The organism is Ureibacillus endophyticus, from assembly GCF_003628435.1.
In the GTDB taxonomy this organism is placed as follows: Bacteria; Bacillota; Bacilli; order Bacillales_A; family Planococcaceae; genus Ureibacillus; species Ureibacillus endophyticus.
Genome location: NZ_RBZN01000025.1, coordinates 1 through 48,318 on the forward strand (window position 1 = coordinate 1; position 48,318 = coordinate 48,318).

49 protein-coding genes are annotated in these 48,318 nt (G+C 35.9%); 15 read left to right on the top strand and 34 right to left on the bottom strand.

Annotated elements, in window-relative coordinates; all coding sequences use genetic code 11:
- Positions 1 to 85: 85 nt before the first annotated feature.
- The 3 genes from D8M03_RS10650 to D8M03_RS10660 all read right to left on the bottom strand — a co-directional run bounded on the left by D8M03_RS10650 (position 86) and on the right by D8M03_RS10660 (position 3,729).
- Positions 86 to 1,285, bottom strand: coding sequence for a sigma-54 interaction domain-containing protein (locus D8M03_RS10650; RefSeq protein ID WP_121214760.1), 1,200 nt, complete (start codon positions 1,283 to 1,285; stop codon positions 86 to 88).
- A 365-nt stretch (positions 1,286 to 1,650) separates the two neighbouring features.
- Complete coding sequence (locus tag D8M03_RS10655) at positions 1,651 to 2,472, bottom strand: hypothetical protein (RefSeq protein WP_121214761.1); 822 nt, start codon at positions 2,470 to 2,472, stop codon at positions 1,651 to 1,653.
- A 255-nt stretch (positions 2,473 to 2,727) separates the two neighbouring features.
- Complete coding sequence (locus D8M03_RS10660; protein ID WP_121214762.1) at positions 2,728 to 3,729, bottom strand: YdcF family protein; 1,002 nt, start codon at positions 3,727 to 3,729, stop codon at positions 2,728 to 2,730.
- A gap of 511 nt (positions 3,730 to 4,240) precedes the next feature.
- Between D8M03_RS10660 and D8M03_RS10665 the strand changes: the two genes are divergently transcribed.
- Complete coding sequence (locus D8M03_RS10665) at positions 4,241 to 5,083, top strand: DegV family protein (protein ID WP_211330905.1); 843 nt, start codon at positions 4,241 to 4,243, stop codon at positions 5,081 to 5,083.
- Between the two features lie 140 nt (positions 5,084 to 5,223).
- On the opposite strand, the gene D8M03_RS10670 is transcribed toward D8M03_RS10665, so the two are convergent.
- Positions 5,224 to 6,003, bottom strand: a complete 780-nt coding sequence (locus D8M03_RS10670) for an IclR family transcriptional regulator domain-containing protein (RefSeq protein WP_121214764.1) — start codon at positions 6,001 to 6,003, stop codon at positions 5,224 to 5,226.
- A gap of 187 nt (positions 6,004 to 6,190) precedes the next feature.
- Here D8M03_RS10670 and D8M03_RS10675 point away from each other — a divergent pair, with 187 nt between their 5' ends.
- The 3 genes from D8M03_RS10675 to D8M03_RS10685 are packed head-to-tail and all read left to right on the top strand — an operon-like array spanning position 6,191 to position 8,703.
- Positions 6,191 to 6,847 carry a CoA transferase subunit A gene (locus D8M03_RS10675; RefSeq protein WP_121214765.1) on the top strand — a complete coding sequence of 219 codons (657 nt, stop codon included), beginning with the start codon at positions 6,191 to 6,193 and terminating at the stop codon, positions 6,845 to 6,847.
- On the top strand, positions 6,848 to 7,504 hold the full coding sequence (locus D8M03_RS10680; RefSeq protein WP_121214766.1) for a 3-oxoacid CoA-transferase subunit B: 657 nt from the start codon (positions 6,848 to 6,850) through the stop codon (positions 7,502 to 7,504).
- 11 nt (positions 7,505 to 7,515) lie between these two features.
- Positions 7,516 to 8,703, top strand: coding sequence for a thiolase family protein (locus tag D8M03_RS10685; protein ID WP_121214767.1), 1,188 nt, complete (start codon positions 7,516 to 7,518; stop codon positions 8,701 to 8,703).
- Between the two features lie 373 nt (positions 8,704 to 9,076).
- Here the strand turns inward: D8M03_RS10685 and D8M03_RS10690 are convergent, their stop codons facing one another.
- The 4 genes from D8M03_RS10690 to D8M03_RS10705 all read right to left on the bottom strand — a co-directional run bounded on the left by D8M03_RS10690 (position 9,077) and on the right by D8M03_RS10705 (position 12,480).
- Positions 9,077 to 9,544, bottom strand: a complete 468-nt coding sequence (locus tag D8M03_RS10690; RefSeq protein WP_170148430.1) for a DUF4231 domain-containing protein — start codon at positions 9,542 to 9,544, stop codon at positions 9,077 to 9,079.
- Between the two features lie 180 nt (positions 9,545 to 9,724).
- The gene (locus tag D8M03_RS10695; RefSeq protein ID WP_121214769.1) at positions 9,725 to 10,132 is read right to left on the bottom strand and encodes a riboflavin kinase; all 408 of its coding nucleotides are present in this window, start codon (positions 10,130 to 10,132) and stop codon (positions 9,725 to 9,727) included.
- A 21-nt stretch (positions 10,133 to 10,153) separates the two neighbouring features.
- On the bottom strand, positions 10,154 to 10,654 hold the full coding sequence (locus D8M03_RS10700; RefSeq protein ID WP_121214770.1) for a flavin reductase family protein: 501 nt from the start codon (positions 10,652 to 10,654) through the stop codon (positions 10,154 to 10,156).
- A 350-nt stretch (positions 10,655 to 11,004) separates the two neighbouring features.
- Entirely contained in the window at positions 11,005 to 12,480 is a 1,476-nt protein-coding gene (locus D8M03_RS10705; RefSeq protein ID WP_121214771.1) for a DHA2 family efflux MFS transporter permease subunit, read from the bottom strand.
- Positions 12,481 to 12,645: 165 nt separating this feature from the next.
- On the opposite strand from D8M03_RS10705, the gene D8M03_RS10710 reads away from it, so the two are divergent.
- Positions 12,646 to 13,539 carry a TetR/AcrR family transcriptional regulator gene (locus D8M03_RS10710; RefSeq protein ID WP_121214772.1) on the top strand — a complete coding sequence of 298 codons (894 nt, stop codon included), beginning with the start codon at positions 12,646 to 12,648 and terminating at the stop codon, positions 13,537 to 13,539.
- A 78-nt stretch (positions 13,540 to 13,617) separates the two neighbouring features.
- Here D8M03_RS10710 and D8M03_RS17980 read toward each other — a convergent pair whose 3' ends face one another.
- The 3 genes from D8M03_RS17980 to D8M03_RS10725 all read right to left on the bottom strand — a co-directional run bounded on the left by D8M03_RS17980 (position 13,618) and on the right by D8M03_RS10725 (position 16,232).
- Positions 13,618 to 14,136 (bottom strand): acyltransferase, encoded by a 519-nt coding sequence (locus D8M03_RS17980; protein WP_121214773.1) that lies wholly within the window; start codon positions 14,134 to 14,136, stop codon positions 13,618 to 13,620.
- A 263-nt stretch (positions 14,137 to 14,399) separates the two neighbouring features.
- Positions 14,400 to 14,939, bottom strand: a complete 540-nt coding sequence (locus tag D8M03_RS10720; protein ID WP_121214774.1) for a DUF4865 family protein — start codon at positions 14,937 to 14,939, stop codon at positions 14,400 to 14,402.
- Positions 14,940 to 14,996: 57 nt separating this feature from the next.
- The gene (locus D8M03_RS10725; protein WP_121214775.1) at positions 14,997 to 16,232 is read right to left on the bottom strand and encodes an MDR family MFS transporter; all 1,236 of its coding nucleotides are present in this window, start codon (positions 16,230 to 16,232) and stop codon (positions 14,997 to 14,999) included.
- A gap of 242 nt (positions 16,233 to 16,474) precedes the next feature.
- On the opposite strand from D8M03_RS10725, the gene D8M03_RS10730 reads away from it, so the two are divergent.
- Complete coding sequence (locus tag D8M03_RS10730; protein WP_170148431.1) at positions 16,475 to 17,269, top strand: LysR family transcriptional regulator; 795 nt, start codon at positions 16,475 to 16,477, stop codon at positions 17,267 to 17,269.
- A gap of 258 nt (positions 17,270 to 17,527) precedes the next feature.
- Here D8M03_RS10730 and D8M03_RS10735 read toward each other — a convergent pair whose 3' ends face one another.
- The gene (locus tag D8M03_RS10735) at positions 17,528 to 17,740 is read right to left on the bottom strand and encodes a YdbC family protein (protein ID WP_121214777.1); all 213 of its coding nucleotides are present in this window, start codon (positions 17,738 to 17,740) and stop codon (positions 17,528 to 17,530) included.
- A 134-nt stretch (positions 17,741 to 17,874) separates the two neighbouring features.
- On the opposite strand from D8M03_RS10735, the gene D8M03_RS10740 reads away from it, so the two are divergent.
- On the top strand, positions 17,875 to 18,414 hold the full coding sequence (locus D8M03_RS10740; protein ID WP_121214778.1) for a GNAT family N-acetyltransferase: 540 nt from the start codon (positions 17,875 to 17,877) through the stop codon (positions 18,412 to 18,414).
- Between the two features lie 27 nt (positions 18,415 to 18,441).
- Here the strand turns inward: D8M03_RS10740 and D8M03_RS10745 are convergent, their stop codons facing one another.
- The 6 genes from D8M03_RS10745 to D8M03_RS10770 all read right to left on the bottom strand — a co-directional run bounded on the left by D8M03_RS10745 (position 18,442) and on the right by D8M03_RS10770 (position 26,405).
- Positions 18,442 to 20,007: a Na/Pi cotransporter family protein gene (locus D8M03_RS10745; RefSeq protein WP_121214779.1), complete on the bottom strand. Its 1,566-nt coding sequence runs from the start codon at positions 20,005 to 20,007 to the stop codon at positions 18,442 to 18,444.
- A gap of 159 nt (positions 20,008 to 20,166) precedes the next feature.
- Positions 20,167 to 20,403 carry a thymidylate synthase gene (locus D8M03_RS10750; protein ID WP_121214780.1) on the bottom strand — a complete coding sequence of 79 codons (237 nt, stop codon included), beginning with the start codon at positions 20,401 to 20,403 and terminating at the stop codon, positions 20,167 to 20,169.
- 15 nt (positions 20,404 to 20,418) lie between these two features.
- Entirely contained in the window at positions 20,419 to 20,943 is a 525-nt protein-coding gene (locus tag D8M03_RS10755) for a tubby C-terminal domain-like protein (RefSeq protein WP_121214781.1), read from the bottom strand.
- Positions 20,944 to 21,605: 662 nt separating this feature from the next.
- Complete coding sequence (locus D8M03_RS10760) at positions 21,606 to 22,154, bottom strand: DoxX family membrane protein (protein ID WP_121214782.1); 549 nt, start codon at positions 22,152 to 22,154, stop codon at positions 21,606 to 21,608.
- A gap of 191 nt (positions 22,155 to 22,345) precedes the next feature.
- Positions 22,346 to 23,704: an aspartate kinase gene (locus D8M03_RS10765; RefSeq protein ID WP_121214783.1), complete on the bottom strand. Its 1,359-nt coding sequence runs from the start codon at positions 23,702 to 23,704 to the stop codon at positions 22,346 to 22,348.
- Between the two features lie 634 nt (positions 23,705 to 24,338).
- Positions 24,339 to 26,405, bottom strand: a complete 2,067-nt coding sequence (locus tag D8M03_RS10770; RefSeq protein WP_121214784.1) for a DNA topoisomerase — start codon at positions 26,403 to 26,405, stop codon at positions 24,339 to 24,341.
- Positions 26,406 to 26,602: 197 nt separating this feature from the next.
- On the opposite strand from D8M03_RS10770, the gene D8M03_RS10775 reads away from it, so the two are divergent.
- Together D8M03_RS10775 and D8M03_RS10780 are read left to right on the top strand one after the other, a co-directional pair.
- A complete protein-coding gene (locus tag D8M03_RS10775; protein ID WP_121214785.1) occupies positions 26,603 to 27,004 on the top strand; it encodes a glucosamine 6-phosphate synthetase in 402 nt (133 codons plus the stop codon).
- Positions 27,005 to 27,121: 117 nt separating this feature from the next.
- Entirely contained in the window at positions 27,122 to 28,003 is an 882-nt protein-coding gene (locus D8M03_RS10780; RefSeq protein WP_121214786.1) for a DMT family transporter, read from the top strand.
- A gap of 25 nt (positions 28,004 to 28,028) precedes the next feature.
- On the opposite strand, the gene D8M03_RS10785 is transcribed toward D8M03_RS10780, so the two are convergent.
- From D8M03_RS10785 to D8M03_RS10805, 6 genes are all read right to left on the bottom strand, one after another.
- On the bottom strand, positions 28,029 to 28,439 hold the full coding sequence (locus D8M03_RS10785; RefSeq protein ID WP_147404818.1) for a hypothetical protein: 411 nt from the start codon (positions 28,437 to 28,439) through the stop codon (positions 28,029 to 28,031).
- A gap of 100 nt (positions 28,440 to 28,539) precedes the next feature.
- A complete protein-coding gene (locus D8M03_RS10790) occupies positions 28,540 to 29,673 on the bottom strand; it encodes a conserved virulence factor C family protein (RefSeq protein ID WP_121214788.1) in 1,134 nt (377 codons plus the stop codon).
- Between the two features lie 12 nt (positions 29,674 to 29,685).
- Positions 29,686 to 31,572, bottom strand: coding sequence for an ABC-F family ATP-binding cassette domain-containing protein (locus tag D8M03_RS10795; protein WP_121214789.1), 1,887 nt, complete (start codon positions 31,570 to 31,572; stop codon positions 29,686 to 29,688).
- 524 nt (positions 31,573 to 32,096) lie between these two features.
- Positions 32,097 to 32,237, bottom strand: coding sequence for a hypothetical protein (locus D8M03_RS17720; protein WP_170148432.1), 141 nt, complete (start codon positions 32,235 to 32,237; stop codon positions 32,097 to 32,099).
- A 38-nt stretch (positions 32,238 to 32,275) separates the two neighbouring features.
- Positions 32,276 to 32,914: a precorrin-2 dehydrogenase/sirohydrochlorin ferrochelatase family protein gene (locus tag D8M03_RS10800; RefSeq protein ID WP_121214790.1), complete on the bottom strand. Its 639-nt coding sequence runs from the start codon at positions 32,912 to 32,914 to the stop codon at positions 32,276 to 32,278.
- A gap of 178 nt (positions 32,915 to 33,092) precedes the next feature.
- Positions 33,093 to 33,713 carry an HD domain-containing protein gene (locus D8M03_RS10805; RefSeq protein ID WP_121214791.1) on the bottom strand — a complete coding sequence of 207 codons (621 nt, stop codon included), beginning with the start codon at positions 33,711 to 33,713 and terminating at the stop codon, positions 33,093 to 33,095.
- 118 nt (positions 33,714 to 33,831) lie between these two features.
- Between D8M03_RS10805 and D8M03_RS10810 the strand changes: the two genes are divergently transcribed.
- Positions 33,832 to 34,275 carry a DoxX family protein gene (locus tag D8M03_RS10810; RefSeq protein ID WP_245987547.1) on the top strand — a complete coding sequence of 148 codons (444 nt, stop codon included), beginning with the start codon at positions 33,832 to 33,834 and terminating at the stop codon, positions 34,273 to 34,275.
- Positions 34,276 to 34,379: 104 nt separating this feature from the next.
- On the opposite strand, the gene rbsB is transcribed toward D8M03_RS10810, so the two are convergent.
- From rbsB to D8M03_RS10850, 8 genes are all read right to left on the bottom strand, one after another.
- Positions 34,380 to 35,294: a ribose ABC transporter substrate-binding protein RbsB gene (gene rbsB / locus D8M03_RS10815; protein ID WP_121214792.1), complete on the bottom strand. Its 915-nt coding sequence runs from the start codon at positions 35,292 to 35,294 to the stop codon at positions 34,380 to 34,382.
- A gap of 11 nt (positions 35,295 to 35,305) precedes the next feature.
- Positions 35,306 to 36,244 carry a ribose ABC transporter permease gene (gene rbsC, locus D8M03_RS10820; RefSeq protein ID WP_121214793.1) on the bottom strand — a complete coding sequence of 313 codons (939 nt, stop codon included), beginning with the start codon at positions 36,242 to 36,244 and terminating at the stop codon, positions 35,306 to 35,308.
- Between the two features lies 1 nt (position 36,245).
- Positions 36,246 to 37,727: a sugar ABC transporter ATP-binding protein gene (locus D8M03_RS10825; RefSeq protein WP_121214794.1), complete on the bottom strand. Its 1,482-nt coding sequence runs from the start codon at positions 37,725 to 37,727 to the stop codon at positions 36,246 to 36,248.
- Between the two features lie 26 nt (positions 37,728 to 37,753).
- Complete coding sequence (rbsD, locus tag D8M03_RS10830; RefSeq protein ID WP_121214795.1) at positions 37,754 to 38,143, bottom strand: D-ribose pyranase; 390 nt, start codon at positions 38,141 to 38,143, stop codon at positions 37,754 to 37,756.
- Positions 38,140 to 39,018: a ribokinase gene (gene rbsK / locus D8M03_RS10835; RefSeq protein ID WP_121214796.1), complete on the bottom strand. Its 879-nt coding sequence runs from the start codon at positions 39,016 to 39,018 to the stop codon at positions 38,140 to 38,142. Before rbsK ends, rbsD begins: the two co-directional genes overlap by 4 nt.
- The gene (locus D8M03_RS10840; protein ID WP_121214797.1) at positions 39,015 to 40,001 is read right to left on the bottom strand and encodes a LacI family DNA-binding transcriptional regulator; all 987 of its coding nucleotides are present in this window, start codon (positions 39,999 to 40,001) and stop codon (positions 39,015 to 39,017) included. The genes rbsK and D8M03_RS10840 overlap by 4 nt, the downstream gene beginning before the upstream one ends.
- Before the next feature lie 333 nt (positions 40,002 to 40,334).
- Positions 40,335 to 41,042: a gamma-glutamyl-gamma-aminobutyrate hydrolase family protein gene (locus D8M03_RS10845; RefSeq protein WP_121214798.1), complete on the bottom strand. Its 708-nt coding sequence runs from the start codon at positions 41,040 to 41,042 to the stop codon at positions 40,335 to 40,337.
- Positions 41,043 to 41,153: 111 nt separating this feature from the next.
- Positions 41,154 to 42,827, bottom strand: coding sequence for a formate--tetrahydrofolate ligase (locus D8M03_RS10850; RefSeq protein WP_121214799.1), 1,674 nt, complete (start codon positions 42,825 to 42,827; stop codon positions 41,154 to 41,156).
- Positions 42,828 to 43,014: 187 nt separating this feature from the next.
- On the opposite strand from D8M03_RS10850, the gene D8M03_RS10855 reads away from it, so the two are divergent.
- Complete coding sequence (locus D8M03_RS10855) at positions 43,015 to 43,215, top strand: cold-shock protein (RefSeq protein ID WP_121214800.1); 201 nt, start codon at positions 43,015 to 43,017, stop codon at positions 43,213 to 43,215.
- 117 nt (positions 43,216 to 43,332) lie between these two features.
- Here D8M03_RS10855 and D8M03_RS10860 read toward each other — a convergent pair whose 3' ends face one another.
- Positions 43,333 to 44,508: a PstS family phosphate ABC transporter substrate-binding protein gene (locus tag D8M03_RS10860; RefSeq protein WP_121214801.1), complete on the bottom strand. Its 1,176-nt coding sequence runs from the start codon at positions 44,506 to 44,508 to the stop codon at positions 43,333 to 43,335.
- A 117-nt stretch (positions 44,509 to 44,625) separates the two neighbouring features.
- On the opposite strand from D8M03_RS10860, the gene D8M03_RS10865 reads away from it, so the two are divergent.
- Entirely contained in the window at positions 44,626 to 45,306 is a 681-nt protein-coding gene (locus D8M03_RS10865) for a phosphoribosylaminoimidazolesuccinocarboxamide synthase (RefSeq protein WP_121214802.1), read from the top strand.
- A gap of 366 nt (positions 45,307 to 45,672) precedes the next feature.
- Here D8M03_RS10865 and D8M03_RS10870 read toward each other — a convergent pair whose 3' ends face one another.
- Complete coding sequence (locus tag D8M03_RS10870) at positions 45,673 to 46,530, bottom strand: malate synthase (protein ID WP_121214803.1); 858 nt, start codon at positions 46,528 to 46,530, stop codon at positions 45,673 to 45,675.
- Positions 46,531 to 47,049: 519 nt separating this feature from the next.
- On the opposite strand from D8M03_RS10870, the gene D8M03_RS10875 reads away from it, so the two are divergent.
- From D8M03_RS10875 to D8M03_RS18040, 3 genes are all read left to right on the top strand, one after another.
- Complete coding sequence (locus D8M03_RS10875) at positions 47,050 to 47,391, top strand: PadR family transcriptional regulator (RefSeq protein WP_121214804.1); 342 nt, start codon at positions 47,050 to 47,052, stop codon at positions 47,389 to 47,391.
- Positions 47,375 to 48,043: a DUF1129 family protein gene (locus D8M03_RS10880; RefSeq protein WP_121214805.1), complete on the top strand. Its 669-nt coding sequence runs from the start codon at positions 47,375 to 47,377 to the stop codon at positions 48,041 to 48,043. Before D8M03_RS10875 ends, D8M03_RS10880 begins: the two co-directional genes overlap by 17 nt.
- 129 nt (positions 48,044 to 48,172) lie before the next feature.
- On the top strand, positions 48,173 to 48,318 hold a 146-nt coding region (locus D8M03_RS18040; protein WP_342768807.1), incomplete at its 3' end, for an HTH domain-containing protein.

Here is a 48,318-nt window from a genome sequence, read left to right on the forward strand (position 1 = left end):
GAGTAGAAGTTGTTCATATGGATGGAGAAAGTTATCGGATGAAAAATCGTCAACAGCTTTTCGAGGCGGAAATGTAAAAGGCATCTTAGCGTAAAGTGTAAAAAACTACTTGACGGTTACATCTTTCAATTACATTAGAAAGTTCTCTAATATTGCCCGGCCAATTATACTTGTAAAGTTTCTCAAGTGTTTCAGTATCCAGATTAATATTTTTACTATACTTACTATTAAATTGCTCTAAATAATACGAAATTAAAAAAGGGATATCCTCTCTGCGTTTTCGTAATGGTGGAATAACGATAGGTACTACATTCAATCTATAAAACAAATCTTCTCTAAAATCACCTTGTTTAACCATCATTTCTAAATCTCTATTAGTCGCTGCAATAATTCGAACATCAATTTGTTTTTCTTTTAATCCCCCTACTCTCGTAACTGTTTGATCTTGAATTACTCTTAATAGTTTAACTTGAAGATTTTTTGGAAGCTCTCCTATTTCATCTAAAAAAATAGTGCCTTTATCAGCGAACTCAAAGTATCCTGCCTTCCCATCTTTATTTGCTCCTGTAAATGCACCCTTTTCATAACCAAAAAGTTCTGATTCTAGTAACTCTGGGGGTATGGCACCACAATTAATTTTAACAAACGAACCTTTATCACTACGTAAGCTTTCTTCATGAATGATGTTGGCGATGCGGTCTTTGCCAACTCCAGATTCACCCAATAATAAAACTGTACTATCTACATTGGCTATCTGATAGACAGTCTCCAATATTTGGTTCATTTCTTTACTATGACTAATAAAATTTTTTGTATTTTGTTTCTTCAATTCAAGCAATTCTACATAATATTTTGAAGCAAGCACTTGTGATTCTTGATACTTTTCTCGCAAGGAATTTAATTCACTAATATCCCTTGAGTTAATGTATATTCTAGATAATTCACCGTTTTCGTCATAAACAGGTACACCAGTACTTAAAATCTGCTTACCCTTGTAAGTAGTATAAATAACAGTTTCCATTTTTCCAGATTCTAATACCTTTGATGTAGCAGTTGTTTGTTTCTCCATATCAGCAATTGGATACCCAATCACTTCCTCCAATTTATCATCAAATAATCTCTCAAATGCAGGATTTGCAAATAATACTTTTCCACTTCCATCTGTAACAATCATTACGTCAAATGAATTTTCAAACAGCCCTTTGTAAACTTTATTTAATTCTTCTAATTCAATTATTCTATCAGTCAGCCGCTTAAGCTCGTCCTCTAGTATATTTTGAACCATTCTTACAAACACCCCCTATACACATGATAATATAATTTCATTTTTCTGAAAATTTATTTTATTTAAAATCACATCATTAACTTTTTTTGAATTTAATGCTTAAAAACTATTATTCCGTTAAGATCTTAAAAAGTCCTTTATTAATAATCAGAGAATAAAATAAAAATCTAACCATATATGGAAGTAAATGATGATCAGATAGTTGTAGAAATATTAATAGCTGATACAAAGACCCTACCTATTCAAACAAAGGTATTTCAATAAAGATATAACAGGAAAACAAAAAAAGAGTAATACAGATTACCTGTTTACTCTTTTATCCGCAGAATTATTTTTGATGATTACTCCAAAAAGTTTTTTATCCTTTATATACCACTATCCTTTAAAAAACGGCTACTATCTATTTTCCATGCATCTGCTGGGGAAAAACGGAATAAATAAATATCCCCTTTAAAATAATTTTTCTCTGAATTACTTATCCATTCGATTTCAACTGGTATTTGCAGACTTAATTTATTTACTACGTCTTCAACAGGCAATGTAGAAATACGTTTCAATTTTATATTTTCTATCGATTCAATATGGTTTTTCCAGTCAATTTGCTGAAGGGACATCGTTGAGATAATTCGGGGATCCTGTTGCTTAATTCCCGTTACATATGCATTAATTAATTCAAATGGGTCTGCGCTTGTAACATACTCTTCAAGTTTGCCTGCTGCTTTAAAAATCATTAGGTTATGTGATAAATCCATAGAATTTGTTCTATGGGTCATACTTCCATAAAAATGAATGCAAAAATGACCAGGAAAATCATTATCTAATGCACCGGCACCATGCGGCATCCCATGCATTGAAGCTGCAATCCATTGATTGTGATGCATGATAAAAATAGCTCTTCTTTTCCAGCTCCATTTATCGCCATAAATCTCTTTCATAATTTTTGTATCTTTCGATGTCATGGGTTGAACGTCCGCATGGCGATTTCCTGCACGTCGCTGCACTTGGAACATTTTCCCTGTTTCCATATCCATAATTGTAAACTTGCTGTACTTCGGCAAAATCTTATCTACTTCTTCCCAATGGAGCATTTGAATTGGAACGCCCAAACTTTCATCCTTTGCTAAAACATTGGAACAGTTAATGAACAAGGTAATCATTAAAAGAATGGCTGTTATAACAAATCGCATTTATCCCACCAATTTCATTATTTTTTTAAAAGCTTTAGCATATAGAAAGTGTTCCTAAAAAGTTTGGATATATTCATCACTCGTAATGATTGATTAAATCATATTTTTACCTCGAGCCTTTTTGCATAGCTTATTAAAAATGTTCGCAAGTGGAGCAGATAAATAATGGAATTTAAAAAAAATAGAATTTCTAATAAAAACGACAAACGCTGTAAATTCAACGTTTGTCGTTTTCTTTTTCGTAAAATATTACATTTACATCCCTCGAAATACTAAAATTGAAAAAATAGTAAACAATATAATAAGGGCTATATGACGCCATTTAAACATTTCGAGTAATCCAATAAACTCCCGTGTAAATGCGTTTGGCACATAGTAAAAGGCAGTTTTTGAGCCGACACCATTTGCTCTTAATTTCGCTCGTTTTGCATAATAACTAGCTCGTAAAATATGATAGTTATTCGACACAAAAATACCCCGTGCCTTCGCGCCAAACCGTTCTAAAATGATTTTTCTAGAAAATAGCATATTCTCAAATGTTGTTGTCGATTGATCTTCCATGACTACCGCTTGATCAGGAATTTCAGGGTAATGCTCATGAATATAACACTTCATCGCATAGCTTTCCGCTACTTTCTCGTCACTACCTTGGCCACCAGATGTGATTATTAATGGTTGTCCCTTATATTTTTTATATTGCTGAACGCCCTTTTCAATTCGACTTGCAAGGAGTGGTGGTACTTGGTCACCAATTAAGCCAGAACCCAGAATAATAATGTATTCCGGTTTATAAAAAATAGGTCGCCAATTATACAGTACTAAGTAAATGGCCGTGGCCGAATACATCGTTGTAAAATAAACAAATAAACCAAACACATAAAAAAATCCGGCTTCACTATACTTATTACCGTTATTCGGATGCATCGAGTAAATATAGTAGACAAGCACAATATTCACTGCAACACCAATCAAACCAATAAATAAATTTGACTTTTTGCGACCTTCCTTTTCCAGTAACACTTTACTATTGAAATAGGTTAAAACAGACATCGTCGCCATTACTAGCGGTATGAAGGCAAAAACAAACACATAACCCGTAATGTTGACAACTTGCTCGCTAAAATCTTGATTAAAGAATATTTTTTCCGTGTAATAAAGCAATTCTACTAACAAAATAATTGCTAAAAAATAGATATTATTATACCAACGTGGTTCAATGATAAAGAGCGCAATAACGATGAAGATTAAAAATATCACACAAGGTCCTCCGATTTCACTTCACTTTAATCCATTATTATACAATGCCTATTCCCGCTACACTATCAATTTATACAAAAAATTCAATTATTGACCCAGATTACTTCGCCTAAAACTGTGACTGCAAGGAGTTGTCTGAAAAGTCATTTTGAGACAACTCCTTTGCGACGAGGATGGTGACAACCACCGCAGGAACATTTTTACTGTGACGAGGATGGTGACAACCACCGCAGGAACAATAATTCATAAGAGATATTTATCAAGAAAGAAAAGAGGTGTCCAAAAAATTATTACTTTTTGGACACCTCCATCCATTGAGAAAGCTAATTCGTATCGCAATTGCTAATGATACGAATTTTTTAATAAAAGATGTTCCCACCTTGGCAACTGAGCTATCGCTTTACCTATTTATTATCCTCTGTCCTTGTTTCTTTTTTACTTCTACTGTTAGAATTATGGTGTAGATGTTATTTTAGTAAAATTGTAATGTGAAACAAAAGGTGGCAATATGATGATTAAAATTACAGCGGATAGTACATGTGACTTAAGCAAAGAAATAATTGAACAATTTCAAATTTCTTTAGCTCCATTACACGTGCTAATAGACGATCAAGATTATTTAGATGGTGTGGCAATTCAACCAAAGGATATTTTTGAATTTGTTGGGAATCAGGGGAAAACTTGTTCAACAGCAGCGATTAATGTATTTGAGTACGAGCAATTTTTTAAACCCTTTGCTGAAAAATATGAGGCAGTCATACATATTAACTTAAGCCAACATTTGTCTTCTTGCTATCAAAATGCAAAGTTGGCAGCTCAAAGTTTCAAAAACGTTTATGTGATTGATTCATTAAACCTTTCAACGGGAAGTGGTCACTTAGTCTACGAGGCGGCCATGCTTGCTCAGCAAGGTCTAACGGCTCGCGAAATTATCGCAGAAATTGAACGAATAAAGAGTAATGTTCGGGCATCATTTGTTATTGATAAAATGGACTACTTAAAAAAAGGCGGTCGTTGCTCAAGCTTAGAGGCTTTTGGAGCGACACTCTTAAAAATCAAACCATCGATAGAAGTGAAAGACGGTCAGATGGTTGTTGGAAAAAAATATCGGGGCAATTTTGATAAAGTTTTAGAAAAGTATATAGAAGATCAATTAATGAAACTAGAAGAAATTGATCCGAGCCGTGTATTTATCACGCACTCTCATTGTTCCTCTGAAACGGTTCAAAAAGTACGCCAACACCTTGAAAGCTATGAACATTTTGAACAAATATTAGAAACGACAGCAGGATGTACAATTTCAGCCCATTGCGGTCCGAATACATTAGGTATTTTATTTAAAACGATGAAGTAATTTGAGTTGACCGTCTTTCCTTCTTAAAAGCAGATTCAAGTTGTCATTTCTTGAATCTGCTTTTTTATTATTGCTGAAGAGCCTTATACTATTGAATATAGCCTTATTAAAACCTTGTATATCTCTTTACCTAGCTATAGCTAACTAAACGTTTTAATCAACTGATTTATTTCCTCTGCCCCCTGAATAATTAAAGGCAAAAACTCATTTTTTAGTTTTTCTTCCGATGTACGAATTGAATTACTAGATACATTAATTGACGCAATTACTTCACCCTTTTTATTAAAAATTGGGACAGCAATCGATCGAAGGCCAATTTCTAATTCGTTGTTTCCATTTGCATACCCATTAAGTCGAATCTCCTCTAATTCTTTTTCAAATTCCTCAAAATCTGTAATCGTATTGTTTGTAAATGCTACGATATTTGCCTGTTCCCATATTTCTTTTCTTTTGTCTTCTGGTAACCATGCAGAAATCGCTTTCCCTAGAGAAGTTGCGTAATACGGTAAACGTGAACCTACTCTTAAATTTGTCCCAATTATTCGTTCAGCTGCATTTACCCGCACTACATAAACGATTTCTGCCTCATCTAGTACTGCTAAATTTGTCGATTCCTTCACGACTGAAGAAATTCTCTCTAAGATTGGATGTGCAATATCTGGTAAATTTAATGATTCTAAATAACGAGCAGCCAAATCCAACACTTTTGGCGTCAATTCAAATTTGTTGTTATCCGTAATTGTTAAATAGCCTAAATCAACTAACGTCAGTGCAAAACGTCTTACAGTTGCCTTGTTAATATTTGTTTTCTTTTCCAATTCAGTAATCGTCATTTGTCTGTCTTGCGAATCAAATGCCATTAATACGGATAAACCTTTTGCAACAGAATTTACAAAATAACTTGAGTTCGTTGTGTCCAACTGTTTTCACTCCTTCAAATTCAATATTAATCCATTCAAATTAATTTTTACTAAAAAGCAGTTGATTATTTTCTGAAAAATCATATAATTGAAGAAACGTTACTTTATCCGTACTAATGTACGTATACCGTACAACTTTATTTTATCTCATTTTAATAAAATTTAATAGATATATAGGGGGTTAATTATGTCAAAAGTTGTCTCAATCGAAGAAGCACTTACTCATATTAAAGATGGTGACACAATTGCAGTAGGTGGATTTGGTTTAGTAGGTTGCCCAATTAAACTAGTTGATGGTCTTAGTGAGAGACCTGTTTCAAGATTAACGATTATTAGCAACAACTTAGGTGAACCAGGTGGTCTAGGATTAGGAAAAATTCTACATCAAAACAAAATTTCCAAAGCCATCGGATCATTTTTCACGAGCAATATTGACGCTGTTAAATATGCAAATGAAGGCAAATTAGAAGTCGAGCTAGTGCCTCAAGGGACATTGGCTGAAAGATTGCGTGCTGGTGGTGCAGGGATTGGCGGTTTCTTCACTAAAACTGCAGCTGGTACATTATTAGCTAAAGGAAAGGAATCTAGAATAATTGAAGGTGAAGAATATATTTTTGAATCTCCATTAATACCTGACGTAGCATTAATAAAAGCTAAAAAGGCAGATACGTATGGAAACTTAATTTTTTCAAAAACAGCTCGAAACTTTAATCCGGATATGGCAAAGGCTGCAAAAATTACAATTGTGGAAGCGGAAGAAATTGTTGAAGTTGGTCAACTGAATCCAGAGGAAATTGTAGTACCTCACCTTTTTGTCAATTATGTAGTGAACGGAGGCAATTAAATGGGACTTAAAGAAAAAATCGCCATGCGTGCGGCTCAAGAAATCAATGATGGAGATATTGTTAACTTAGGTATTGGTATTCCTACACTGGTAGCTGACTACATCCCTAAAAATAAATCGGTTTTCTTACATACGGAGAACGGATTGTTAGGCGTTGGTCCTACCCCACTCCCAGAAGAAATCGATCCCGAAATTATTAACGCAGGGAAATTACCTGTAACCGCGTTAATTGGAGCATCATACTTTTCTTCATCGGAATCATTTGGTATGATTCGTGGCGGCCATATAGATGTCGCTATTCTTGGTGCTCTACAAGTGGCAGAAAATGGAGATATTGCAAACTGGGCTATTCCAGGAGAAAATATTTTAGGCGTTGGTGGTGCGATGGATCTTGTAGCTGGTGCAAAAAAAGTAATTGTCACAACTCAGCATTGTACTAAAAATGGAGAACCTAAAATTCTACCTAGTTGTAACTATCCAATTACTGCTAAAGGTGTCGTAAAACTACTCATTACTGAGTACGCTGTGTTCAAATTTGAAAACAATCAAATGATATTAGAAGAAATTTTGGATGACACAATGACGCTTCAACAAATAAAAGCCATTACACCTGCTAATTATACAATCTCTCAATCTTTAAAAATGTTGCAAAAGTAAAGGAGAAAATTATGACACACGAATATGTAATTGTTGCTGCTAAACGAACAGCTATTGGACGCTTTGGAGGTACATTGAAAGACTTCAATTCAGGTGATTTAGCTTCAATCGTTATTAAAGATGTGTTAGCAGAAACGAATTTAGATGGAAATTTAATCAATGAGGTCATCTTAGGTGAAGTAAGGCAATCTACGGAATCGTCAAATGTTGCCAGAGTTGCTAGTTTAAGAGCTGGTTTACCGGTAACTACAAGTGCCTATACGGTTAATCGCCTCTGTGCTTCAGGAATTCAAGCAATCGTTTCAGCCGTTCAACATTTAGCATTCAATCCAGACGAAGTGGTCATTGCTGGTGGGACAGAAAATATGAGCCGTGCCCCTATTTATCTTAGAAATGCTCGTCACGGAGAAGGCAATCCTTATATAGTAGATTCAAATTTAGAAAATGGCCAGCAACCTATTGAAATATACGGCGATAAGTTAGGTATGGGCATTACAGCAGAAAATGTAGCGGAAAAATATGGTGTAAGCCGCGCAGATCAAGATAAATTTGCACTAGAAAGTCAGTTGCGTGCAAAACGTGCATGGGATGCGAACCGCTTTGACACTCAAATTACTCCTGTAGAAATTAAAAGCAAAAAATCTTCTACCATTTTTAACAAAGATGAGCATATGCGCGAAACAACGCTCGAACAATTAAATAGTTTAAAGCCAGTATTTAAAAAAGATGGTACGGTCACTGCTGGTAACGCATGCGGTAGAAATGATGGTGCAAGCGCATTAATCATTATGACAAGAGAAAAAGCTCATGAACTCGGGATAAAACCACTTGCTAAGATTCATAGCTGGGCTGTTTCTGCCATTGAACCTGAATATATGGGCGTTGGGCCTATTTCAGCGATCAAAAAATTAATAGCACAAACAAAACTACAATTAAATGATTTTGATTTAATAGAATTAAATGAAGCATTCGCCTCTCAATCACTAGCGGTTATTCGCGAATTAAATTTAGATATTGAAAAAGTGAATGTTAACGGTGGTGCCATTGCACTTGGGCACCCTTTAGGAGCAACAGGTGCAATTATTGTGACAAAGCTAGTTCACGAAATGATCGCTAGGCAGTCACATTTCGGTTTAGCTACATTATGTATTGGTGGCGGTCAAGGGATGGCCATCGCCTTAGAATCAGTTTCAAACTGATGAATTGTGTGAAGTATAGGAAAATAGCGATTGTTACTGATTACATCGCTCAATAGTTTGTTAGTTTCCATATAACTTAAAAGAGTTATATTTTTATAGAGTAAAAAATAAGACTTTAACTATTTATCAATTATGGAAACTAAAAATCGTAAAATGAAAAATAGCAATTGGTTTAGCAAGAGATACTTGTAATTTTTCATCCCCCCGTATGAAAATTATTTGAGCCCATTAAGACTCAAATAATCTTGCTAAATCATGTTTAGCATAAGTAGTTTTCAATGAACTCCCCCATTTCATTAAAGACTCTACTTATGCTTTTTTTAATGGTTATTAACCATTTCTTTTTGAGATTTGAAGAATAGACTTCAATTCATTAATTCTTCTCAACATGCTGCGTCTGATCTAATTCTTCTCTCATTTTTGACCAAGTATTGATATCTTCCGATAAGATATTTTGTAGCCTGTTTTTATACTCATTCAGTATTTTCATTGAAATATTATCGATTGGCTCCCCTGCTATTTTAAAATCAATATCCCGTTTTAATTCCTTTAAATTGGCTAAGGTTCTAGCATCCTTATACCATAAACCCTTGTGATTAAAGAAACTCTCTATCCCATTAACTATCGTCAGGAAAGATGCAAAAAATAATGCAATGTTGGTGAAGAGATTTACATTGACAGCCTTTAAACCTAATAACAATGTAATGAGTGCAGATGAAATAATGGAAGCCAAATTTAATAAATACGCCCTCTTTCGATTAATCACTTTCCTTTTCTCAAAGTAGGCGATATTCTCATTAATACAGGTGATCAATACATCAAGCTTATTCATCGAACTCATTATTTTCGCCCCCAACGAAATAATCATATCGGCCGAACGAATACAGTAAAACAGCAGAATAGATATTACTCTATTCTCTTTATATTGTTATATGCCAATATGAAGCAGGAGTTCTAAAAACTTACTCAATCAATAAAAAAGTAGTGCAAACCATAGTCAGATTTACACTACTAAACAAGATTATACTAAAATACTTTGCTCTGTTATAGATTTTGCTAATTTGATATCCTCTTGAATTTGATCGATTAAACTTTCTTGTGTACTAAAAGCTTTTTCAGATCTTAAAAAGTGAGATAAATGTAAAGTTAAGTGATCTCCGTAAATGTTTTCATTGAAATTAAGAATATGCACTTCAATTGTTCTTTTCTTTTCATTCAAGTTAAAGGTAGGTTTTATTCCAATATTCACTAGACCATCATAGCTTTTATTATCGTAATAAACTTTTCCCACATAAACACCATTCGATACATTTAACTGATCAATATTATCTACTAAAATATTAGCTGTGGGAAATCCTAGTTTTCTCCCGACTTTCAAACCGTGAACAACTATACCCTTAAACAGAATTTCTTTATCTAATTTTTTCATGAAAGTTCACACCCCTTTAAGCTATTTTACTAATGAATAGAACGATTCCGGAATTGGACCGAACTCTCTTCGATGATATAACATCGGATTCTTCTCGAATTTTTCTATATTAATTACTTCACCTATTAAAATTGTATGATCTCCTGCTTCAACGGTCTGAAATGTTTTACACTCCAATACAGCAAACACACCATCAATCACTGGCAAATTATTTTCAGACAGCTTCCAATCACATGAAGCAAAGCGATCCACTTTACTCGCAAATGTTTTACATAATTCTTGCTGTTCCCCTGCTAAAATATGAATCGCAAACTTACCACCTTCTGTAAATGCTTTTATAGATGATACTTTATGATCAATTGACCATAATACAAGTAGCGGATCTAATGAAACCGAAGCAAATGAATTCACCGTTAAACCGACTGGTGTTCCTTCCGCATCGACAGTTGTTACAATTGTTACCCCTGTAGGATAATTCCCCAATACTTCTTTAAATATTTGTTGAGCAACTTCTTTTGACATAAACTCTCTTCCTCTCTTTAATTTAATGTTTTTAATCCCTTCCCATAACAAACTATACAAATCTTTTTAGTTGGTATTTATTTAAAAGTAATTGCTAGACTATTTAAAACAAATAAGAGACTCCCCTATCCAAATTGATAAGAGAGCCTCTATTCAGAATAGTCAGCTTAATATTCATAATATTGTAATTAATGATAATTACAACCTGTAGAAATGTCAATAAAAAATTTCAGATTTTTTTGACACCTCATGTATGTAAAAGTATGTATGATCTCACCTATTTAGGACATGAAAAAAATTAAGCTACTTATCTCCCTTTATTTCAGAAGATAAATAGCTTAATTGAAATATTATTTCTCCATGTTTTCAGAGATAACTTTACTTACGTCAACTCGTTTTAAGAATAACGTTAAGATTAACGCTAGACCCGTTACGCCTGTTGCAACTAAGAATGAAACTTGAATCCCTTCAAGTAAAGCTTGTTGTTGAAGACCTAGCATAAATGTTTGGTCTTGTAAATTTGCCGGATCTGCCGCTTCCGCTAATTCTTTACCTTTACTTGTCGCTACAGAGTTCATTAATGTTACGAATAACGCTGTACCGATTGAACCAACCACTTGTTGTACTGTGTTGTTTACTGCTGTACCATGTGGGTTTAAACGTGTTGGTAATTGGTTTAATCCGTTTGTCATAATTGGCATCATGACCATGGACATACCGAACATACGAAGAGTATAAATGACGATAATTGTCATTTTCGTTGTTTCTAAATCTACACCTGCTAATAAATATGTTGAATATGCTGTAATTGCTAAGCCGATAAATGCTAACACACGAGGTCCAAATTTATCGAATAATTTACCTGTAATTGGTGACATAAGACCCATTACAACTGCACCAGGTAACATCATTAAACCTGAATCAAGTGGTGAAATGTGTCGAACACTTTGTACATAGGCAGGTGTTAAAATCATACCTGAGAACATTGCCGCAGCATTTACCATTGAGATGATAGAACCTAATGCGAACATTGGATATTTATAAACTCGTAAATCTAATAAAGGTTGTTCTAGTCGGAATTGACGAATGCCAAACCAAATAATACCGATTGCACCTACAATTAATGGTACTAATGTTTGTGCACTATCCCAACCATCTGAACTTGCTGTTGAACAGCCGTATAATAAGCCACCGAAACCAATGATCGATAATGCTACAGAGAAGTAGTCAAGTGATGAATTACGTGTCTCCATAATATTTTCTAGTTTCCAAATAGCTAGTACTAAGCTGATGACTGCGAAAGGTAAAATCATTTCGAATAATAAGCGCCAGTCCCAATACTCAACGATATAGCCTGATAACGTTGGTCCAATTGCTGGAGCTGTAATCATTACTAAACCAAAAATCCCCATTGCTGCACCACGTTTTTCACGAGGGAAGCTAACTAGCATGATATTCATTAATAATGGCCCCATTACTGATGAACCTGCTGCTTGTACCATACGACCAGCTAAAAGAAGTCCAAAATTAGGAGCAAAAGCTGCTAATGCAGTACCTATTGTAAAGAGTGCCATGGATGTAATAAATAAATGGCGGTTTTTAAAACGTGTGATTAAAAATGCGGATACAGGGATTAATACACCACTAACTAGCATATAGCCTGTAGCTAACCACTGAACCGTTGCATAATCTTTCTCAAAATCCGTCATAATCGTTGGTAACGCGACGTTTAACAAAGAGTTATTTAAGAATGAAACAAACGCACCAAAGAATAAAATGGCTATTACTAAATATGGCGGTTTTTTCTCTTGATTATCTAATGTCATATATTCTGTTTTCCTCATTTCTATTTCTTTTATTTCTTCGACTTAAACATTTTATACCCATAGTCTATTTTTTTCAATAAAATAATCTATCAGTCTAAAAATATTTTTATTTTCAATTATTTGTGTATAATGATTTAGACCACTATTTTTATAGAGGAGGTTAAAATGAATAAAAGAAAAAAAGCAGTAATTGATCATGCTTTACAATTATTTGTGGAAAATGGTGTGATGAAAACATCGATTCAACAAATCATTCAAAGTGCGGGGATCTCGAAAGGTACATTTTATAATTACTTTTCCTCTAAAACGGAATGTATTGAAGCCATTTTAGAACAAGCGAGATATGATGCTGCACTTTTACGTTCAGAAATCATGATAGGAAAAGATCCTACTGATTTAAATGTATTTGCAAATCAGATTGCTGTACTATGGAATATTAATCAAATCACAGGTTTAAATGTTATATATGAAGAAATTTTTCATTCGGGGGAAGACGAATTAAAAGAATTGGTATTACGCCACCGTTTAAGAGAGTTTGAATGGTTCAGTTTACGTTTATGTGAAATTTTTGGCGATGAAATGCGTAACAATGGGTTTGAAGCCGCTGTGTTATTTTATGGAATGATGCAACATTTCAGCATTGCATGTAAAATTTTAAACCAAAATTCGACGACGATTGAAGAAATTGCTTCTACCTCATTAATTTACTTAGAAAAAATTATTTATCTTATGCTTCACGAAAATACGGCGATTTTTAATACTGATAAAGTTAATGTATTATTATCCGTTTCGAAAAAACGATATCAAGTGGATATTTCCGAAATCATAATAAGACTTGAAAATCTTGTTGCACAAAATATCACAAACTCACAAGAGGAAATTGTGATGGCAATCATTGAGGAATTGAACCGTGAGTCCACTCGCAAGGTTATACTCAATGCTTTCCTAAAAGTATTCATTGACGAATTTAGAGGCTCTGAATTAGAACAAGTAGTAAAAGAAATTGCGAGCCTTATTTGGTATGATGTGCGAACTCAACAATTGCATCAAAAAATGTAAATAGAATGAGCTATTTTAGACATTTCAATCTACTAAAATAGCTCATATTTTATTTTAAAACACTGCACTCCAGAAAGATTATTCTCGTGTAAAATAAATAGGAATTTCTTTTTGTTGTTTCATTTTTAAATAAATTTTTCCTTCTTGCTTCAATTTAAGATATCGTTCCGTGTCTCGATATTTAATGACCTTTGCAGGATTACCACCAACGACTGCAAAAGGTGGAACGTCCTTTGTTACAACGGCTCCCATGGCAATAACCGCGCCCTCACCAATTGTGACTCCTGGTGCTATGGAAACATTTGCGCCAATCCATACATTCTCGCCAATTGTTACTTTCTTTAATATATTTTTACCATCGTAAGGAATGCTTCTTAAATCAGGACTATCGTAGTTATGATTATTCGTTAAAATTGTCACCCGAGGACCTAATATCGTTCCATTTCCAATTGATACTCCACCTTGTGCAAAAATATAAGCTTCCGGTCCAATGTACACATTGTCACCAATTTCTATATTTTTGTACAAATAAAATGTCCCTTTCTCGATTTGAACATTTTCCCCTATGCTTTTGAATTTGGATTTATCAATAACCATTATATTCAGTCCCCTTTTTACCTTTTTTAACTAGGAAAGCCTTCTCCCCCGTTTTTCATCTATATAATTTACGAGATGTACGGTAAAAAGGTTAAAAGTTGATGGATGTTTAACTTTGGAGAGTATTCTCCAATAAAAAAGTAGATTCAAAAGATTACTCTTCAAATCTACTAGTTTATTATTCATTTTCCTTACAAGGAGAAACCAAAATACTTAAGCCTTGCTGTTCCCCGTAATCCACATTTTCATCCAAACGGGAAATATTATTGTGAAATATGAAGAATTGTGTAAATTATACCTTTTTCTGATTTTATTGTACTTAAATCTTTAATAAAATAACATACATGATATTTCCATTTATCTGGATTATAAATGATTACATACTCTGCATTTTCTATTTTCGGTATGTCTTTTTCTATTTTATTTTTCAAATTATTTAAACTTTCTTGTGGTTCAATTTCTCCAACGATTTCAAATAAATATTTACTTTCTATAATTCTCTCTGTTGTTGTATCAATTAATGGTATTCCAATATTCACCTTTTGCCAACCAAATGACGATATAATATAGTCATATAATCCATTAAATAAAAAACGGTTTAACCCTTCGCTATCTTTCCACACATATAAAGGGGAATAGCTATTTTGAATGTTATGATTTATCCCCTTTTCAGTTATTAGATAAAATTTAAACTTTAAACCACTAAGTCCATCTGTTTTAAAACCATTATCCTCAACTCTTTTTCTTATAATGTTCATATCATAATTACTTGGTAAAATGATTTTATATTGGGAGGCTATCATATTTTCTCCTTCCTAAATATCCCTAGTTAACTTAAAAAATTATGTGCAACGCTATTTCTATATGTGTAATTTCTTATTTTCAAAAAGTATATCTCTCTTATTTATCATGATTTTCACATAAAGTAATATCGGAAACCCTAAAGAACACAAAGCTGCTAAATAAGCAAAAACAATTGCCCCGTTCCCATATCCATAATAGTCAAGAAGGAAACCTCCCAGCCACGGCCCGATTACTCCACCTAGCCCTGAAAATCCCATTGCACCAAAATATGTTCCTTTTAGGTTCTGTACAGCAATTTGATCGATAAAAACATCCGTCATCGAAAACATCAATACTTCTCCAACTGTAAACAATACCGCACAAGCAAACATGAGGGGTACGGATTTTAGCATGCCAAATCCAAGTAGTGAGAGGCTCAACGTCATCGTTCCAAACATGATTGAAACTAGTGGAGAGTATTTTTTTCCGATACGGGTTACGGGATATTGCACTATTAGTACTGTAATCGCATTTAACACAAGGACATATGAAAATAGTTTCACACCATCTAGAAAGACGGGGGCATTTGCAAAGTATTGAGATAACGTTGATGAAAATTGTGAATAACCTGCATTTCCTAAAATAATGCCAATGAGCGCTAACAAGAATATCGTGTCTTTCCCCAATACTTGAAGGGATTGTTTCATCGTTACTCGTTCTTTTTTTATTGCTACTTTCTCTTCTAAGTTATATTTCTTAAATTGTATTAGCAAAGAGATTGTGTAAATCATGTAGACAAATGCTGTTATGATAAACGGTAATGATGATTTTGAACTTCCTAGCTGCAAACCAATTAGTGGTCCAATTGCTACTCCGACGTTGATTGCAGCATATCGTAAATTAAAAATCATCAGTTTATTTTCCGGTTTTGTCATATCAGACAATAATGCACGAGATGTCGGTTCAAAAAATGATTTGCAAATACCGTTTAATGCATTTAAGATGAAGAACCATGCCACATGGTCTGCAAATGCAAAACCAAGAAACACAAAAGTCCATACGATGATAGACCCCATCATAATCCACTTACGACCAAACTGATCGGATAAGTTTCCACCTATGTAACTGGTAAAAACCCCCACCAATGCACTTACTGCAATGATTATTCCTGTCATTCCTGGAGAGACACCTTTTGTCATTGTTAAATAGATTGCTAAAAAAGGCATGCTCATAGAACTTGCCAATCTTGCAAATAAGGTCCCGATAATAATATTCCACCCAATTGGATGAATCGATTTCAATTTGCCATTCATCTAGCCACCAGCTTTCTAATGATGCTATACAGTTATCAGTTTTCCATAGTCTTTATTTGTACGAGTTGTTAACATTTTAAAAATCCACCAATTAACTGGTTTCTCCCCTAATAAATTAATCACCATTTTCATTACCATCTATTTTTCTAGTATATTTTGAGTATATTTCTTTTCTTTTCCAATGTAAAAAAGTTATAAATTATATTGGCTATCATTATTAATGATATCGAGGGGTGGTATTTTTGGAGATAAACGATTTACAAATTTTCTTGAAAGTAGCAGAGTGTAGTTCCATTAGTAAGGCAGCTGAAGAACTCGGATATGTTCAACCGAATGTTTCAGAGAGGGTAAAAAAATTAGAAGAAGAATTAGGTGTACCATTATTTATCCGAAATAATAGAGGGGTGGAAATATTACCGGCGGGAGAAATCGTACAAAACTATGGAAAAAAATTAATTAGCCTAATTGAAGAGATGAAGGGGAAAGTCCAATCTGAGATAGAGATTTATAATATTGGAACCACTCAATCAATAGCTAAAAACTATTTGGAAAAAAAGTTTGCTGAAAATGATACAATCTGTTCATTATATGTTGAGTCAAATTCGACTTTGAAAAAATTACTTGAAAATAATGAAATTGATATGGTAATTACTTATCATTTATTTAATGTCCATTCCATAAAAAAAGTCCATCAAATGAAAGAAAATATCATCTTATTAAAATCAATACACAAAAAAGATATTAATTTACAAACTGAAACTTTTTTTGTAAGTAGAGACAACAGTTGTCCCTTTAGACAACATACACTTCAATATATACAAGACAATGCTTTATTGAATTCACAAGTGGTTGAAATCGATTCGTTGAACATCATTTTAGCAATGGTTTCTTCTCAGAAAGGAATTGCATTTCTTCCTGAAAGTTCATTGGATGATCGTTTTGAGATAATCAGTGATTCTGCTCCGAAAGCAATTGATATTAATTTCTATGTACGTAACGATTCAAGTAAATCAATTCCTAATTTCCTAATATCATAATTTTTCAAATGGGCCGTCAATCGCCATTAACTTAAACGATGATTCAGCTAAAGTTGAATCTTACTCTTTCATGTTAAACCGAATGCTGATTCATACGTTTTACCGTGATCCTAAATTCATTGAACTTTTTCATGCAGATTTAGATGAAGCTACAATTGATTTTCTTGCAAGTTATCCCGAACAGATGACTAGTTTAGTAGAGTGAATTCTTGAATAAAAAAGCAGTAATTGCTTAACGGCAATTACTGCTCATACTTATTATTTGTTTAAAAGTTCCTTTAATTTTTCAACCTCATCGACCGATAATGTAACACCCTTTCCCATCTTTTCACGGTTCGGCGCCCATTCTCGAATATCATATTTCGGTGCTGCGCCATTCCAGCTAATGCGATTCAATTCCTTCTTCCAACCTCTTGCTGACTCCGATAACACACCAATATGTTCAACCACTTCATATTTGATATCTGCCATGATTTCCACCTCGTTTGATAATTTGGTTATATCTGAAATTGTATATTAGTTTGGCACAAGATACTAACAACATTCTTCTTTTCTGCTCTGTCTTGAATTTTTTCATATATAATGATGATAAAGGAGGGATAATTTTGGTAACGGATATTTATACTGAAAGATTGCATTTAAGAAAAATGCACATTAATGATTCACCGAGTCTTTTTAAAATTTGGTCTGATCCGGATGTGACCAAATTTATGAATATTGACAACTTCAAAAATGAAAGCCAAGCAAAAGAAATTATTAGTTATTTAAATGAACTAGCTGAAGACGAAAAAGCAATTCGCTATTCAATCATCGAATCAACTTCTGGTGATATTATCGGTTCGTGCGGCTTCAATTCTTTAGATTTTGACAATGAAAAAGCCGAAATTGGATACGAACTTGCCAAATCTCACTGGGGTAAAGGCTATGCACCAGAAGCCATTGATGGTTTATTAGACTACGCTTTTAATACCCTCAAGCTCAATCGAATTGAAGCAAAAGTTGAACCTGAAAATATCAATTCTATTAAAGTTCTAGAAAAATTACATTTTATCTATGAAGGAACATTAAGGCAAAGTGAAAAATCGAAGGGTCGTTTTATTGATTTAAATATGTATTCACTATTAAGAACAGAAAAAAGGTTATAGTGCAGATACACCATAACCTTTATCTATTTATCTCTCATCATCCTGATAACTAGCTAACCGCGCAGATGCCCGCCAGTAATGGTAGACGAGTCGGTCGATCCAAAGAATGGATTGCACCTTAGAAACTGCAACATCAATTTGCGTCTCATTCACAACGGATCGTTCTAAATATTCATTCCGTCTTCTCCGGCGCTCTTCAGCCATTTTTTGCGAGTCTTGTTCGAGTAATTTTTCAATCTCAAATATTTCATTTTCTTCAAAATACCCATCCACCAAAAACATCGTCTCATGCAATTGATTCATAATGGCCCCATGCAGATTAATTGCTTCAAGCCGTTGCTTTTCCCGAAATACATTCACCAATCGATGTAAATGGTCCAGGGCATGAATAATATCAATATGTTTATTTCGGATTTTTGTGGAACTGGATTGGACGGAATCTAAAAACTTCCGTGTAATTTCGATTGCCTCTTCCACTTCATCTAATTTTTTATCAAAATACGGCGGTACCTTTTTCGTTTGAATTAATTCCAGCAATAACCGCGTTAATTGTTTCATCATTTGAATTAATGTTTTATAGGAAACTTCTAACGCTGCTGAAGGGACAGACACTAAATTCGAATCAAGGTCCTTTGTTAATGCGTTTTCTTTTTCAGGCAATAGTTTTTCTAGGAATCTTGCAAACGGTTTAATAAACGGTACAAATAGAATCGCACCAATGACGCTAAATAATGTATGGAATATCGCTAAGCCAAGCGTTTCGTCAAAGTTTCCTGAAATACTTACCGTGATCGCTTCCGTAATAATTAATATGTATTTGAAGAAAATCGTAATAATGATTGCAGTAATAATGTTAAACAACAGATGGGTAATGGCCGTTCGTTTTGCGGCAATGGATGACCCAATGGATGCAAACAAAGCAGTAGCTGTTGTTCCGATATTTTGACCAATGACTAAATAGGCAGCTTGTTCATAATCAATTGCCCCAGAAAAAAGTGCTGCTAACGTTGCCGCCATCGATGCACTGGATGCCTGCATAATAATCGTCATGATAATCCCGATGAGAATTAATAGAAAACTTGAAAAGAAGGAATTTGTATTTAAAGATTCAAAGGAAATAATATCATGAGCTGAATTCATCCCTTGTTGGAGGAAATCGATTCCTAAAAATAAAAGACCAAAGCCGACTAGAACTCCACCATATTTTTTGATGTTGACCGGCGCAATGAATTGCATAAATGCACCAATACCAATGATTGGCAATGACATGGCTTGCAAACTGATTTTAAATCCAAGCAACGAAATGATCCATCCAGTACTTGTACTTCCAATATTCGCTCCAATAATTACCCCGATGGATTGACTAAAGGAGATTAACCCCGCACTCACAAACCCGACTGTTAACAGTGTTGTGGCAGTGGAGGATTGCATAAGGATAGTCATAATTAACCCTGTGAAAAGAGACGAAAAAGTCCCTTTCGTAAAGTTATTCAGCCATCTTTTTAACGCTTCCCCTGCGATTTCTTTCAAGCCATTTGTCAGCATTGACATCCCTAATAGGAAAATGCCAATTCCTCCAAATACCGTGATCATTCGAAATCACCTCCCTATTGTGAATGTCTAAAATTCTATTTTATCACATTATTGGAAAATATCGTATATAGCAGATGAACTTGTAATAGATTAGTATATTCGGGAAAATTCATTGATATGAGGGGATTCACACTCCCCGTAATGGGAAGTGTGACTTAATTAAATAGTAGGTAATGTAGGAATAGTTTCGCTTTCTTCTTTTAAGTAAATTACCAGTTCTTGACGATACACATTATCCACTAAATAATGGTCTAATGTATGAAAGTCATATTTGAAACTACCAAATGGGAAAGTTACATTTTCTCCTTTGACTGCAGCAAGTAATCCGGCCACATCATTGGATACCATTTCAAGTACTTCCTCACCTGTTTTTGTTAGGACAAAAATTACGTTCATTTTTAATACTCCTTTTTAAGCCCCTACAAAAAGAGTTGCTTGGCAAATGCCAACAAAAACTGCAACATTTTGAATCGGGCTTTTTTCATTGATTGTTAGCGTCATATGGAATTGATCGTTGATATAATCCGCTTTCCATTGTGCAATGACTTCATTGTTGAAGAGAAATTGTGACCAATCTTCCATCTCTTTATTCAATTGAATTTTGATATTGCCCTCTGTGATATATAATTCTGGAACCCCCAAACGCCAATTTTCATAGGAAATGATATATTTTGTATTGGATTTGGCGTCTTGTCCCTCAAACCAAAGTCTCCCTCTTCGGCTAATTTTCTTCACTGTGAAAAGGAGATCACCAGTTGGATTGTAAATGTTGTACTTAAGAAAATAACGAAAATCAAACATGATATCCATTTTTTTCTTCAAGATATTATCATAAACCCGTTTGGAAATAGCGACAAATTCTCCTGCTTCATTTGTTATCGCAACTTCTTCTGTAGATTCGATTTCTTTTGGATGAATATATTGGTAGGTATGCATTCTTACTCCTTAGTGCGATAAATTTCTCTTATCCTTTATTATACATGATTTTGGAGATTGCTGAGTGGACGGAAATCTGGGGTAGGTTATGGAACCTGTAGAGGTATTCTGCTGGAGTTTTGTGATACGTTGGCTTAACGAATACTATTTGTTCAGATTTTCATGTGATTTTTCTTATAAAGGTTCAATTCATACTAGTTCCCTCGTTATTTTAACCTCATTCTGCTTATGAAGGTCATTAGCTTCCCTTTTCCTCCAAGTTTTGTCCTTCATCCCGCATATGAACGTCACTAGCTTCCCTTTTCCTCCGAGTTTTGTCCTTCAGCCCGCTTATGAACGTCACTAGCTTCCCTTTTCCTCCGAGTTTTGTCCTTCAGCCCGCTTATGAACGTCACTAGCTTCCCTTTTCCTCCGAGTTTTGTCCTTCAGCCCGCTTATGAACGTCACTAGATTTAATTTTTTCGGACTTTTGACCTTCATTCTACTCATGAAGATAACTAGCTTCCCATTTCTTCGTTAATTTGACCTTCACCCCGCTTGTGAAGGTCATTCCACTCAATTTCCCACATAATGTTGGCATTCATCAGTATACCCCTTGACCTACCATCCCCAAAAATAAAAAAGCTTCCACACGCCAAAAACGTGCAAAGCTTTTCAAATTCCTATTCATCATAATCCAGCTTACTCCAAGGAGTACCTAATTTCGGTAATGCCCAACGATCTAGCCCATACCAGCCTGCAACTTTCCAAGCTAACACTAACCAAGTTGCTAAGATAAATAAAATAGGATTTGTACTAATTGTCCCTGCAAATAGGAAACTCACATTCATCATCGATCCGAAGAATGCGGCAATGCCTGTTAGTAAGCCTAAGATTAACCCAAGGCCAACTAATATCTCCCCATATGCCACCACAAAGGCAAAAACTTTTGCATTTGGTAGGACCATATTTTCTAAAAATGCTGCGTACCAACCTGTTACATCATTTGTTTCCAATGACTTGGCGATGGCACCTTGTACAAAGCCTGCTACAGCGGCACCTCCATTTTCACCAACCCATGCATCGTTATGTATTTTACCCCAACCGGCTTTTAACCAGACGTATCCAACATATAGCCGGATTACTAACCATAGCCAGCCTGAGCGTGTATCATTTAATAAAAAACGTGAAATTGGGTTTTCTTTCATAAAAATTGTATCTTTTTGCGCCATAAATTTCCCTCCTTTTCCAATATTATAAGTCAAGTAAACTACTTTTCCATAAGTTTTACAGTTTTAATATTAATTTCTCCCCACTTCGTTCACCAATTTGAAAAAAATAAAAGGTTCTACAGGAAAAATCCATATAGAACCTTTTCAAATTGTATAAAATTGTCAGAATTGTTTGTGTACCGGGTACGCTATTACACAGTTATCGGAGCAAAAAACTCTTCATAAAGGGCACGTAAAATTTGGTTTTCGCTATGTTGCATTACCCCAAAGACTAAGCTTACTTCTGAAGAACCTTGGTTGATCATTTCGATGTTGGCACCAGTTCTTGAAATTGCAGAAGTTGCGCGTGCAGCAAGACCTGTATTGTTTCGCATACCTTCACCAACGATTACAATTAATGTAAATCCGTGACGGAAGTGTACATCGTCCGCATGTAACTCATCTTTTACGCGTTTGATAATACGATCTTCAGCTTCCGGTGTAAGTTGGTTTGAACGAATGATAACAGAAATATCATCTAAACCAGATGGCGTATGTTCGTATGAAATGTGTTCTTCTTCAATAATTTGAAGAAGCTTACGACCAAAGCCGATTTCGCGGTTCATTAAATATTTCGATACATAAAGAATCGAGAATCCACTATCTGCAGAAATACCAGTTACAGGACGACCATTTAATGGACGAGTTGGTACGATTTTTGTACCTGGTGCAGAAGGATTGTTTGTATTTTTAATTGTTACAGGAATTCCAAGACGATATACAGGCATTAATGCTTCGTCATGGAATACAGAGAATCCTGAATATGATAATTCGCGCATTTCACGATACGTAAGTTCAGTAATCCCCACTGGATCATTAACTACTGTTGGATTTGCTGAAAATACACAGTCTACATCCGTAAAGTTTTCGTAAAGGTCTGCTTTTACTGCAGCAGCTAAAATCGAACCAGTGATATCAGAACCACCACGGTCAAACGTTCTTAAAGTTCCCGATTTTGTATAACCGAAGAAACCTGGGAATACTACGATTTCATCACCTTTACCTAAATCTTTTAAGTTTTCATAAGCTTCAGGTAGAGCCATTGTTCGTTCTGGTAGATCGTTAACAACTAGCCCATCTTTTGGACTTACATATTTCGCTTTCATGCCAATAGAGTTGAAATAAGCCGCAATCAATTTTGCGTTATTATCTTCTCCACTCGCTTTTAAATTATCAATGAATAATACTTTATTTGATTTATCTGAGTTGACACGTTCTTGCAAATCTTTTGCAATAACATCACAAATTGTTTGATCAAGACCAAGCTCATCAGTAATATCTTTATAACGGTTTACTACGTTTGCAAGCTTGCCTGCTACATCCCCATTGTTTAATGCACTATTTGCTAAATCAATTAACAGATCCGTTACTTTAATATCTTCGCTGTAACGTTTACCTGGTGCAGAAACTGCAACAATCTTTCTATCAGGATTAGATTTTACAATGTTTGCAACTTTTTTTATTTGTTCGGCGCTTGCAACGGATGTACCACCAAATTTACATACTATCATTTCACCAAATCCTTACTATTCAAATTTAATTGTATTTTCCGAAAAAACATTTGATTGTTCACAGTGTACAAATTTTATAAACACACGTCAAGTCTATTTATCTAAAAAGACAATATTTTTACCAAAATGCGGTTATAGACGATACTTCCTAGATTCGCTTAACTTTCATATCAATAATATTAGTAAAAGTACTAAGGCTATAAGCAGAAAGTATAACCAACTCGTCAGTGAAATACGCATGTTTACAAATCACTTTATTATATGTACATTTCAATTTGACGGTAGCATGTTTGCCTATTTCAGCCATAGTAAAAAATGAACCAAATAAAACAGTGTACACCTTAGTCAGATGTACACGAAAAGTATTAAAAAAGATGCATACTTCCTATTTCGTAAGCTAATTATATAACAAGATTTCCTATACGCAAGATAGAAATTAATGTAATATTTATGACGGACTGCAAATTTTCTAACATTCTATAAAATGATTTTCTTTTTTACTACATTAATATAAGTATAGGTAGAAACAATTTTCAAAATATTATAACAATGGAATAATAACGATTGCTTTTAATCGAAAATCTACCTATTCTATTTATTAATTTTTTGCGGTTTTTAGAACCAATCTTCGGGATTACGATTGCTTATTTGAAAAAACAAACTCAATCTTTCCGCCAACTAGTTTTAATTTCGCTTTTCCCTTTTTCCCACTTTTCCAAGTAAAACGGATTTCTCTCGTTTCTTTACCCGAAATGAGTTTTTTGGCATCAGTGGCGGTAATTTTCCCCTTCATGATCGTTTTACTAATGAAGAATTTGCATGCTTTGTTTGTACAAGCATACCCTTTAAAACCTTCGACTACAGGTTGTCCACATTCGATACATTTCCCTATCGTCACAACTTGTTTTTCAGCTACGTTCATTTCTAATTGAATAAACCGCGCAGTCGTTTCTTGCACATACTGCAACATATCGCGATAAAATTGACCTGAGCTTAAATTGCCGTCCACAATATCTTTCAACTTCTTACTCCAAACCGCCGTCAGTACAGGCGAAACAATATCATGTTGCTTCACACTCATAATGACATCGATGCCAAACTGAGTCGCAACAAAACTTTTCCCTTCCCTCGCAATCATGCCAATGGAAATCAACTTTTCGATAATCTCTGCTCGAGTAGCAGATGTGCCAATCCCTTCAGCATCTTTTAATATTTTTTGCAGCTCGGGATTGTCTACAAATCGCCCAGCATGAAACATTGCATCTAACAACGTACTATCCGTATAACGTGCAGGTGGTTCTGTCATTTTCGATAAAATATCTGATTGCACGATTGGCAATGTTTGATTTACTACTAAAGTTGGCAGTGGCTGTTCTTGTTTTTTCTTAAAAGTTTCATAGAGAATGGTATAGCCTTTATCGATGACAATATTTCCAGTAGCCTTAAAGTATTGCGTGTTCGATTGTAAAATGGCGGCTGTTTTATCAATGACATAGGGCGGCATAAAAATCGCTAACAACCGCTTTGCAATTAAATGATAGATTTTCAGTTCATTCGTTGAAAGTTTTTTTCGTCCAATTGGAACATCCGTCACTGTAATGGCATGGTGATCCGTTAATTTTTTATCGTCCACGTATTTTTTGGATCGCTTAATCGAATTGAGTTTTTGTTGGTTACATAATATGTTCGAAGCAATGTCCTTATAATCTGGCAAACTGGCAAGCGCCTGAATATGCCCTTCGATGGTGTTTGCAAGGTTGGTCGGTAAATGTTTTGATTCCGTTCTTGGATAGGTGATCAGTTTCTTTTCATATAAAGTTTGCGCAATTTTTAACGTTTCTGATGAAGTGAAACCGTAAAATTTATTCGCTTCCTTTTGCAATTCAAGTAAGGAATGAAGCGATGGCGCATACATCGTTTTTCGTTCCGTTTTTAAATCGACTACCGTTGCCGTATACGCCAAAGTTGTTTGAATCTCTTCGGCTTGTTGCAACGTTGGTATTTTATTTTCATTTGTTTTTGGGTCAAACCATAGCGCTTTAAATTTCCCTAAATCTAGTTCTATTTGAAAATAGTTTTGTGGTATAAAGTTACGAATTTCTAATTCTCGTTTTACCACAATGGCTAATGTTGGAGTCATTACTCGGCCAATTTTAATAATTCGTCCACCTTTTATCGTAGCGGCTCTTGTTAAGTTCAACCCAATTAACCAATCAAATACCGCTCGATACATCGCTGCATTACGCAGATTTCGAATTAAAGGATCTTGTTCATCAATTAAATCCGTAAGAGCTTTGCGAATGGCAGGGTCTGTCGTTTGGGAAGTCCAAAATCGCTTTACTGGAAGTTTGCATCCTACTCGTTTATAAAAGGAATAAAAAATATTTTCCCCTTCCATCCCAGCATCACAAGCGTTGATTATGAAGTCATAACGGTTTGTTTTAAGTATTTGCTCAAGTTCTTTATACACTTTATAAGACGTCTTTTTCACTCGAAACTCGTAACGTTCTGGCATCATGGGCAGCAAAGATAAATCCCATTTTTTCCACTCTTTTTTATATTCATGTGGTTCTTTCAATTCCACGACATGTCCGACAAATGAAGCAAAATCTATCTCATAGGGTAATTTCATTGTTTTATATACTTTTTGAATATCGCGCATGAGAGACGGTTTTTCAGCGATTAATAATGCTCTTTTCAAATGAAGAACCCCCTTTTTCCTTCCTAAAGTATATAGAGATTTGTGTCGTTTGTAAAAATGGTAGATACTTTTTCAGTATTTCTATTTTTCTTAAAACAAATGAAATATTTGTATTGTTGCAGTAAAAATCAACATTTTATAGAAAAATAGTATTATGATTGATATAATATTTTTACAAAGGGTAAGGGGGAGTAATTATGCAGAATGTTTCAAAGCGAACAATTTTATGGATTGTACCAATCATAATCATTGCGGTTTTTTGGTATTTCTACGGTCCGCAAAAAGAAATTACAGATAATGAATACATATCATATATAAAAGAAACTTCTGTTACCGACACAGGTGAACCAACGTTGGAAAAAGCATTTTCGAATTATTGTGAAGAAGGAAAATGGGTATTTTTCAGAACTCAGAAGAATCATAATGTGGTAGAGTTCAAAGGGGCATGCCCAGTTGATGGCGATGTAAATGACGTAAATTTACAATTTGTCGTGGAAGATAATCAAAAGGGCTATAAAGTTGGCGCATTGTTGCTAGATGGTGTTCAACAATCTGAAGAGGATCGAGATCAGTTTTTAAATATGGTTGTTTCTAAATAATTGATGGAAGGTGGCTCACGTTGTTGGGTCACTTTTTTTGATTTCGCTCATAAAATTCAAAAAACTTTCTAATATTTTGGTATATTAAGATAAGAAAGATATAAGGTAGGTACAAAAATGAATGTTTCGGCGATGATTAAACTAACGGTATCCATGGCCATATTCGGCTCCATAGGATTTTTCACGATTAATACAGGAATTCCCGCGCTAGAACTCGTATTTGTTCGATGCATTTGTGCCACTCTCTTTTTAGGATTAATGTGGTACTTTACAGGGGGACATAAAACAGAAGCATGGAACAAAAAAGAAGTTCTCCAAACACTACTTTGTGGCGTATTCCTCGTATTAAACTGGGTGTTTTTATTTAAAGCCTTTGAAGAAATGGCAATTTCGATTACTATCTCCATTTATAATCTAGCACCGATTTTTGTTTTAATATTGGGGACCTTATTTTTAAAAGAACGTCTCACAATTCGTGGTGTGCTGGCGATTGCGATTTGTTTTATCGGAAGTATCTTTATTGTGGGAATCGAAAATTTTCAATCGATTGATCAATTTATCGATTCTGGATTTGTATGGGCGTTGCTTTCAGCGATTTGTTACGCATTAACCATGTTTACAAGTAAAACGTTACATAGTCTATCCCCTTATGCGACAACTTTTTTACAAACCATTGTTGGGATTGTGATGTTATTGCCATTATGTAATTTTTCTGTTTTTCAAGGGTTAACCACAACCAATTGGCTATACATAATTGGGACAGGTGTTATCCATACTGGTTTTGTGTATTATTTATTCTTTGATAGCATCCGGAACTTGCCAACCATTGTTGTTTCCGTATTGACTTTTGTGGACCCAGTCGTGGCAATTCTATTAGACACGATATTACTAGACTTTAGCCCTTCTATATTCCAAAGCATTGGGATCCTACTCGTGTTTGGCGGGATTATATTGACGATTGTAAAACCGAAGAAAGAAGGAAACCCAAGCAAAGTTTGATTTGCTTGGGTGTTAATATTAATATTTATCTTCTTTCACGCAATTCTCGTCGAAATTCTATGAAGTGATCATTCATAATTTCAGTGTTCTGTTTAATTAAACCCTTCAATTCTTCCTGACCATTTTCAAGGTTGCCTAAACGCATGTCCATCTGAATTAACCGATTGTCTACCTCATCAAACCTTTTATCAACTTGACTAAATCGATTATCTACTTCATTAAATCTTTCTTCAACTTGACTAAATCGATTATCTATCTCATCAAATCTTTCATCCACTTGATTAAACCGATTATCCACCTGATCAAATCTTTCTTCAACTTGATTAAATTGACTATCTACTTCATCAAATCTTTCTTCAACTTGATTAAACCGATTATCCACCTGATCAAATCGGTTTGAGACTTCTGCCTTGAAACCTTGAATTTCCGTCAACAATTGCTTTAACAGTTCTTCCAATTAGACACCAGCCTTTCATCGATTCATGTTGCATCTATATTATCAAAGACTAGTATCAATGGGAATAAAAATTCTCCCCTTATTGTTTAGAATTTTGTGTACTCGTTTCCGTCATTTGCTTCCATACCGAGCCTTTTGCTTCTTCACCTTGTTCAATGCGGGCAATGGCCATTTTGACTTGGAGTTTTACTTCAAATTCTGGATCATTTTCCGCTTCATGTAAGGCTGATAAACTGTTTTCTGTTCCGGACTCGTATAAATACATAGCCGCGCGCCAACGTACGAGTTTATTTTTATCTTTTAACGCTTCGATCATCGCTGGTTCAAACTCGACAAGGCCTAAATCGCTCATGCAATCACCAGCTGTTCTTCTTACTGCGGCACTTTTATCCTTTAATGCGCGACTTAACGCTGGAACAACTGCCACATCCTCAATCATGCCTAAATAAACAGTTGCTAATCGACGAATGGACATTTGCTCATCTTCAAGGGCTTTTTCTAATAATGGTAAGTCTTCTACTTCTGGATCTGGCATTTGATCAAGCAGCTGGTAACGTTTTTGCCAGTCTTCTGCTGCTTCAAATTGCTCTAACGTTACTTTTTCACGCTCAACTGTTACCGTATTTTTCGTATTTGCAGCTTCTATAATTTCAGCAAGTCGACTTTCAGGATATGTAGCCTCAATTTCACTGTATACATTTTGCGCAATTTCTTCTTTATCGCCATAACGTACACCAAAATCAACCCATTTACGTTCAAGGATATAGTTATCATCGAATTTACTTATTTGAACATTTTCAAATGCTTTCACAAAACGGTCACCCGTTGAAATGCGGTGTTCTGAAGACGAATCAAACACTTTGATTTGCAATGGGATTCCTCGGAACATTTGGACATGTACAAACACTTCACCATAATGGTCAACCGCTTGCTCACCTTGCGCAACTTCAGAAGCTTCTTCCCCTAGCGCTACGCGAACACTAGATAAAATCGTTTCCCAATTATATTTTGCATTACGTTCAATTGCTAAAAAGTCTGCAACGCGATAAACGCCTTTTACCCCATCAATAGCTAATATTGCTTGAATTTGTTCTGGTGCCTCGGAAGCATTTTCTTTTGTATAGTTAAAACTTTTACCAAAGGGTAGCTCCTCATCCACTACCACCTTCATGGAATTCGGACTCGGTGTTGGTTCGATTGTTATGATTTTCATGCTTTTCTCTCCTTATCCATTTACAATTTCATCTAAATACGACCATCTTTCAATTAAACGTTCGTATTCCTGATTTAATTGATCAAGCTTCTCCGTTAACGCTTGTAATTTTGTATAGTCACTGCCTGCTGTTGCAATTTCTTCTTCTGTCGTTGTAATGTCTTCTTCTACTTGCGCGATAGTATCAGAAATCGTTTCCCATTCTTTTTGTTCTTTAAAGGAAAGCTTTTTCTTTTCAGTTTTTGGCTTCTGTGGCTTTGGTTTTTCCACTTTCACTTCTTTTGCTTCTTCTTTTTGTAGGGCAGATTGTTTTACTAGATAGTCACTATAAATATCTAAACTTTCTTCCACATTTCCTTTGCCATCTAAAATCCAAAGCTTTTTCGCGATACGATCAAGGAAGAAACGATCGTGGGAAATGGTAATGACAACGCCAGGGAAATGCTCAATAAAGTCTTCCAGTACTCCTAATGTTTCGATATCTAAATCGTTGGTCGGCTCGTCCAATAGTAAAACGTTCGGCTGCTCCATTAATAAACGCAATAAATGAAGTCGTTTACGCTCCCCACCAGATAATTTACCAATTGGTGTTCCATGGGTATGTAATGGGAATAAGAAACGTTCTAGCATTTGGGCTGCTGAATAACGCACTCCTTCTGCATCCGTTATGTCGTTTGAAGCTTCTCGTATATATTCAATCATTCGTTCATTTTCGTTCATCGGTGGGAGCACTTGCTTAAAGTGAGCGCGTTTTACCGTTGACCCAACGATTACTTCCCCAGCGTCAGGCTCAAGTTCCCCTGCCAACATATTCAGTAATGTCGATTTCCCGTAACCATTTGCACCAATAATACCGATACGGTCGCCTTGTTGAAGTAAGAAGTTGAAGTCACTTACAATGGTACGTTCTCCAAAAGCTTTCGTTAAATGTTCCCCTTCAATAACTTTTTTCCCAAGACGAGTTGTAGCAAGGTTCATTTCAAGATTTGCATCATTTGATCCGCGTTCAATTTTTGAATCCAAATCTTCAAAACGGTCAATTCTCGCTTTTTGCTTTGTAGTTCGGGCTTTTGCACCACGGCGAATCCATTTCAATTCAGAACGGTAACGGTTTCGTAATTTTGCTTGGGTTGCGGCATGCATTTCTTCACGAATTGCGCGGGATTCTAAATAGTCTGCATAGTTTCCTGTATGGCGATACAATGTTTGATCCGCCAATTCATAAATATGCGTTGATAATTCATCTAAAAAATAACGGTCATGGGTAATGAAAATAACAGCGCCTTTTAATCGCAACACCATTTCCTGTAACCATTCTGTCGATTGCACATCTAAATGGTTGGTCGGCTCGTCAAGTAAATAAAGGTCAGCTGGTTCAATTAAAACTTTCGCTAAAGCTACACGTTTTTGCTGGCCACCTGATAAATTTGTAACGATTTGATCGTACATATCAATGCCGAGCTTCGTTAATGCTTGTTTAGCCAATGCATTGACATCCCATGCTTTTTCATTGTCCATTTGTTGTTGCAAGCGGAACAATTCGTTTTGCAATGCTTCAGATTGTGGATTTTGAGCTAGTTTTGTAACAGTATCTTCATATTTTCGGTTTAATTGTAAAATCGGTGAATCCCCAGAGAACACCGCTTGTAATACCGTTTCGCCCTCTTGGAATTGAGGCTCTTGCGGTAAATAGGCAATGCGGTATTTATTCGGGTGATCAAGAGTGATAGAATCCGCGTCTTGCGTACCTGCTAAAATCGATAATAATGTCGATTTTCCCGTACCGTTAATCCCGATTAACCCCACGCGTTCCCCTTCATAAATAGTAAATTCAATATCTTTAAATAGCGTTTTATCGCCAACTGTTTTCGTTAAATTCGATACGATTAAATGACTCATAACATCTCTTCTCTTTCACTTAGAAAATTCTACTTTTATTTAATTATATCGAATAATAGAAGAGAAAGCATTAAACTAACTTGCTTGATGCTCAAGGTGTGGAATTTCGATCGGTTCGGATTGGTTTTGGCCACTTGGTATCGGGTTTCGTCCGGTTAGCCATTGCTTTCGTCCATTTGGGATTGGGTTTCGTCCGGATAGCTATTGCTTTCGTCCACTTGGGATTGGGTTTCGTCCGGATAGCTATTGCTTTCGTCCACTAGTCATCGCGTTTCGTCCAGATAGCAAGTGTCTTCGTCCACATAACACCACGTTTCGCCCACTCGCTCTTGTGCGGATAAAGTACCATCTTGTGCATTTGGAATCACATCTCGTTCACTTAATCTGATAACTTGTGCATTTGAAAACAGGTTTTGTGCGTTTATCTTAATTTACTCTGAATCGAGTTTCGTCTGGATAAAGTTTCATTTCGTCCACTCGTCATTACGTTTTGTCCAGATAGAGTTTGCTTCGTCGACTAGGCATCACGTTTCGTCCAGATAAGACCACGTTTCGCCCACTCGCTCTTGTGCGGATAAAGTACCATCTTGTGCATTTGAAATCACTTCTTGTGCACCTAACTTGACAACTTGTGCACTTGAAAGCTGATTTTGTGCATTTAGCATCTCGTCTTGTGCACATTAACAATAAAAAAGACAAGGCATCAAACCTTGTCTTGATCTTCCATCATTTTATGTAAATACTCATTACACTTTTCCCAGTTCTGCTCTTTTGCCCACTGTTCTAACTGTGGATCTAAAAGGGATGCAATCAGTTCTCGTTTTTTCTGTTTATCTGATACTGTTTCAATAATTTCGCGTCTTGCCTTTTTTAAAAATTCTATATAATCGCTGTACGTTTCATCAAATTGCTCGGCAAGGTCTTCTTTTAATTTACGAGTTAATCCGGGATGGGCACCAGACGTAGCAACAGTTAACGTAAGGTCCCCTCTACGTACAACAGCTGGGTTTATAAAATCCACGCGTCCTTTTGCATCTGCACGGCTTAACAATTGCCAAGGTTGCGTAGCTTGTTCAACTGCATCATTTACTTCTTTTTGATCCGTTACTGCAAAAATTAATGTTGCGCCCTCTAAATCAGTTGGTTCAAAGTAACGATTTATCCATTTGACTTTACCTTCATATACATAAGTTTCAATTTCATCAGTTACAGTTGGGCTAACAACCGTAATTTTGGCTTTTGTAGGTAGGAGCGCTTGGATTTTCTGTCTTGCCACCTGCCCACCACCTACAACCACAACTTTTTTATGATCAATATTTAACATGATTGGAAAGTAGTTCATTTGATTTCCCCCTTTCATTAATTTACTCGCACAGAATTAGGTATCGTCAAGATAAAATTTACTTTCGTCCGCATAGCATTCCGTTTCGTCCAGATAGCATTAGCTTTCGTCCACATGCCACTGCGTTTCGTCCATATAGCACCCCTTTTCGTCCACTTAGCACGAGAATGGTCTCTACTTACGCTTTCCCTTCCTTCTCATTCTGCAACTGCTCCAAAAACGTCACCATAAACGCATGACGTCCCTCAGCCATTTGCTTCCCTTTTTCCGTAGTCATTTTATCTTTCAACAATAATAACTTCTCATAAAAGTGAGTAACAGATGAGGTATTTTTCGAACGATATTCTTCTTCCGTCATCGACATTCTTGCTACTTCTTCGTCATCATACAGTTTGCGGCCTTTTGCTCCCCCATAGGCAAAGGTGCGGGCAATGCCGACTGCGCCAATTGCATCAAGACGATCGGCATCTCGGACGATTTTGGCTTCTAACGTTTTTGCTGGAAGTTCATTGCCCCCATTAAACGAGACGCTGGCAATAACTTCACGAATATGCTGTTTTTTTTCATCAGATAAATTTATAGAGTTCAACAAACGTTCTTCTGCTTCTTTACTATCTGTATACTTTTTATCGCTCACATCATGCAACAATACGGCGATTCGAACAATTTCCTTATCCGCATCCGGCTCAGCCTCTAAAATACTTTCCGCATTTTGTAGCACCCGTTCAATATGTTGAAAATCATGACTTGCATCGAACTGGTCATAAATCGCTTTTACTTGTTGTATCAAATTTTCCATCAGTATCAACTCCTGAACAATACAATACACGTTTCACCGCAAAATTTCACGAAATCTTCTTTTGATAGATAGTATTATATTGGGACTAGCCGAAATAAGATAGTAAAAAAGAAATATTGTGAGAGGAGAAAGTATTCTGGCTAAATATGAAATTGGGGCATTAATTATTCGGGTTGTTTTGGGGGTTATCTTTTTTGTCCATGGGTTAACGAAGTTTCAAGAAGGCATTAATGAGACCGTCACGAGATTTGCAGAGTACGGAATTCCATATGCCCAATATGTTGCATATGGAGTTGGGGGCATCGAGCTTCTTGGTGGGTTCTTCTTAATTATTGGTTTTTCCGTGCGTTTTGTTTCTGCCTTACTCATCGCGGTTATGGTTGGCGCCATTATGAAAGTGAAGTTGGAAGCTGGCTTTTTAAATGGATATGAGTTTAATGTTGCGTTAATTGCGATGGCCTCTTACTTATTAGTGGCAGGTAGTCGATTACTCGCATTGGACAAGCTTTTTACGAGCGAACCGAAGAAAAAAGCTCGAATTGAATTTAAACGAAGCTATTAAAAAATATAGAAACAGTGAGACACAATTCCGAATTGGTGTCTCTTTTTTTCGTCTCCTCAAATCAAAAAAAGAGATTGCCCAATGCAATCTCTTTCTCACTTTAATTATTTCTTCACTAACTCTAAATCAACCGGTACGAACTCTTCAACTGTTTCACCGTTTAAGTATTTCACTGCCGTTTCGATGGCAGCTTTTCCGATTTCTTCAGGTTTTTGGGCAACGGATGCCGCCATTTCACCTGCTTCGATTTTCGCTAGTGCATCGTCTGTAGCATCAAACCCGATCACCACGATTTTTTTGTTTGCAGCTTTAATTGCTTCAAGTGCCCCTAAAGCCATTTCATCGTTTTGTGCAAATACCGCTTCAATACCAGGGTTTGCTTGTAACATATTTTCCATTACCGTTAACCCTTCACCGCGGTCAAAATTCGCTGTTAAGCTTGATACTAACTCCACTTTGCCGTCAACAGCTTTTAAGAAACCTTCTCCACGGTCGCGCGCCGCAGAAGAGCCAGCAATCCCTTCAAGCATCGCTACTTTTGCGCCTTCTCCTGCTTGTTCTAGTAAATATTCACCTGCTAATACTCCACCAGCGACGTTATCCGAAGCAATGTGCGCCACCACTTTACCGCTTTCAGTTGAACGGTCAACCGTAATAACAGGGATTCCTGCTGCATTGGCTGATTCCACTGCAGAACCTATTGCAGAAGAGTCGACAGGATTGATTAAGATTAAATCTACACCTTGTTGAATTAAGTCTTCCACATCGGCTGCTTGTTTTGATGCATCGTCTTGGGCATCAATTACTGAAATTTCCGCACCTTGTTTTGATGCATTTTCCTTTGCCCCTTCACTCAAGGTTACAAAGAAAGGATTATTTAAAGTTGAAATAGAAAATCCAATTTTATAGGTTTCACCAGTTGTGCCTTCATTGGCATTTTCTAAAAATGGCGATTCCATAGAACATGCGGCCAAAATAATCGATACAACGGCTAAAAGTAAAAAATGAAACTTTTTCATAGTTGTGCTCCTTATGCTGATTTCTTTCGGTCCATTAAGACAGCTAGTAAAATTACGATACCCTTTACAACTTGTTGCCAGAATGAAGAAACTCCGATTAAGTTCATACCATTATTTAAAACACCGATAATTAATGCACCAATTAACGTACCAAAGATCCAACCTTTACCACCGTTTAAGCTTGTCCCACCTAATACAACAGCAGCAATGGCATCTAACTCATATGATTCCCCTGCTGTTGGTTGGGCAGAGTTTAAACGTGAAGTTAAAATCAGTGCAGATAATGCTGCTAAAAAACCAGTAATTGCGTAAACGGCAATTTTCACGCGGTCTGCATTGATACCTGATAATTTTGCAGCTTCTTCATTACCACCAACAGCATACACGCGGCGGCCAAAAGTTGTTTTTTGTAAAATAAACCAAAGAATAATAAACGCAATGACCATTGTTACAACTGGAACTGGGAAACCTAAAAAGTACCCTTTCCCGAACAATTGGAATGAATAATGATCACCTAATCCAGAAATTGGACGTCCTTCTGTATACACTAATGTTAAACCACGATAAATTGTCATCGTAGCAAGAGTCGCGATAAATGGTGCGACTTTCCCTTTTGTAATGATGACACCATTCACCATACCTAAAATTAAACCTAATAATAGAGCAATTCCCATTGTTAAGAATGGATCCATACCACCTGCTAATAAACTTGCAGCAACAGCACCTGTTAAGGCAAGGGTCGACCCAACGGATAAGTCAATTCCGCCCGTTAAAATTACAAACGTCATACCAAATGCGATAATTGCACTAATCGAAACTTGTCGTAGTACGTTAAAAATATTGGCAATTGATAAGAAGCTTGGATTTAATATAGATACCACGATGATTAGTAAGATTAACCCAAATAGTGGGCCAAGCTTAGATAACCACTCTTTATTTTGATTCGACAAGTTACTCTCCTCCTGTTGCAAAATGCATGATGTTTTCTTGTGTCATCTGTTCTTTCGTTACTTCTCCAGTTAACAATCCTTCTCGCATGACAATCACTCGATCTGAAATACCGATGACTTCAGGCAATTCAGAAGAGATCACGATAATCGCAACACCTGATTCTGCTAATTTGTTAATAATATGATAAATTTCTTTTTTCGCACCGATATCAACACCGCGCGTTGGTTCATCTAAAATCAAAATTTCAGGATTTGTACCTAACCATTTTGCAATGACAACCTTTTGCTGATTCCCACCACTTAATGATTTTGCACTTTGTTCTGGCCCTGAAGTACGGATTTTCAAATCTTCAATATATTGATGAACCATGGATAATTCTTTTTGTTTGTTCATAATGCCGGAAGATGAACATTTTTCAAGGTTCGCTAACGAGATATTTTCTTGAATCGAAAAGTCTAATACTAATCCTTGTGTCTTGCGATCTTCCGTTACAAAACCGATTCTGTGTTTCATCGCATCAATTGGAGATTTAATAGAAACTGGTTTGCCATCGATAAGAATTTCACCACTATTAGCTTTTCTGTAGCCGAAAATAGTTTGGGCAACTTCTGTACGTCCAGCACCCATCAAACCAGCAACACCAAGCACTTCCCCTTTGCGAACAGAGAAAGATACATCTTTGAATACACCGTTTACCGTTAAATTACGAACTTCTAATTTCGTTTCGCCAATTGGACAGTTGCGCTCTGGGAAACGCTCCCCTAATTCACGACCAACCATCATCGCTACAATTTCATCAAAAGTAGTTTTAGGAATTTTTCGAACACCTACGTATTGACCATCTCGTAAAATCGTAATGCGATCACAAATTGCAAAAATTTCTTCCATACGATGTGAGATATACACAAAGGAAATGCCTTTTGCTTTTAACTCGCGTATTGTTTTAAATAATGTTTCAATTTCACGATCTGTCAGCGCGGCAGTTGGTTCGTCCATGACAATATATTTTGCGTCACTTGCAATAGCCTTCGCAATTTCAATAATTTGTTGTTTCCCTACAGATAAATCACCTGTACGAGTACGAGGATTCACATCTAACCCAAGTTTTTTAAGAAGTTCTGCTGCTTCTTTTTCCATTTGCTTCGTTTTTAAAATACCCGTTTTACCGTATGTAAGCTCTTTTCCCAAAAATAGATTTTGTGCAACAGTCAAATCCGGTAAAATGTTTAATTCTTGATGGATTACGATGATTCCAAGTTTTTCAGCATCTTTTGGAGATTTAAAATTGACAACTTGGCCATCAACTTTAATTTCACCTTGGTCCTTCGTATAAATGCCGCTTAAAATTTTCATCATTGTGGATTTACCGGCACCGTTTTCACCCATCAAAGCATGAATTTCACCATTGGCTAAGTCGAATTGCACATCTTTTAACACGGCATTGCCACTAAAGGATTTTGATATCCCTCTCATTTCAATCATAGGTTCACCCACTCTTTAGAAGTTTTTTAAAATATAACGCCGCATTGTAAAATCACATTTGCATAAGGTGATATTTCACCTGTTCGGATAATTAATTTTGCATTTTTTGTTTGTAGTTTAAATTGTTCGTGTGTTACATAAGTAATTTCCGGCAAAAGACTCGTCAGTTCATTAGAAACCTTTTCATTCACTTGCTTCACTTCTTCTGCAACAATTGCCGATTCTACTACTAAATCATCTAACACAACGTTTAAAATTGTGATAAATCCCGGTTCCCCTAATTTATAAGATAAGTCGATACACGGTACACCATCTGGGATTGGCAAACCGCAATCCGCAATAACGATTTGATCAGTATGACCTAATTTCGCAAAGTGTCCTGCTAATTCGCGATTTAAGATTCCGTGCTTTTTCATTTCAATTCCTCCATACGTGCCAAAACAGCTTCATTCGATGGCATGCCACCTTGCGCTCCAAACTTTTCTACAGAAAGAGAAGCTGCGATATTGGCAAACTGCACGGCTTTATCGATTGAATAACCACTAATAATCGCATGGGCAAAGGCTCCATTAAATGTATCCCCTGCACCCGTTGTATCGACTGGTGTTGTTTTATAGCCAGTAATTTTTACGATCTTCTCGCCATTATGGAAAGCAGCACCATCCCCACCTAAAGTAACAATCATTTTATTTGGGTATTTGCTTAAAATCGCTTCCACATCGGCTCCAAATAAGTACTCACATTCCGTTTCATTTGGCGTTAAATACGTTACTTTTTCGATCCATTCTTTTTTGAAGTTCCCAGCAGGTGCTGGATTTAGAAGGACTGGGATGTTCAACTGCTGACAAAGATCTAATACGTATTCAATCGTTTCAACAGGAATTTCAAGCTGTATCATAACAAGTGAACTTTTTTTAATACGCTCTAAGTTCGCATCAACTACTTCTTTTGTGACATCAAAGTTTGCCCCTGGAACAACGATAATTCGGTTATCATTATCGTGCAGTAATATATTTGCTATCCCAGTAGAATTAGTTGTTTTTGCAATGGCCTCCACATCGATGTTTTCATTTTTTAAATTGCTATATAATTCCTTACCGAAACTGTCTTCCCCTACAGCACCAATCATTTGTACTGGGCTTCCAAGTCTTGCTGCTGCCACAGCTTGATTTGCTCCTTTGCCACCTGGGATAGTTGTGAATAAATTTCCTAATACCGTTTCACCTTGTTTCGGGAAGATGTCTGTCTTAACGACGATATCCATATTGATACTTCCGATTACTGTAATCATAATGGACCCCTCTCTTTTGTTGTTTCACGTATGAGCAATTGTGGTTCAATCTGTTCACTGAAGCTGTTAGTTGATTTTCCTTCAATTTGCTCGATTAAAATCTGAGTTGCTCGTTCTCCAAGCTTATAAATATCTTGCGCCACTGTTGTTAAACTTGGCGTTACCACTTTTCCCATTTGAATTCCATCAAAACCAACTATTTGAAGCTGTTCTGGAACTTTCAATCCTAAACGGTGGGCCGCTTTTAATGCACCGATTGCAGAGGCATCACTAAAGGCAAAGATACCGTCAATTTCAGGATGTGCTTGTAAGGTTTCGTAAGTTAATTGTTCAGCCGTTTGGAAATCATGCTTACTTTCAACCATATGTATTTCAACATTATTACCTTCTACAGCTTTGAAAAATCCTTTTAATCGTAAATTTGTAGACGTAACTGATTTCGGTCCACTAATGCAAAGAATATTTGAGACACCATTTTCGATTAAATATTGTGTTCCAATTTTTGCACCCTTTTCGTTATCAGTTGTAACTGTTGGGATATTGACGTTTAACGGACGGTCAAGCGCAACAATTGGTATGGACAAATTATTGCTATAGTTATCTTGATCTAATATCGTTGTTAGAATTAGACCCGCAACATATTTCTTAGATAGTGCTTTAATATAATGTTGTTCTTTCTCTATATCTTCATCGGAATTACACAGTATGACCGTATAACCATGACGAAAAGCAGTATCTTCAACTGCTCGAGCCAACTCCGGGAAAAAGGGGTTGTTAATATCCGGGATGATTAAACCAATCAAATCCGATTGTTTCGTTGTTAACGTACGTGCCACTTCGCTCGGAGTATAATTTAATTGTTTAATTGCTTCTTCAATCTGAGCCCGAGACTTCTTCCCAACATATCCACTGTTATTTAAGTATCTCGAGACCGTTGCGACAGATACATTCGCTAGCTTTGCCACATCACTAATGTTCGCCATTTTTTCTCTCTCATTTCATCATTTTTATCATTGTGGTACCGGTTACACAAAACGTATCAAATGTGTAATCGGTTCCACAATGACACAAACTTTTTACAGTATGTCACAATTAGCGAGATTAAGCTATACTTAAAAAAATTATTCTTTTTTTAAAAAAATAGTATATTTTCTGAACTTTAAACAAAGCTTTCAATTAGCATTGTTAATTCATAATGTTAAAGGAAGGTGATGCCGTAATGTTATTTTATTAACTCACAACTAAATCGATGGATGAATCAGTTTAAACTATAAGAAAAGGATAGATGCACAAGTGGTACCTATCCTATTGTTCAATTATTGACACGCTCTTATGAATTCTAAAAACAACCTAAAGTTATTATCGTCTAATTTATAGTTGAACTCCGGATGCCATTGAACGGCTAATACGAATTTTTTATTTGGCATCGAAACTGCCTCTATCAATCCATCATCAGCAGTTGCCATAGGGACTAGCTGTTCAGAAATAGTTTTTATCCCCTGATGGTGATAACTATTTACTTTCATAGAATCTATTTGGAGAATTTTATGTAGCATGGACCCTTCTCTTATATACACACTGTGAATAGGTTCTGTATATGGTGGGTTTTGTTTATGTTGAATCTGACTTTGACTAACCTGAGTTGGAATATCTTGATATAATGTTCCTCCTAACAACACGTTAAATACTTGCAGACCACGACAAATACCAAATGCAGGTTTATCTAATTCTAGTACTCTTTTAAAAAGAATGGTCTCCATCATATCTCGTTCACTACACAGTTCCCCACATAACTCTTCTTTTTCTTCACCGTATAACGCTGGATTGATATCTTGACCACCTGTAAATAAAAATCCATCAAAGGATTCTGCTAATCTTAAGATAATCTCCTCATCCGTTGTTAACGGCAACATAATCGGGATTCCACCTGCATCCTCAATCCCTTTCATGTATCCAGGCAACATCCAGTAACTTTCTTTTTCAGAATCATATAAGGGTAAAACACCTATCATCGGCTTCTTCATATCATTTTCCCTCCCTATTTTTTATTATCATTTTTTTGGAAGAAAAAAACAAATCTATTATCAATAAAAAACATCTTAACGATTTGGTCTCGTTAAGATGTTTTGTTTTTACTAGAATAGCCCTACTGCTTCCCCATTTTCATCAACATCCATGCGAAGTGCAGCAGGTGTTTTAGGAAGTCCTGGCATTGTCATAATATCTCCTGTTAAACAAACTAGGAATCCAGCACCGAGTTTCGGGATAATTTCACGAACAGTAATTGTGAACCCTATTGGACGGCCTAATAATTTCGGTTGATCCGACAAAGAATATTGTGTTTTCGCCATACAAACCGGTAACATATCCCATCCAAATGATTCGATTTGTGCCATTTGTTTTTTTGCCTCATCTGTAAATTGTACACCAATTCCACCATACACTTTTTGCACAATGGCAGTGATTTTTTGTTCAATGGAATCAGAAATCTCATAAATTGGAGAAAAATTATTCGGTTGGTCTAGTACTTCTAAAACTTCCCGTGCTAATTCTAGACCACCTTTTCCTCCCTCTTCCCATACATTTGTGCGAGCGATGCGAAGGTTTATTGATTTTGCCCAATTTAACACAACAGCTAGTTCTTCCTCAGTATCGGTAATAAAACGGTTTAGAGATACGATTGGCTCCACGCCAAATGCACGAACTGTATCCACATGCTTCGCTAAATTTGGTAACCCATTTTGAACTGCTTCTACATTTTCTTCTGATAATTGGGATTTTGCTACCCCACCATGCATTTTCAAAGCACGAATAGTTGTTACAACAATTACCGCGCTTGGTGCAAATTCGCCTTGTCGCGCTTTAATGTTCATAAACTTTTCTGCTCCAAGATCTGCCCCAAAACCAGCTTCTGTAATGACGATATCCGCTAACTTACGAGCTGTTTGTGTTGCAACTATGGAGTTACAACCATGGGCAATGTTTGCAAATGGCCCACCATGGATAATCGCAGGTGTTCCTTCTAATGTTTGCACAAGGTTTGGTTGGAATGCATCTTTTAATAATAAAGTTAATGCACCTTCCACACCTAAATCACGCACAAAAACGGGCTCCTTTGCATACGTATATCCTATAACGATATTTCCCAAACGCTCTTTTAAATTTTCGAGACTTGTTGCTAAGCAGAACACCGCCATAATTTCAGATGCCACGGTAATGTCAAAGCCATCTTCTCGCGGAATACCTTGACCAGGTCCACCAAGGCCAACGACTACTTTACGTAAAGCGCGGTCATTCATATCTAATGCACGTTTCCAAATAATACGTCGTGGGTCAATTTGAAGTACATTTCCTTGATGAATATGGTTATCGATAAACGCTGCTAATGCATTGTTCGCCGTAGTAATCGCGTGTAGGTCGCCAGTGAAGTGCAAATTGATATCTTCCATTGGCACAACTTGCGCATATCCACCACCAGTTGCTCCACCTTTGATACCCATTACTGGACCTAATGACGGCTCACGTAATGCCACCATCACGTTTTGATTTAGCTGTTTTAATGCGTCTGCTAAACCAACTGTTACAGTAGATTTTCCTTCTCCTGCAGGTGTTGGGCTTGTTGCTGTTACTAACACAACTTTTCCAGATGGTGTACCTTGAATGAGGTTTGTGTTAATTTTTGCTTTATATTTTCCGTACGGTTCAATTGCTTCAAGGGGAATATTCGCGGCCTCCGCAATTTCAGTAATCGGCTTCATTTTTGCGGATGTTGCAATTTGTAAGTCTGATAATGGTTTTGACACAGTCATAACGTACTAACCTACTTTCATATGTTCATTCTATATGTTAGCTTACCATTTAACAGGAAAACCTTTCATATTTTTCGAAAAATGTCGAAATGTTGACACCTATCTTGGAATCATGTATATTTTATTCGTAATAATCATAATTTTCTTAATGTTGCCATTAACTATTTCTAAGGGGGAGAACGACTCTATGCACCAAGGCAAAGTAAAGTGGTTCAATAATGAAAAGGGTTACGGCTTTATTGAATGCTCCAATGGTGAGGACGTTTTCGTTCACTTCACTGGCATAAAGGAAGAAGGATTTCGAACGTTAGAAGAGGGACAAGATGTAACATTTGATATCGTGGAAGGAAATCGCGGTCCCCAAGCTTTAAACGTCATTAAACTATAAGGTAAGGGTACCAGTCGATCTTGGGCTGGTTTTTTTTATTGAGGTTTTATGGGCGGTTTTAATGGGTTTATGGGCGCTTTCCAACAATTTATGGGCGAATAAAAAAACCCTAAAAAATTAGGGTTCTAATGGTACATATCCAACTTTTTCTACTAATTGTTGACCTTGCTCAGATAATACCCAATCAATCAATTTTTCAACATTCGGGTTTGTCGAGCCAGCTGTGACAATATAAAACTCCGAAGATATCGGGTAACTATCATTTCGAATATTTTCTTTTGTCGGTGCTACCCCGTTTACCTCCAACAATTTAATTTGATCATTTTTCACCATTTCATTTGAGTAATATCTAAAGGTATACCCAATAGCATTTTTAAAATTTTTATATTGAGATACTTCACGAATGATCTCTCCCATCCCAGTAGCAATTTGTTCTGTAGGAGCCTCTTTAATTGGCGTATCCCCCATTAACTTTTGTAATGCCGTTTGAGAGCCACTTTCTTCAGGACGTTGGAATGCACGGATTTCGTCATTATTTCCGCCAACATCCTTCCAATTCGTAATCTCACCAGAATATATCCCTTTAATCTGATCTAGAGTTAATCCATCCACTTTATTTTTCTGATTCACAAAGAAAACAAATGCTTCTCTTCCAATTGGCGTAAGTTTCAGTTCCTTCCCTAAACGCTTCGCATAGTTTTGTTGCGAATCAGATGGACCCGCTGCAAAAATCATATCCACCTTGCCTTTGATTAAATTATCATAGGCATCCGGTGTTGTATTGACCATCACTTCACTATCGTATGGGTAATAATCCTTTTCCGGATAAGTTGCTTGCACAATGGCTGAATAGAGCGGGTATAACGCTGTTGCTCCATCAATTTTTGGCAAATCTTCCGTAAGCTTCAACGTAGCTTCTTCCTCTAGCTCCACCACAATGGATTCTTCAGAAAATGGGCGATATTGATAAATGTCCACTTCTGCATCAACAGTAGGAATTGAATTTAAATACAATTGTTTTATTGGTGAAATGCAAGCAATGGCCAGCGCCACTCCACTGACAATCCCAAATACCATTTTCCGTTTTTTCGTTTTGAAGAATTTATAAATATTGAAAACTATTAATAGATAAAGAATCACAGCAACGACTAAAATTAGCGGAATATAGTGCAGTTGACCAGCTAATAAAAACATGAACGATACAGGTGCTAATACAAATAGAAAACAGAATAAAACCAACAATGAACTAAAGAAATTCAAGGTAAATACCTCCTCTCCTTTATCATTCGACATAAATCACTAGAATCCTACTTTTTTAGGGAGTTTTCTAGTTAGTTCGAATTTTCCGACATCAACTGCCAACTTTATATTATAATAATGGATGTAACATAACATGTAAGGAGAATGAAAATGGAACTTAAATATACAGGTAAAACGAAAAATGTATACAAATTAGAAGATGGTAATTATTTATTACAATTCAAAGATGATGTAACAGGTGTGGATGGCGTGTTTGATCCAGGCGCAAACTCAGTTGGGTTAACATTAGAAGGTGCTGGCCGCGCAGGATTACGTTTAACAAAATACTTTTTTGAAATTTTAAATGAAAAAGGCATTCCAACGCATTATATTGATGCAAATATCGAAGACGCGACTATGACAGTTAAGCCTGCCGAAGTGTTTGGGAAAGGTCTTGAAGTCATTTGCCGTTACCGTGCAGTAGGAAGCTTCTTACGCCGCTATGGATTATATGCAAAAGAAGGACAACCTCTTGACGCATTCGTGGAAGTAACATTAAAAGACGACTTACGCGAAGACCCACCAATTAGCGAAGACGCATTAGATATGCTAGGCATCTTAACTAAAGCTGAATACCAACAACTAAAATCACTGACTCAACAAATCGGAAATGTCGTAAAAGAAGAACTTGCGAAAAAAGGTATCGAACTATACGACATCAAATTCGAATTCGGACGAGTTGGAGAGGACAAACAAATCGTTCTAATCGACGAAATTTCAGGCGGCAACATGCGTGCTTACAAAGACGGAGAATACATTGAGCCTCTTGAATTAGAGAAGATGTTTTTATAATAGAATTAGAAAATGAGAAACGAGTTTGGAACAAAAGGTGGTTTTTAAAATTTATTAAAAAATATAGTGATGAAAATCTGCTATTAAGAAAAAGTTGATTGGAATGGAGTGTGGCTGAGTGTAGCTGACGGCATTCGCCTTTCGCTACAGAGCACAGCTTCCTGCGGGAATAGCATGAGCCGAAAATCCATTTTTGCCGGCCATTGACGGCAAAAATTAGTTGAGGCCATGCCCGCGGAAAGCGTCCACACGGAATGGAAATCAACGTTCTTCAGATCAAAAAGACACCATTTTTCAAGTTAGAAAAATAGTGTCTTTTTAGTTTTGTCCCAACCCCGTTTTCTTTGACTTGCTTTAACTCCAATATTACTTATTTAAAGTTAATAAACCTTTCGGAAGTGTTATATCGTCCACTGAAATATTATTCATTTTACAAAAATGGAATAAAAATTGTTGGACCATTTGTTTTTCCATTGGATCTTTTTTAATTGAGTAAATATATAAGATAATTTGAGCCATCCATTCATTATCAAAATATTTATATTTTCCAGTATTCCAAGAAATTTTATTAGGTGATTTTTTATTTTTATAGTATTTCCAAAAAGGCATTTGCTTCGATTCTTCCTCTGACAATTGGATGTTATAATTAGAATGCGCTGGAATAAACCCGCTTTCATTTAACTTCCCGATATAACCTTTTTTCACCATAAACACTCCATGAATAAGGCGATCCTCTTCCTGAGTACCAGGTTCTTTGCTTGTTAATAAAACTGCGCTATTTTCATGTACGCGATTCATTTTTACTGGTTTGCCTTTATTGACACCGCTTTTAACCTCACCAACAAAAACTTGACCTTTTTCAAACACTCTATGGCTCTCTTCTTCGTCACACCAAAAAACAACTTGAGATTCTGGATGTAACTTATGATTATTAGTTAACTTATCGTATTCTAATTGTTGTTTTTGTTTTTTTCGATGTTTCAAAATATCCTGCTCTTTAAGTAGCTCAGCAGCTTTTTTTTCAACCTCTTTTACTTGTAGAATTTCATGTAAAACTTTTGCTTCCGTCTTATCATGCAATGTTAAGTATTTAGAAAAACCTTCTGGATACATAAACTTTTTTTCTTCCACACTAAATTGCACCTTCACACTAAAATCAGTTATTGAAACAATTACACCTTCACCAAATTGCTTATGTGTAACTTTTTTATCAATTAAATTCATTATTTATTTTCCTCCATTCGAATAGCTCAGTTTAGCTATTTTCTTTTACTTTTAACCGTGTATAACCGTCCAAACTCATTCGATGAAGAAAAAAAAAGCATTTTAATTTCCTCTGACCACGTACAGAAAAAATTAAAATGCGTTCGCTCATCAATTATTATTCAATTATATCACATTGTTTAACTAAGAACAAATTTCAATCCGCACGGTAAAACATTAATATATTATTAACAATCGAATTCGTAGTGATTCTTATAAAATCTTTCTTTTCCTTCACCACCCTTCTTCACTATGCGCCTTAAATTCTTTGCATATAATGAGAGACAACAAAAAAAACTGCTACTAATTTCCCTTTTTGCATAACAACTTAATTTTCCACAAATGAATTTATGATTATGAAACACAGCTTTAACTTTGACAACTATTTGGTAATGCAATATAGTATTAACAAAGGCTACTTTGTTTTACAAGGTAGTAATATTTTTAGGTCGCTATCTTGTATTACAAGGGAGTGTTTAAATGTCCATTCGTACGCAATTATTAAAGGGGATTTTAGATGGTTGTGTGTTATCAGTTATTGAAAAAGAGGTTGTGTATGGGTATGTATTATCTCAAAAGCTACAGCAAGCAGGACTTAAGGATGTTAGCGAAGGAACGATTTATCCGGTGTTACTACGCTTGCAGAAGAATGGCTATATAAAAGGAGAAATGCGCCCATCTCCTGCTGGTCCAGACCGCAAATATTATGAAATTACGCCACTTGGGAAAGAAGCTTTACAAGAAATTAAGGAACAATGGGCTGCCATTGCGCAACCGATTACGGTGTTATTAGGGGGGAATCAAAATGAAGAAACCAATTAAAACACTCATAGCAGAAAATAATAAAAAGCGAAAATTACTAAATGAAGAAAATGTAACCTATTATGAAAATTTTCTAACGTATATACGATCTCATTTATTTAAGGATGAGCGTGCGACAGAAGAAGTGTTACTAGAGATTGTGGATCATTTATTGTTAGCACAGGAAGAAGGAAAATCAGCAGAAGAGGTGTTTGGAAAAAATCCGAAAGAACTGGCGGATGATGTCGTAGAGAATCTACCGACTGAACCTTTCCGAAATATCTTTGTATTTGGTGTAGAGTTAATGACCACGTTATTGGCTAGCTTTACGGTTGTAATTGGAATAATGGATATTTTTATGGGACAGTCAAAAACCATCTATGCAGGAAATGCCTTGTTCATTATCGGTGCGTTCATGGCTTTGTTAGCGTTGGTGATTTGGATATTCATGAAAATGCTAAAGGAAGATTCCTTTAATCCATCAAAGTCCAAGAAATTCTATGTCTTTACAGGGCTAACATTTATGATAGGTTCCATAGCGATTGCTCTACTTGCCAACAAGATGCCAGCATTTGGCCGCGCAATCGAATTAGGTGAGTATGGTATGTTTGGTGTAGGATGTGTGCTTGTTCTAATATCGTTCCTAATGAAAAAAATCCGCGAACAACGATGAAAAACAAAAGAGGAATTGTTTATCTAATATGGTACCTGTGGATAGGACACTTGAAAAAGAGTGTGCTATTCACAGGTATTTTTTATATACTAGACTTTCAAGAGGAATAAGGACGGACAGAAGACAGCGATGAGTAAACAATTATTTTCACCAGAACAGATTGAACAACTACAAAAGAATCCACATGTATTAAAGGTAAGCGAACGTACCATTACTTACGCAGATGCATTTAAAAGTAAATTTATAGATGAATATTTAGCAGGCAAAACACCTCG

Bases quoted from the DNA above. Each gene is read 5' to 3' on its own strand.
- D8M03_RS10880 (WP_121214805.1), top strand. From the start codon at position 47,375: ATGAAGAAACCAATTAAAACACTCATAGCAGAAAATAATAAAAAGCGA.
- D8M03_RS17980 (WP_121214773.1), bottom strand. From the start codon at position 14,136: ATGGTTATTGATAAATCCAAATTCAAAAGCATAGGGGAAAATGTTCAA.
- D8M03_RS10675 (WP_121214765.1), top strand. From the start codon at position 6,191: ATGTCAAAAGTTGTCTCAATCGAAGAAGCACTTACTCATATTAAAGAT.
- D8M03_RS10665 (WP_211330905.1), top strand. From the start codon at position 4,241: ATGATTAAAATTACAGCGGATAGTACATGTGACTTAAGCAAAGAAATA.
- D8M03_RS10865 (WP_121214802.1), top strand. From the start codon at position 44,626: ATGGAACTTAAATATACAGGTAAAACGAAAAATGTATACAAATTAGAA.
- D8M03_RS10850 (WP_121214799.1), bottom strand. From the start codon at position 42,827: ATGACTGTGTCAAAACCATTATCAGACTTACAAATTGCAACATCCGCA.
- D8M03_RS10710 (WP_121214772.1), top strand. From the start codon at position 12,646: ATGAATAAAAGAAAAAAAGCAGTAATTGATCATGCTTTACAATTATTT.
- D8M03_RS10745 (WP_121214779.1), bottom strand. From the start codon at position 20,007: ATGATCACGGTATTTGGAGGAATTGGCATTTTCCTATTAGGGATGTCA.
- rbsB (WP_121214792.1), bottom strand. From the start codon at position 35,294: ATGAAAAAGTTTCATTTTTTACTTTTAGCCGTTGTATCGATTATTTTG.
- rbsK (WP_121214796.1), bottom strand. From the start codon at position 39,018: ATGATTACAGTAATCGGAAGTATCAATATGGATATCGTCGTTAAGACA.
- D8M03_RS10685 (WP_121214767.1), top strand. From the start codon at position 7,516: ATGACACACGAATATGTAATTGTTGCTGCTAAACGAACAGCTATTGGA.
- D8M03_RS17720 (WP_170148432.1), bottom strand. From the start codon at position 32,237: ATGCTAAATGCACAAAATCAGCTTTCAAGTGCACAAGTTGTCAAGTTA.
- rbsD (WP_121214795.1), bottom strand. From the start codon at position 38,143: ATGAAAAAGCACGGAATCTTAAATCGCGAATTAGCAGGACACTTTGCG.
- D8M03_RS10855 (WP_121214800.1), top strand. From the start codon at position 43,015: ATGCACCAAGGCAAAGTAAAGTGGTTCAATAATGAAAAGGGTTACGGC.
- D8M03_RS10735 (WP_121214777.1), bottom strand. From the start codon at position 17,740: ATGGCAGATATCAAATATGAAGTGGTTGAACATATTGGTGTGTTATCG.
- D8M03_RS10705 (WP_121214771.1), bottom strand. From the start codon at position 12,480: ATGACATTAGATAATCAAGAGAAAAAACCGCCATATTTAGTAATAGCC.
- D8M03_RS10775 (WP_121214785.1), top strand. From the start codon at position 26,603: ATGCAGAATGTTTCAAAGCGAACAATTTTATGGATTGTACCAATCATA.
- D8M03_RS10795 (WP_121214789.1), bottom strand. From the start codon at position 31,572: ATGAGTCATTTAATCGTATCGAATTTAACGAAAACAGTTGGCGATAAA.
- D8M03_RS10650 (WP_121214760.1), bottom strand. From the start codon at position 1,285: ATGGTTCAAAATATACTAGAGGACGAGCTTAAGCGGCTGACTGATAGA.
- D8M03_RS10700 (WP_121214770.1), bottom strand. From the start codon at position 10,654: ATGTCAAAAGAAGTTGCTCAACAAATATTTAAAGAAGTATTGGGGAAT.
- D8M03_RS10720 (WP_121214774.1), bottom strand. From the start codon at position 14,939: ATGATAGCCTCCCAATATAAAATCATTTTACCAAGTAATTATGATATG.
- D8M03_RS10680 (WP_121214766.1), top strand. From the start codon at position 6,848: ATGGGACTTAAAGAAAAAATCGCCATGCGTGCGGCTCAAGAAATCAAT.
- D8M03_RS10800 (WP_121214790.1), bottom strand. From the start codon at position 32,914: ATGAACTACTTTCCAATCATGTTAAATATTGATCATAAAAAAGTTGTG.
- D8M03_RS10690 (WP_170148430.1), bottom strand. From the start codon at position 9,544: ATGAGTTCGATGAATAAGCTTGATGTATTGATCACCTGTATTAATGAG.
- D8M03_RS10840 (WP_121214797.1), bottom strand. From the start codon at position 40,001: ATGGCGAACATTAGTGATGTGGCAAAGCTAGCGAATGTATCTGTCGCA.
- D8M03_RS10780 (WP_121214786.1), top strand. From the start codon at position 27,122: ATGAATGTTTCGGCGATGATTAAACTAACGGTATCCATGGCCATATTC.
- D8M03_RS10695 (WP_121214769.1), bottom strand. From the start codon at position 10,132: ATGAAAAAATTAGATAAAGAAATTCTGTTTAAGGGTATAGTTGTTCAC.
- D8M03_RS10760 (WP_121214782.1), bottom strand. From the start codon at position 22,154: ATGGCGCAAAAAGATACAATTTTTATGAAAGAAAACCCAATTTCACGT.
- D8M03_RS10860 (WP_121214801.1), bottom strand. From the start codon at position 44,508: ATGTCGAATGATAAAGGAGAGGAGGTATTTACCTTGAATTTCTTTAGT.
- D8M03_RS10725 (WP_121214775.1), bottom strand. From the start codon at position 16,232: ATGAATGGCAAATTGAAATCGATTCATCCAATTGGGTGGAATATTATT.
- D8M03_RS10655 (WP_121214761.1), bottom strand. From the start codon at position 2,472: ATGCGATTTGTTATAACAGCCATTCTTTTAATGATTACCTTGTTCATT.
- D8M03_RS10750 (WP_121214780.1), bottom strand. From the start codon at position 20,403: ATGAACGTAATTTTTGTCCTAACAAAAACAGGTGAGGAAGTACTTGAA.
- D8M03_RS10870 (WP_121214803.1), bottom strand. From the start codon at position 46,530: ATGAATTTAATTGATAAAAAAGTTACACATAAGCAATTTGGTGAAGGT.
- D8M03_RS10845 (WP_121214798.1), bottom strand. From the start codon at position 41,042: ATGAAGAAGCCGATGATAGGTGTTTTACCCTTATATGATTCTGAAAAA.
- D8M03_RS10765 (WP_121214783.1), bottom strand. From the start codon at position 23,704: ATGATAGTATGTAAATTTGGTGGTACATCCGTTGCAAGCGCCGAACAA.
- D8M03_RS10755 (WP_121214781.1), bottom strand. From the start codon at position 20,943: ATGCATACCTACCAATATATTCATCCAAAAGAAATCGAATCTACAGAA.
- D8M03_RS10790 (WP_121214788.1), bottom strand. From the start codon at position 29,673: ATGAAAATCATAACAATCGAACCAACACCGAGTCCGAATTCCATGAAG.
- D8M03_RS10805 (WP_121214791.1), bottom strand. From the start codon at position 33,713: ATGGAAAATTTGATACAACAAGTAAAAGCGATTTATGACCAGTTCGAT.
- D8M03_RS10825 (WP_121214794.1), bottom strand. From the start codon at position 37,727: ATGATTGAAATGAGAGGGATATCAAAATCCTTTAGTGGCAATGCCGTG.
- D8M03_RS10875 (WP_121214804.1), top strand. From the start codon at position 47,050: ATGTCCATTCGTACGCAATTATTAAAGGGGATTTTAGATGGTTGTGTG.